At 48.1% G+C, this 57671-nt stretch carries 44 protein-coding genes and 5 pseudogenes; 38 read left to right on the top strand and 11 right to left on the bottom strand.

Features of this window, described 5'->3' with window-relative positions; all coding sequences use genetic code 11:
* Positions 1-6 precede the first annotated feature (6 nt).
* From PVOR_RS13050 to PVOR_RS13060, 3 genes are all read left to right on the top strand, one after another.
* On the top strand, positions 7-1008 hold the full coding sequence (locus PVOR_RS13050) for a hypothetical protein (RefSeq protein ID WP_040680574.1): 1002 nt from the start codon (positions 7-9) through the stop codon (positions 1006-1008).
* 122 nt (positions 1009-1130) lie between these two features.
* Positions 1131-2684, top strand: coding sequence for an ABC-F family ATP-binding cassette domain-containing protein (locus PVOR_RS13055; protein WP_006209691.1), 1554 nt, complete (start codon positions 1131-1133; stop codon positions 2682-2684).
* A 523-nt stretch (positions 2685-3207) separates the two neighbouring features.
* Positions 3208-4338 carry a ThiF family adenylyltransferase gene (locus PVOR_RS13060; RefSeq protein ID WP_006209692.1) on the top strand — a complete coding sequence of 377 codons (1131 nt, stop codon included), beginning with the start codon at positions 3208-3210 and terminating at the stop codon, positions 4336-4338.
* Positions 4339-4481: 143 nt separating this feature from the next.
* Here PVOR_RS13060 and PVOR_RS13065 read toward each other — a convergent pair whose 3' ends face one another.
* Positions 4482-7796, bottom strand: a complete 3315-nt coding sequence (locus PVOR_RS13065) for a discoidin domain-containing protein (RefSeq protein ID WP_006209693.1) — start codon at positions 7794-7796, stop codon at positions 4482-4484.
* A gap of 371 nt (positions 7797-8167) precedes the next feature.
* Here PVOR_RS13065 and PVOR_RS13070 point away from each other — a divergent pair, with 371 nt between their 5' ends.
* Positions 8168-8887 carry a response regulator transcription factor gene (locus tag PVOR_RS13070; RefSeq protein WP_006209694.1) on the top strand — a complete coding sequence of 240 codons (720 nt, stop codon included), beginning with the start codon at positions 8168-8170 and terminating at the stop codon, positions 8885-8887.
* A 40-nt stretch (positions 8888-8927) separates the two neighbouring features.
* On the opposite strand, the gene PVOR_RS13075 is transcribed toward PVOR_RS13070, so the two are convergent.
* Both PVOR_RS13075 and PVOR_RS13080 read right to left on the bottom strand, forming a co-directional pair.
* On the bottom strand, positions 8928-9422 hold the full coding sequence (locus PVOR_RS13075) for a C40 family peptidase (protein ID WP_006209695.1): 495 nt from the start codon (positions 9420-9422) through the stop codon (positions 8928-8930).
* 265 nt (positions 9423-9687) lie between these two features.
* Positions 9688-10332, bottom strand: coding sequence for a thiamine diphosphokinase (locus tag PVOR_RS13080; protein ID WP_006209697.1), 645 nt, complete (start codon positions 10330-10332; stop codon positions 9688-9690).
* Between the two features lie 138 nt (positions 10333-10470).
* Between PVOR_RS13080 and PVOR_RS13085 the strand changes: the two genes are divergently transcribed.
* Both PVOR_RS13085 and PVOR_RS13090 read left to right on the top strand, forming a co-directional pair.
* On the top strand, positions 10471-11118 hold the full coding sequence (locus tag PVOR_RS13085; RefSeq protein WP_036638209.1) for a trimeric intracellular cation channel family protein: 648 nt from the start codon (positions 10471-10473) through the stop codon (positions 11116-11118).
* A gap of 80 nt (positions 11119-11198) precedes the next feature.
* A pseudogene (locus PVOR_RS13090) lies at positions 11199-11664 on the top strand (low molecular weight protein-tyrosine-phosphatase).
* Positions 11665-11822: 158 nt separating this feature from the next.
* On the opposite strand, the gene PVOR_RS13095 reads toward PVOR_RS13090, so the two are convergent.
* On the bottom strand, positions 11823-12551 hold the full coding sequence (locus tag PVOR_RS13095; RefSeq protein ID WP_006209700.1) for an alpha/beta hydrolase: 729 nt from the start codon (positions 12549-12551) through the stop codon (positions 11823-11825).
* 256 nt (positions 12552-12807) lie between these two features.
* On the opposite strand from PVOR_RS13095, the gene pdhA reads away from it, so the two are divergent.
* The 8 genes from pdhA (at position 12808) to PVOR_RS13135 (ending at position 23554) form a co-directional block, all read left to right on the top strand.
* A complete protein-coding gene (pdhA, locus tag PVOR_RS13100; RefSeq protein ID WP_036638211.1) occupies positions 12808-13875 on the top strand; it encodes a pyruvate dehydrogenase (acetyl-transferring) E1 component subunit alpha in 1068 nt (355 codons plus the stop codon).
* A gap of 163 nt (positions 13876-14038) precedes the next feature.
* Positions 14039-15016 (top strand): alpha-ketoacid dehydrogenase subunit beta, encoded by a 978-nt coding sequence (locus PVOR_RS13105; RefSeq protein ID WP_006209702.1) that lies wholly within the window; start codon positions 14039-14041, stop codon positions 15014-15016.
* Positions 15017-15045: 29 nt separating this feature from the next.
* Positions 15046-16365, top strand: a complete 1320-nt coding sequence (locus tag PVOR_RS13110; RefSeq protein WP_006209703.1) for a dihydrolipoamide acetyltransferase family protein — start codon at positions 15046-15048, stop codon at positions 16363-16365.
* A gap of 3 nt (positions 16366-16368) precedes the next feature.
* The gene (gene lpdA / locus PVOR_RS13115; protein WP_006209704.1) at positions 16369-17784 is read left to right on the top strand and encodes a dihydrolipoyl dehydrogenase; all 1416 of its coding nucleotides are present in this window, start codon (positions 16369-16371) and stop codon (positions 17782-17784) included.
* 199 nt (positions 17785-17983) lie between these two features.
* Positions 17984-18778, top strand: coding sequence for a thymidylate synthase (gene thyA, locus PVOR_RS13120; protein WP_006209705.1), 795 nt, complete (start codon positions 17984-17986; stop codon positions 18776-18778).
* A 56-nt stretch (positions 18779-18834) separates the two neighbouring features.
* Positions 18835-19329, top strand: a complete 495-nt coding sequence (locus PVOR_RS13125; RefSeq protein WP_006209706.1) for a dihydrofolate reductase — start codon at positions 18835-18837, stop codon at positions 19327-19329.
* A 335-nt stretch (positions 19330-19664) separates the two neighbouring features.
* Positions 19665-21152, top strand: coding sequence for a glutamate synthase subunit beta (locus PVOR_RS13130; RefSeq protein ID WP_006209707.1), 1488 nt, complete (start codon positions 19665-19667; stop codon positions 21150-21152).
* A 116-nt stretch (positions 21153-21268) separates the two neighbouring features.
* Entirely contained in the window at positions 21269-23554 is a 2286-nt protein-coding gene (locus tag PVOR_RS13135) for a type IA DNA topoisomerase (RefSeq protein WP_006209708.1), read from the top strand.
* A 75-nt stretch (positions 23555-23629) separates the two neighbouring features.
* Here the strand turns inward: PVOR_RS13135 and PVOR_RS13140 are convergent, their stop codons facing one another.
* Complete coding sequence (locus PVOR_RS13140) at positions 23630-24367, bottom strand: HAD family hydrolase (protein ID WP_006209709.1); 738 nt, start codon at positions 24365-24367, stop codon at positions 23630-23632.
* A gap of 16 nt (positions 24368-24383) precedes the next feature.
* On the bottom strand, positions 24384-25301 hold the full coding sequence (locus PVOR_RS13145) for an ArsR/SmtB family transcription factor (protein WP_006209712.1): 918 nt from the start codon (positions 25299-25301) through the stop codon (positions 24384-24386).
* A 130-nt stretch (positions 25302-25431) separates the two neighbouring features.
* On the opposite strand from PVOR_RS13145, the gene PVOR_RS13150 reads away from it, so the two are divergent.
* From PVOR_RS13150 to PVOR_RS13175, 7 genes and pseudogenes are all read left to right on the top strand, one after another.
* A complete protein-coding gene (locus PVOR_RS13150) occupies positions 25432-26613 on the top strand; it encodes an MFS transporter (RefSeq protein WP_006209713.1) in 1182 nt (393 codons plus the stop codon).
* Positions 26614-26786: 173 nt separating this feature from the next.
* A pseudogene (locus tag PVOR_RS33015) lies at positions 26787-27153 on the top strand (ATP-binding cassette domain-containing protein); the annotation flags it as partial.
* Positions 27154-27246: 93 nt separating this feature from the next.
* Positions 27247-27417 (top strand): hypothetical protein, encoded by a 171-nt coding sequence (locus tag PVOR_RS33020; RefSeq protein WP_419144509.1) that lies wholly within the window; start codon positions 27247-27249, stop codon positions 27415-27417.
* A gap of 143 nt (positions 27418-27560) precedes the next feature.
* Positions 27561-28805, top strand: coding sequence for a VCBS repeat-containing protein (locus tag PVOR_RS13160; RefSeq protein WP_006209716.1), 1245 nt, complete (start codon positions 27561-27563; stop codon positions 28803-28805).
* Positions 28806-28808: 3 nt separating this feature from the next.
* A pseudogene (locus PVOR_RS13165) lies at positions 28809-29508 on the top strand (response regulator transcription factor).
* A complete protein-coding gene (locus tag PVOR_RS13170; RefSeq protein WP_006209718.1) occupies positions 29505-30959 on the top strand; it encodes a sensor histidine kinase in 1455 nt (484 codons plus the stop codon). The pseudogene PVOR_RS13165 and the gene PVOR_RS13170 overlap by 4 nt, the downstream one beginning before the upstream one ends.
* A 50-nt stretch (positions 30960-31009) precedes the next feature.
* Positions 31010-31540 (top strand): GNAT family N-acetyltransferase, encoded by a 531-nt coding sequence (locus PVOR_RS13175; RefSeq protein WP_006209719.1) that lies wholly within the window; start codon positions 31010-31012, stop codon positions 31538-31540.
* A 255-nt stretch (positions 31541-31795) separates the two neighbouring features.
* Here the strand turns inward: PVOR_RS13175 and PVOR_RS13180 are convergent, their stop codons facing one another.
* Entirely contained in the window at positions 31796-32929 is a 1134-nt protein-coding gene (locus PVOR_RS13180; RefSeq protein ID WP_006209721.1) for a glucose-1-phosphate adenylyltransferase, read from the bottom strand.
* Positions 32930-33125: 196 nt separating this feature from the next.
* On the opposite strand from PVOR_RS13180, the gene glgB reads away from it, so the two are divergent.
* Together glgB and glgA are read left to right on the top strand one after the other, a co-directional pair.
* Positions 33126-35099, top strand: coding sequence for a 1,4-alpha-glucan branching protein GlgB (gene glgB, locus PVOR_RS13185; RefSeq protein ID WP_006209722.1), 1974 nt, complete (start codon positions 33126-33128; stop codon positions 35097-35099).
* A 30-nt stretch (positions 35100-35129) separates the two neighbouring features.
* Positions 35130-36564, top strand: a pseudogene (gene glgA / locus PVOR_RS13190) (glycogen synthase GlgA).
* A 140-nt stretch (positions 36565-36704) separates the two neighbouring features.
* Here the strand turns inward: glgA and PVOR_RS13195 are convergent.
* Positions 36705-38453, bottom strand: a complete 1749-nt coding sequence (locus tag PVOR_RS13195) for an alpha-glycosidase (RefSeq protein ID WP_006209723.1) — start codon at positions 38451-38453, stop codon at positions 36705-36707.
* Positions 38454-39019: 566 nt separating this feature from the next.
* Here PVOR_RS13195 and PVOR_RS13200 point away from each other — a divergent pair.
* The 3 genes and pseudogenes from PVOR_RS13200 to PVOR_RS13210 all read left to right on the top strand — a co-directional run bounded on the left by PVOR_RS13200 (position 39020) and on the right by PVOR_RS13210 (position 42087).
* A complete protein-coding gene (locus tag PVOR_RS13200; protein WP_006209724.1) occupies positions 39020-40462 on the top strand; it encodes an ABC transporter substrate-binding protein/permease in 1443 nt (480 codons plus the stop codon).
* Positions 40449-41174 (top strand): annotated as a pseudogene (locus PVOR_RS13205) (amino acid ABC transporter ATP-binding protein). Before PVOR_RS13200 ends, PVOR_RS13205 begins: the two are co-directional and overlap by 14 nt.
* Positions 41175-41358: 184 nt before the next feature.
* On the top strand, positions 41359-42087 hold the full coding sequence (locus PVOR_RS13210; protein ID WP_006209728.1) for a 3D domain-containing protein: 729 nt from the start codon (positions 41359-41361) through the stop codon (positions 42085-42087).
* Between the two features lie 81 nt (positions 42088-42168).
* On the opposite strand, the gene PVOR_RS13215 is transcribed toward PVOR_RS13210, so the two are convergent.
* Positions 42169-43017 carry a polysaccharide deacetylase family protein gene (locus tag PVOR_RS13215; protein WP_006209729.1) on the bottom strand — a complete coding sequence of 283 codons (849 nt, stop codon included), beginning with the start codon at positions 43015-43017 and terminating at the stop codon, positions 42169-42171.
* A gap of 167 nt (positions 43018-43184) precedes the next feature.
* Between PVOR_RS13215 and PVOR_RS13220 the strand changes: the two genes are divergently transcribed.
* The 8 genes from PVOR_RS13220 (at position 43185) to mobB (ending at position 51526) form a co-directional block, all read left to right on the top strand.
* On the top strand, positions 43185-44207 hold the full coding sequence (locus PVOR_RS13220; protein WP_006209730.1) for an NADH:flavin oxidoreductase/NADH oxidase: 1023 nt from the start codon (positions 43185-43187) through the stop codon (positions 44205-44207).
* A gap of 87 nt (positions 44208-44294) precedes the next feature.
* Positions 44295-44963, top strand: coding sequence for a PspA/IM30 family protein (locus tag PVOR_RS13225; RefSeq protein ID WP_006209731.1), 669 nt, complete (start codon positions 44295-44297; stop codon positions 44961-44963).
* A 181-nt stretch (positions 44964-45144) separates the two neighbouring features.
* Positions 45145-45549 carry a DUF350 domain-containing protein gene (locus tag PVOR_RS13230; RefSeq protein WP_006209733.1) on the top strand — a complete coding sequence of 135 codons (405 nt, stop codon included), beginning with the start codon at positions 45145-45147 and terminating at the stop codon, positions 45547-45549.
* Positions 45550-45579: 30 nt separating this feature from the next.
* Positions 45580-46086, top strand: coding sequence for a DUF4178 domain-containing protein (locus PVOR_RS13235; RefSeq protein ID WP_006209734.1), 507 nt, complete (start codon positions 45580-45582; stop codon positions 46084-46086).
* Between the two features lie 10 nt (positions 46087-46096).
* Positions 46097-46831, top strand: a complete 735-nt coding sequence (locus tag PVOR_RS13240; protein WP_006209735.1) for a DUF4247 domain-containing protein — start codon at positions 46097-46099, stop codon at positions 46829-46831.
* A gap of 178 nt (positions 46832-47009) precedes the next feature.
* Positions 47010-49550 carry a DUF7507 domain-containing protein gene (locus PVOR_RS13245; RefSeq protein WP_006209736.1) on the top strand — a complete coding sequence of 847 codons (2541 nt, stop codon included), beginning with the start codon at positions 47010-47012 and terminating at the stop codon, positions 49548-49550.
* A gap of 246 nt (positions 49551-49796) precedes the next feature.
* The gene (locus PVOR_RS13250; protein ID WP_052649273.1) at positions 49797-51026 is read left to right on the top strand and encodes a molybdopterin molybdotransferase MoeA; all 1230 of its coding nucleotides are present in this window, start codon (positions 49797-49799) and stop codon (positions 51024-51026) included.
* A complete protein-coding gene (mobB, locus tag PVOR_RS13255; protein WP_006209738.1) occupies positions 51023-51526 on the top strand; it encodes a molybdopterin-guanine dinucleotide biosynthesis protein B in 504 nt (167 codons plus the stop codon). The genes PVOR_RS13250 and mobB overlap by 4 nt, the downstream gene beginning before the upstream one ends.
* 6 nt (positions 51527-51532) lie before the next feature.
* Here the strand turns inward: mobB and xerS are convergent, their stop codons facing one another.
* On the bottom strand, positions 51533-52615 hold the full coding sequence (gene xerS, locus PVOR_RS13260; protein WP_006209739.1) for a tyrosine recombinase XerS: 1083 nt from the start codon (positions 52613-52615) through the stop codon (positions 51533-51535).
* Between the two features lie 227 nt (positions 52616-52842).
* Between xerS and PVOR_RS13265 the strand changes: the two genes are divergently transcribed.
* From PVOR_RS13265 to PVOR_RS13280, 4 genes are all read left to right on the top strand, one after another.
* Positions 52843-53346 carry a GNAT family N-acetyltransferase gene (locus tag PVOR_RS13265; protein WP_006209740.1) on the top strand — a complete coding sequence of 168 codons (504 nt, stop codon included), beginning with the start codon at positions 52843-52845 and terminating at the stop codon, positions 53344-53346.
* Positions 53347-53911: 565 nt separating this feature from the next.
* Positions 53912-55219 (top strand): ABC transporter substrate-binding protein, encoded by a 1308-nt coding sequence (locus PVOR_RS13270; protein ID WP_231888046.1) that lies wholly within the window; start codon positions 53912-53914, stop codon positions 55217-55219.
* A gap of 113 nt (positions 55220-55332) precedes the next feature.
* The gene (locus tag PVOR_RS13275) at positions 55333-56190 is read left to right on the top strand and encodes a carbohydrate ABC transporter permease (protein ID WP_006209742.1); all 858 of its coding nucleotides are present in this window, start codon (positions 55333-55335) and stop codon (positions 56188-56190) included.
* Positions 56191-56211: 21 nt separating this feature from the next.
* On the top strand, positions 56212-57084 hold the full coding sequence (locus PVOR_RS13280) for a carbohydrate ABC transporter permease (protein ID WP_006209743.1): 873 nt from the start codon (positions 56212-56214) through the stop codon (positions 57082-57084).
* 156 nt (positions 57085-57240) lie between these two features.
* Here PVOR_RS13280 and PVOR_RS31700 read toward each other — a convergent pair whose 3' ends face one another.
* Positions 57241-57513: an imine reductase family protein gene (locus PVOR_RS31700; RefSeq protein ID WP_304363412.1), complete on the bottom strand. Its 273-nt coding sequence runs from the start codon at positions 57511-57513 to the stop codon at positions 57241-57243.
* Between the last annotated feature and the right edge of the window lie 158 nt (positions 57514-57671).

The following is a 57671-nucleotide window of genomic DNA, read 5'->3' on the forward strand; positions in this document are numbered from 1 at the left end:
GATCGTATCAAACCCTTACCTATTTCTATTGATCTTGCCATCCTATTTACTGCGATCTTTTTCCCATTGTTTCTTATTATGGGTATGCGGTCTGAAAGCCTGGAGGATGTCCGGTATGTGGAAATGAAATACACGGCAGCTCTGCGCACAGCTGTACAAGATGGCGGAATGATGCTGAATGATAACGAAACACAGGCGAAGGAGTCGGCCTATGATTCCTTAAAATTTATGCGGGCCGATAAAGAGAAGGCGCTGGATTCCTTCGCCCGGACATTATATGTCAATATGGGGATTGCGGAAGATCCAGCTGCACAGGCTGCACTCTGGTGGTACATTCCAGCGATGGTTGTCCTCGATTATGACGGGTATTATCTGTATGTTTCGCAGACCTATTCGAGTGAACATGGCGAAGAGATCATGCAGCATAGATGGACACCGAAAATCCCTTACGCTTGGACCGATGATACCGGAAACAGCATCCGATTTACCTTGGATTCTTTTGTTCATGTATTTGAGTCCGGGCCTAATCGCTGGCAGTCTGGGTTTCGGAAGGACTTGATCGGTGAAACCGGTGTAGCGTTGCTGGATGATGAGGATATGTTTGAGCAAGTTCGTCGGATTACCATTATGAACACGATTCAAGATCAACTTGCTTATTACATCCAAAGACATAATCAGATCGCTCTGCGGAATGGTATATCGTATACATTCACGCTTCCTTTGATATCCCGGGAGGATTGGGTGAACACGATTGACGATATCGGTATTATGGCGTTTATCCAAGGCATTCCCGTAGGCGATCAGTACTACAATAATTATGCGCTTGGGGGTGGGAGACTGGTTAAAGCCCCTGTCTATTTCGGGGGTATAGATAGCAGAGGGCTGAAATACTATTATCGAGATGCCTGTCAATACAATTATCGTGTAGAAGAAGTGTTTCCCAATGCCAAGGAAGCAGCCGCTGCTGGATATCAAGAGAAAAGCTGCTATAATCCCGGTGTTATGTAATCCCTGAAAGTTGTAGTTTCGGCTGGACTCATGGATGTGATACAATAAACTCTTGACTGTGTACAATCCACTAAATTAACATGAAATAAGTTCATTTTATACAGACAGGAGTTACTATAGCCATGAGTTTATTGACTGTAGAGAACGTATCACACAATTTCGGGGATCGTACTCTATTTAAAAATGTATCCTTTCGTTTGCTCGCCGGAGAACATGTTGGTCTGGTTGGAGCAAATGGTGTAGGCAAATCAACACTAATGAATATTTTGACTGGCCAGCTGTTAAAAGATAGCGGCAAGGTAGAGTGGACACCGAAAGTGCGTTATGGATATCTGGATCAGCACACCAAGCTGACACCTGGGAAAACCGTTCGCGATGTGCTGAAGGATGCTTTCTTGCCCCTGCTGCAGCTGGAAACAGAAATGATGGAAATCACCAATAAAATGAGTGATGCCTCTCCAGAGGAGCTTGAGCTTTTGCTTGAGCAAATGGGTGAGATTCAGGAGCAGCTGGACATCGGTGATTTTTATATGCTGGATGTTAAGGTTGAAGAGATGGCGAACGGACTTGGGTTATCCGTGATTGGCCTCGACCGGGATGTTGCTACACTGAGTGGGGGGCAGCGTACGAAGGTATTGCTTGCCAAGCTTCTGTTGGAAAAGCCCAACGTATTGTTATTGGACGAGCCTACCAACTATTTGGATGTAGAGCATATCGACTGGCTCACCCAATATCTGAAGCAGTACCCTTATGCGTTCATGTTGATTTCCCATGATACCGAATTTATGAACCAGGTGGTCGATGTGATCTATCATCTGGAATTTGCGAAATTAACTCGCTATACAGCTAACTATGAGAAGTTTCTGGAAATGGCCGATATCAATAAGAACCAGCATATCGATGCCTACGAGAAACAGCAGGAGTTTATCAAGAAGCAGGAAGATTTCATTCAGCGGAATAAAGCCCGCTATTCCACTTCCGGTCGTGCAAAGAGTCGGGAGAAGCAGTTGGATCGCATAGAGCGGATCGACCGCCCAGAGGAAGCGGCTAAACCTGTGTTTAATTTTAAGGAATCCCGTGCCAGCGGCAAAACGGTGTTTGAGGGCGTGGACTTTGAAATTGGATACGACAGACCTTTACTTCCCAAAATGAGCATAACCATTGAACGCGGAGAGAAAATTGCGATCGTCGGCTGTAATGGCGTAGGTAAATCGACGCTGCTCAAGACGATATTAGGAAAAATCCCGGCACTCTCCGGCAAGACATATCAAGGCGATTTCCTGGTGCCTGCTTATTTCGAGCAGGAAGTTCGTGCGGGCAATATTACGCCGATTGATGATGTATGGAACGAATTCTCACACTTGAACCAGCATGAGGTTCGTGCTGCGCTCGCCCGGTGCGGGCTTAAGAATGAGCACATTACCCGCCCATTGAAGGCACTCAGCGGTGGTGAACAAGCGAAGGTTCGCCTGTGCAAACTCCTGATGCGTGAGAGCAACTGGATTCTGTTTGATGAACCGACAAACCATCTTGATGTTGTAGCTAAAGAGGAACTGAAGCGTGCATTGAAGGAATACAAAGGCACTATCCTGCTGGTTTCTCACGAGCCTGAATTTTATGAGGACTGGGTGACCAAGATCTGGAACGTAGAGGATTGGTCTACTCAGAATTCTTAAGAGCAGCGGGATGTATCATTCATCAAATTGCACTGAATAAGGGGTTACCTATAGAAGGACGAGCTGACTGCAGCTCGTCCTTCTTGGTATCGGTGGCAACCTCTGTGCCTTGTCAGGGTTCTAAAGTGTTCTTAATCCATGTACATTTGTGATATGCTAAAATGATGACGTAGCCGGGAGGGTAGGTTTACCAAGTGCCCAAATCCGTGCCCGTCAGCTCCGTCTATTGGTTGACGCATACGGTGTAGAACGATCCCGTAGACCGGCTCTGTTGGATAGGATAATTGACGTCGTTGTCAGGGAAACAGCCGAAGAAGCGATAGAGCAGCAGATAACGCGGGAGGCGCAAGGTCTTTTATGGGGAATGGCTTGGAGAGCACGGAGTGCTGCCTGGATTCTGCGTCATCGCTAGTATGCTGGAGAAGGCGCTGAATACCAAGTTATATTAAGATACGATGAGGCTGCCCATCCTCATGGGGGATGGGTATTTGTATGCAGAAATAGTTCATCAGGAGGAAAGGTCATGTCTGGATTCAGTGATAAGGGTGAGGGACCGATAAACATCAAACAGGTTTTCGATGCAGCAGCTGCGCAGGTCTCGGGCCGAAGCGATGCATTTTCGATAGAACGTGAGCACCGTTATTCCCGTCAAGAGCGATTTGCACCCTTTGGAAGCGAAGGACAGCAGCGGCTTGCAAGCAGTCATGTGCTTGTCCTTGGGGCGGGTGCGCTGGGGAGTGCCGTGGCGGAGACTCTGGTTCGCGCAGGAGTTGGGCACGTAACCATCGTCGACCGAGATTACGTGGAGTGGAGTAATCTGCAGCGTCAGCAGCTGTTCACCGAACAGGATGCAATCGACCGGCTCCCGAAGGCAATAGCAGCGGCTAAGCGGCTAACTGAGATTAATTCGGATGGTATCATTGATGGCATCGTGATGGATGTTCGTGCCCAAGAATTGTCGATCCTCTGCCAAGGCGCAGATTTGATAATGGACGCCACGGACAATTTTGAAACCCGGCTGATCGTGAATGATATCGGATTTAAGTTAGGGATCCCGTGGATTTATGGAGGGTGCGTGGGAAGTTCAGGAATGAGTTACACTTTTCTGCCGGGAGAAACCCCTTGCCTGAACTGTCTGCTCAGAACCATTCCTTTAGGCGGGGACACCTGCGATATAAACGGCATACTCCCCCAAGCGGTACAGATCGTAGCTGCCCATCAAACGATGGAAGCGATGAAACTGTTGTCAGGGCAAAGGAATGCCCTTAGAAAAAAGATGCTGTCATTTGACCTGTGGCGCAATGAGCGGGTGGAATTTGGCGTGGACCGTGCCAAGAAATCAGATTGTCCAACGTGCGGAGAGCATCCTGATTATCCATACCTGACCTCAGCGAATGTGGACAAAAGCGAAGTGTTATGCGGGAGAGATACGGTACAGATCCGACCTGCCAGACCATTACAGCTGGACCTTCACGAAGTAGCCGATCGATTGAACCGGCTTCAGCAAGGAAAAGCCACCGTAACTCCGTACATGATCATCTATCAGGCAGATCCCCATCGTCTCGTTATATTCGGGGACGGCAGAACGCTGGTCCATGGGACATCGGATTTAGCCAGAGCCAGAACGCTTTATCATAAATACGTCGGTGGATAATGACGAAAATTGCATGGGTGTAGAAATGTAAAATACAGTATGGGTGTAGAAACTAAACAAGAGGAGGCGCCTTATTCACGGCACCTCCTCTTGCTGCATTTTATTGCAGGATCAGATTAAAACCGTTCTGAATGAAGTACAGATTAGGATGAGCGATGTTTCGTGTGGTGAGATTGTTGAACGTCGCAGATCCATTCCCTGTATAAGTGTAGAGTCGCCGTCACCCCGGGATGACCGGGGTGGAGAACCGTGTAAGTTGTGATTCCATCAAGTCCTGTGCCGTCGATATTGATATGGTTAAATACGATGTTCTGGAAGCCTCCACCATAACCAAACTGCACAGCGCTGCGTTGGGTGTTCCGTATATCGATGTTGGTAAACGTGACATTTCGGATCGGATTATTCGATGCTTCCAGATCGATTGCACCACGCTCCCCGTTATACAGATCTTTACTGGTTCCACTACCTATAATGGTGGTGTCGGAGAACAGAATGCCCGTATTGTTCTGAAAATGGTATCCAGGGAACACGGTGTTCATTCGAATGCCGGAGCCGCCAACCGTGTCAACAATCAGGTTGTGAGTAGCCTTATGGCCGCTTCCTCCAAAAAATGCGATGGCTGCCGCACGCCAGTTGTTTTCGATGGTGTTGTAGGAGAACGTATTGTTGACGCCGGCAGGCGCGCCGTTCACGTTACTCGTCCACACGGCAAGTCCGTCGTCCCCGTTATTTCGAATACTGCTGTTACGTACGGTTGAATTGCTTGTTCCTTGAGCAAAATTGACGCCATCCGCGAGATTATTGCGGACACGGCTGTTCTCAATGATCAGTCCATCCGCGATTATCGCCGGAGTATGCGCATAATCCCCTACCCAGAAGCCGCATTCAAAATGCTCTACCCACACATTATGAATTTTGGAATTCGTGCCGAAGTTATCCATAAATCCTTTGTAGACGGCATTTTGATTATAACGCGACCTCAGATTTGAATTCAGGTAAATATGGCTGAAATCCAGCTGTCCTGTGACACGAAGCGATATTCCGCCTGACGCTGCATTCGGATTGGTGAATTGGATGTTTGTATGCCAGATGCCAGCGCCCATAATCTTGATATCATTGATCATGTTGCCAACGGATCCTACCTTCCACATGTTGCCCAAATGGAATGTTCCTTCCGGAATGTATAAGGTTTTGCCCGATGAAGCAGCAGCTTGAACCGCGGCTTCAAACGCTTGAAGGTCATCGTTGCCGTCGTTCGCTACAGCGCCGAGGTCTGTTACCGATACCGAATTGGCTGGTCGGGCGATAGCTGCAGGAACCGGCTCAATTTCGATGAAGTCGACACCATATTCCAGGTTATCGGCATTGGATTTCTGAATACGGATCTTGTCCCCTGGCTGGAGCGGAGTATCCATTTTCCAGTGTACTTCATCAAATCGGAAGAGGGGACGCCCGCCACCCGGTGCATCCTCAGGATGATCACTGGAGAAATACTGCCAGCTATAATAGGAAGACAACGGAATGGTTTTTTTCTTGGCTCCATTTACATAAACGTCAAGCGAGCCGTTCAATCCCATGCCGTTCGACGAGTCCGGCATCGTATATCTCATGGTTACGCCAGCGCCACCTTCGCCTTGTCTGACGGTCCACTCCAGGCTGGAGCCGTTAGAGGGAAGAGCTACGTAGCTTTGGCCAGAAGCTTCCGAGGCTGTCAGTGCTTGATCGAATGTCGGAGCTGTCTTTAGAATGGCACCGCCACCTTGGGCGGCATCATCCGTATCGTAACGGGTATACGGCATGCTTGCGCCGCGGGATGAATAAACGGACAGATTGGCCTGACTGACGTTATTCTCTCGTTTGACCGGTGCTTCATTCGCATCTGCTGCGACAGTTGTGGTTACTGTGTAGCTGCCATTTGCCGCTGTCCAGGTCCCTGGAATAGTGACGCTAGTGGATGCACCGGCAGCAAGCGTGCCATTATAGGCTCCATTTAAGGTTTGGATCGTTGATCCTGCAGGATTCTTCAGCGCGACTGAGATGGCATGGGAGCCGCTTGCAGAAGCTTTGTTCCCTTGGTTTTTAAGGTTAACGGTAAAAGCTACAGCATTACCTGCAGCGGGTGTAGTTGGAGTCCATTGTACCGTACCTACCAAATCGGAACTTTCCACAGGTGCGATGACCAGTGGGGAGGAATGCAAATAGCTGTTATTCTCTTTATTTTGTTCGATGATTTGATTATTTTCATCGACCTTTGCTCGGAGCGAATAGGAGGCAGCGGCATAGGTACCGGCCTGCAGCGAAACCGTGGTGGAAGCTCCTACTGCAAGCGCTCCTACCGCAGAAGTGCCAGCCAACGTGCTGTTCAGGTAGAAATTGACGGTTGTAGGCGGAGCTTCAACGCCGCCGATGTTTTTCACGATGGCCTGTAACGTAATTTGATCATTCTCAAGCGGTGAGTAAGGAGTCCAGGACAAACCGGTTATGGTTAGATCCGGATTCTGCGCGGGCTTGCCGTATACTTCGAATTCTGCAACCTGTCCGGCCGGTGCCCCGGAATTGGACGTAATGTTTAACTGCAGACGTTTCGCAGTTGCTGTGACCGGTATGGTTACCAAGTTGCCGGAAGCCGGATTAAACGTATAAGCTTGTGCCGAGACCAGATTACTGAAGTTAGTTGAACCTTGGTTATGCCCTAACACTTGAATGGTTTGGGTGCGAGTTCCCCACTCCGCCGACGGGTTTAGCTTTAATACGATCGAGGTAATCTCGTGGTCCGATCCCAGATCGAGTGTTAAAGAGCTTGGATTGGTTCCGCCCTCCCAGTATGTATGGATGTCGTTGTCGTTTGCATTGGATGCTACATACGTGAATGTGCTTGAAGAGGCGGTTACGGGTTTGCCAATCGAGATGTTGTCTCCCGTTGGAGGAGTTGACGGAGAGTCGGCAGATCCGTAAATTTCGAATTCGGACAGCTGCGCAGCGGGCCAAGTCGTGTTCCCTGTAACGTTCAGTCGGACATAGCGGGTGCTTGTTTCGTCAAAATGGAGGGTGACCGCGTTTCCTGTCCCGGATGGGCTGAACTCATAGTCCGCCGAATCTACAATACTCGTGAACGTTGAACCGTTCACACTCCCTTGCACAGACAGGGTTTGGCTCCGTGATTCCCAATTGGAGGGGAGCTTTAGCACGATCCGGTCAATACTCGTATTGGCGCCGAGATCGACTTGAATCCATTGCGGGAACGCTTGATTCGTGCTTTCCCAGTAAGTGCCCTGATTGCCGTCGTTGACGTTACTTGGGCTGTAGGTTTGGGACTGACCGCTTGCTGTTACGGGTTTGCCCAGTGACAGGTTGGTTTCACCTGCGGCCGAAACGGGAACGGCAGGCCCGGCAGTCGTAAACAAAATGGATATTAGCATGGTTACGACAAGGGGCCATGCTACGTGTTTGTTGCGCATGTTATTTTTCCTCCTTCATAAATGATTGATACCCGACGAAGGCGTGCGGTTCGTTGAAAAGAATGAAAACGATTTCAAGAAAATGCCCTTTTTCAGACTTGATTACCGGATGAGACTTACACCTCCGAACAATATGCGCGATGCGTTAGAAGCCCCCCTTTCGTGTTCATATATCCCATTATAAAAATAGATCCAATGAGAAGATAAGATGTAATTCTACGGAAATTGTAGGTGATCCCAGCATGAATTGGATAAATAAGGGTGCTTGAGAGACGATTTTGGTTACGGCTGTTAAAAATTTGAAACAGGACTGAAAGCAGGAACAAATAGACATACTTACAATATTAAGTGTTGAAAGCGGGGGAGAACCCGTGGAGAAAGTTATTTTGATTGCGGCGAATAATCAAGAGCGGGTTCAACAGCTCATGGAGAAACTCGGACAAGCAGGTTATAAGGTGACACATGCTTTAAATTACTCCGAGGTGGTCGCAGCGTTACAGCGCACAAACGCTGACTTGCTGCTCATGGATAGCAAGCTGCCGGGAATGAGTCATTTTAACCTTGTGCAACGGCTGACAGGCAGAGGGGAGCAGATTCCTATTATCGTCATTGGGAATGATGGTTCTGATGAAGCTATTCAAGCGCTGGAGTCTGGTGCCCACGACTATATTCCGAATGAATGGGACACCAGGGAATTGTTGGCGCGGATTTCCAATCTGTTGAGACTCTTTCAGACAGGTCGCAAGGAGCAGGATGAGATCATTCGCATCGGAGATCTGGCCATTGACCCTTTATGCCGAAATGTCACCCGGGAGAATGAAACGCTTGCACTTACTCATCGTGAATATGATCTGCTGCTGTTCTTGGCGAGAAGGCAGGGCCAGGTTTGTACGCGAGAGGACATATTAAGAGAAGTGTGGGATTATGATTTTCATACGGGGACCAATGTGGTCGATGTTTATATTCTTCATTTAAGAGAAAAAATCGATAAAGGACGCAGGCCTAAACTGCTGCGCACCATTCGGGGAATCGGATATAAACTCTTATCCCAGGATGAGATCGATGCAAACACAAAAGACCGTCTTCCTTGAGTGGAAGACGGTCTTCATTATTCTGATAGATAGTATTAAACTACAGTACGCGACGAGCTTTCAGGTACGTTTTGCTCCAGTTGCCTGTCAGGGTGGAGATTGTTACACCCGGTTTGCCGTAGGTGTGCAGAATTTTGTTATTACCCATGTAGACAGCAACGTGAGTTACGTTGCTACCATTGGCACGGCTTCCGCTTGAGAAAAATACCAAATCGCCTGCTTTCAGGTTAGATTTTGATACCGCTGTGCCAACTTTGGATTGGGCAGCTGATGTACGTGGAAGGTTTACTCCGTATTTCTTGAAAATATGTTTCATGAAGGATGAGCAGTCAAATACACTTGTAGTGGACGTGGATGCTCCAAATTTATAAGGTGTCCCCATATATTGTTTACCAAAGTTAACGACTTGAGTTCCTTTGCTTACTGATGCGGCTTCTACAGGAGCTGGCGGTGCAACCGTAAGGACTGCCCCTGCTCCCAATGTAGCGCTCAAGCTGATTACTACGGCCTTCTTAATCCAATTCTGTCGATTCATGTTGTATACCTCCAAGCAGTTTTGTTTTTGCGATGAACCGAGTATATCAGATTTGAAACCGTCTATATTTTGGATATTTGGCGCAAAGCGTTGGGACACAAGAAATGAAAGCGAATTATTAAAATATCATTAAAAGTTACAAAATATTAAGAAATAGTTCCATGTAATAGTTCCGAAACGAATAAAAACCCTTGATATACAAGGGTTTTTAACGTCGATTTAAGTTGTTAACAATTATCGATTAAAGATTACAAAAAAGTAACGATTAGCCATCCTTACTCTGAATGATGAGCAGCAAACCGCCCTCAATCCGGACCGTTCCCTTATCTTCAGCCAGCTTATTGCTGACCCCTAAGGATTGTCCCAATCGTAATGTGGCATCATGGAGAGGATACTCAAACCCCTCAAGATGGATGCCTGTCACTTCCGTTGTGAGCGGCAGCAGGGAGACATATGTAAACCCCTTGTTCTCGACAATGCAGCTCGTGCCTGTCAGTGTGATGAAATTGTTCTCATCTAATATAGAACATGAGATGTGATGCTGCAGTCCTCGAATCAGCATGTGGATGTTAGCGAGCGTATGATCCAGGCGCGAGCCTGTTGCCCCAAGAATCAATATGGATTCGGGGGATTTATCCAGTGCCAGGTCAAAGGCAAGCTCGGTATCGGTCAGATTTTTATCGATTGGGTCACAGTCAATTACCTTCTCGCTCATGGACCTTACGCGTTCCATCTGCTCTGGCGGAATGGAGTCGAAATCCCCCACAGACAGGTTGGGTCGAATGCCATGCTCAATCAGGTAAAGGGCTCCCCGGTCTGCCCCTATAATGAAGTCTCCGTTCTGGATCTCTTCCAGAAACCGTGGTGACAACTCCCCACCTGTAAAGATCAGGACGCGGGTATGCTTCATAGTAAATTCCTCCTTTTTTGAGAGAATTGCCATTGAACTCTAGTATAGAGCAGTTTTCATGCTTGCACAATTTTGATAGGCACGGCTACAATGTAATATGTAAAATTGACGGGGGAGCGGGGGAACTGAATTTTGGACATGCATGTGTTTGACGTATTCAGCATCATTGGCACCATTGCGTTTGCCATGTCCGGAGCTTTTGTAGCAATGGAAGAAGAATACGATATTCTGGGGGTTGTGGTGCTTGGTTTAGTCACAGCCTTCGGCGGGGGTATAATAAGGAATGTACTGATTGGCGTGCCGGTAACCACCCTGTGGGGTCAGGGGGATTTAATCGTACTGGCAATGATATCGGTATTCGTAGCGTTTGTGCTGCCGCTTGGTTTGATTCAGCACTGGAAGAAAACGGAGGCCTTGTTCGATGCTATCGGTTTATCTGCCTTTGCGATTCAGGGGGCCTTATATGCCACAGAGATGAATCACCCTCTTAGTGCAGTAATCGTGGCAGCCGTCCTGACAGGCAGTGGCGGAGGGATGGTCCGCGATCTTCTGGCAGGCCGCAAACCGCTAGTGCTGCGCGATGAGATCTATGCTGTCTGGGCCATGGCTGCAGGTGTCGCCATCGGTCTCGGCATCGCAACCAAGACTTGGCAGCTGCTCACACTATTTGCAGTTGTCATCCTGTTCCGGATGCTATCGGTGCTTTATAAATGGAGATTGCCGAGAAGGTCGCTTCACCGTGGAATAGGTCAGGCACCCAGCGGAAAAGAAGTAAGCTCGGGTTAATGGAGATGCAAACAAACGTTATTCGTGGGTAGAGAAGACACGCGAAGGACGATTTTTATATCGTAAAGGAGAGGGGAACTATGGTATCCGTCTTGTTTGTATGTTTGGGCAATATCTGCCGCTCGCCTATGGCTGAAGCGGTGCTGCGTCATAAGATTGTGCAGCGGGGGCTGCAGGTATCAGGTAAGCGTGGATTCAGCAGGAACAGGTGACTGGCATATCGGCAGCGTTCCTCACGAAGGAACCAGAAAGCTGCTGGACAGCTGGCGTATCAGCTATGAAGGAATGGTTGCGCGTAAAGTGGTCAGCCAGGATCTCGCGAACTTCGATTATGTAATCGGCATGGATGATTCCAACGTGTCGAATATGCGCAAACTATCCGGGGGCAACGACGCTGCGATTCTGAAGTTTATGAATTTGCTTCCGAATGAAAAGCTGCGCGAGGTGCCTGATCCGTATTTCACCGGAAATTTTGAGGAAGTGTATCGGCTCATTGATGCCGGGTGTGACATCTTACTGGACAAAATCATTGAAGAAAAGCTATAATCTTATTCGAACAAGCGGTGAGTCAGCCGCTTTTTTGACGAAAGCAATTGAAAGCGATGCCAAGAGAACGGACTGCTGAAAATAAAAGATGAACAATGCACATTCCATAAAAAATGCGCGATTGTTCATCTTTTTTTGCCAGTCGTGCTCGACTCGAATTAACCCAGGAAGTACATAAGCGCAGCAGGAAGCTCTTTTTGCCAGAAGCCCCAAAGGTGACGCCCGTCTTTCTCGAGATAAGATATCCGGGCACCCCGTTCCTCCAGCAGAGCCTTGGTTGAACGGTTCAATTCAACAAAATTATAGACACCTGTATCGGTTGTATAGTTGTCCTCTTGCAAGCCTACAATCATATAGATGTCGAGCCAGGACAAATCCGCTTCCTCCCGAATCATATCCTGGGACTTCTCATAGAAGGCACCGGACAAGCTGATGATTCTTGTAAAAAGCTGAGGGTAACGCAGGGCCAGATGCACGGAGACACTTCCGCCCAGGGAATCACCAGCGAGCACACGCTCGGAAGGCTCTCTGCGAACAGGATAATTTTGTTCAATGAAGGGAATAATCTCTTCGGCGAAGCAGGAAAGGTAAGCGTCGAATCGATTTCCGAACGGTGCATACTCTTCTGTGCGAACTTTCGTGTTCACTTCCACGCCTACAATGATGAACGGCTCGACGCCCTCTTCGAGAATGAGCTGGTTCGCCCATGTCGCGATGCGGCCGAAATTGAAAAATTCCTCTCCATCCTGACAATAAACAACGGGATAGCTGAGAATTTCATTGTAACCGGGAGGAAGATAGATGCGCAGTGTCCGATTTTCCTGCAGAAACTTGCTTTGTATTACTTCTTTAACGATGGTTCGCTTCAATAAACGTTCATTCGTCATCATTCGTCACCTTTTTCGGGTTAGTTTTTGAAATGCAGTAAACAATAAGTTAAAATTACCCTGACATGTCTATGTTGTCTGCTGTTCTATGATGTTTGTCATACTGTTATAGTATTATCAATTAACTGTTATACATACAAAAGTCAAGAAATCTGAAATTTTATCCCGCATTTCTTTGACGAATGGAGTAAAACAGGTGTATAATAATTCTATAACAGCGGAACTTGATATTCAAATATTTATTGAGGTGAAAAAAATGACCAAGGTTCCTTATGAAGTATATACCGAGGAAGTAGATACTCTATCTGTACTTTCCCCGGATGGCAAAATCGTAAACAAAGATCTTCTGCCTGAATTGTCAGACGATCAGCTGAAAGAAATTATGTACCGTATGGTATTTACCCGTACTTGGGACGACCGCGCCGTGAATCTCGGCCGTCAAGGACGTCTCGGTTTCTATGCACCTGTATCCGGTCAAGAAGCAACAATGGTTGGCAGTGAGTTCGCGCTTGAGAAAGACGACTTCGTATGCCCAGGCTACCGCGATATGCCGCAAATCGTATGGCATGGACTTCCGCTTTATCAAGCTTTCTTGTATTCCCGTGGACATCAGCATGGCGGACAAATTCCAGAGGGTGTTAACGTATTAATGCCTCAGATTATCATTGGTGCTCAAATTCTGCACGCAATGGGTATTGCTATGGGTTATAAATTGAAAAAGCAGAAGCAAGTCGTTATCACGTACACCGGTGACGGCGGTTCTTCGGAAGGCGACTTCTACGAAGGATTGAACTATGCAGGCGTGTATAAATTGCCTGTTATCTTCTTTGTGCAAAACAACGGCTACGCGATTACAACTCCGTTCTCCAAGCAGACGGCAGCATTGTCTATCGCTCATAAAGCAGTTGCAGCTGGTATCAAGGGCGTGAAGGTCGACGGTATGGACGTTCTGGCAGTCATCAAGGCGGTTCGCGATGCTGCAGAGCGTGGTCGCAACGGCGAAGGTGCAACTCTGATCGAAGCGGTAACTTACCGTTTCCGTCCGCATTCCCTGTCTGATGATGCTTCCAAATATCGTACGAAGGAAGAGGAAGGCGAGTGGAACGAGAAGGATCCAATCGCACGCCTTGCGAAATACCTTGAGCAAAAAGGTCTGTGGACTGAAGAAGATACAGCTCGCGTAAAAGACGAAGCGAAAGCGAAAGTCAACGAGCAAATCAAAAAAGCAGAACAAACGGAAAAAATGACAGTACCTGGTTTGATCGACAGCATGTTCGAACAAACACCTAAGCATCTTGAAGAGCAAAAAGCTGATTTTCAATAAAAATGACGGACCGATGATTGTCATAGGTTGATCCTGGGATAATCATCCGGTTTTGTCATGGGTGCAGCAGGTCTTTATATAACGTTTCGATATATATTTAGCCGCTTTAAGGCTTAACAATGGAAGTTTAGTCAACTGTATTTCTTAAGGAGGAAATGAAGCAATGGCACAAATGAACATGAAAGAAGCGATTCGCGACGCCATGCGCGTTGAATTGAGCCGTGACCCTAACGTTGTCATCTTCGGTGAAGACGTGGGTAATGTCGGCGGTGTTTTCCGTGTAACGGAAGGCCTTCAAAAAGAATTCGGGGAAGAGCGCGTATTCGATACGCCACTGGCCGAGTCCGCTATCGGTGGTTTGGCAGTAGGTCTCGGTATCCAGGGCTTCCGCCCGATCGCTGAAATCCAATTCGTTGGATTTATCTTTGAAGCTCTTGACCAAATCGTAGTTCAAGCAGCGCGCATGCGTTACCGTTCCGGCGGACGTTACCATTCTCCGATCGTATTCCGTACGCCGTTTGGCGGCGGGGTTAAAGCGGCAGAACTGCATACCGACGCACTGGAAGGTTTCATCACGCAAACCCCGGGTATTAAAGTTGTAGTGCCTTCCAATCCTTATGATGCAAAAGGACTCATGATCGCGGCAATCCGCGACAATGACCCTGTATTCTTCATGGAGCACTTGAACCTGTATCATGCGTTCCGCGCTGAAGTTCCTGAAGGTGAATACACCGTAGAACTTGGAAAAGCTAATGTGGTTCGCGAAGGAACCGACGTGACGATTATCGCTTACGGTCTGATGGTTCACACAGCAACAAAAGCTGCTGATGAGCTTGAGAAGAACGGAATCAAGGCCGAAATCATCGATTTGCGAACCATCGCTCCAATCGATATTGATACCGTGCTTGCTTCGGTGAAGAAAACCAACCGTGCCATCGTGGTTCAAGAAGCGCAAAAATCCGCCGGCGTCGCCGCGGAAGTTATCGCTCAAATCAACGAGAGAGCGATCCTGCATCTGGAAGCTCCAGTACTGCGCGTAGCACCGCCAGACACCGTGTATCCTTTTGCACAAATCGAGGACACTTGGCTGCCTACTCCAGCGCGTATCGTTGAAACCGTAAATAAAGTATTGAATTTCTAATAGCAGCAATTTCTAGGGAGGTTTTTCAGTTGGCAAAATTTGAATATCGTTTTCCAGAGCTGGGTGAAGGTTTGCATGAAGGTGAAATCATCAAAATGCATATCAAGCCAGGCGACAAAGTAACAGACGACGACATCATCATGGAAGTACAGAACGACAAAGCGGTCGTGGAAGTTCCTTGTCCCGTGAACGGTACGGTTCAAGAAGTTTTTGCCAAGGACGGTCAAGTATGCCGTGTCGGTGAAGTGGTTGCTATCATCGATGCTGAAGGCGACATTCCTGAGCAAGAAGCTCCAGCTGAAGAGCAAGCCGCTCAAGAAGCCGACGCAGCTAAGGGCAGCGCGGATACAACTTCTTCCCCGGCTCAAGATGCTCCGGCTGACGCTAAGCAAGGCGGAAACGGTGAAGCGGCAGCGCCAGCAGTACCTAACCGTGAAGTTTTGGCTACACCTAGCGTGCGTAAATTCGCTCGTGAGCAAGGCGTAGACATCACACAAGTACAAGGCTCCGGCAATAACGGCAAAGTAACACGCGAAGACGTTGAAGGTTTCAAGAACGGCGGCGGCCAGGCAGCAGCGGCTCCTGCACAAGAAGCGTCTTCCGAAGCTAAAGCAGCTCCTGCAGCATCCGCAGCGGTGGATACTCGTGCAGAAGAAGAACGCGTACCATTCAAAGGAATCCGCAAAGCGATCTCGAATGCGATGGTTAAATCGGCATACACAGCTCCGCACGTTACGATCATGGACGAAGTTGACGTAACCGAGCTGGTAGCTTTCCGTACCCGCATGAAGCCAATCGCAGAGAAAAAAGGCACAAAAGTTACGTATCTGCCATTCATCGTAAAAGCACTCGTTGCGGCTAGCCGTCAATTCCCTGCTTTGAACGCAATGATCGATGAAGAAGCGAACGAAATCGTGTACAAGAAGTACTACAACATCGGGATCGCTACAGATACAGACAACGGTCTGATTGTACCGGTTATCAAAGATGCAGATCGTAAGAGCATCTGGATGATCGCTGACAGCATCCGTGATCTGGCTGCTCGCGGCCGTGAAGGCAAACTGTCTCCTAACGAAATGAAGGGCAGCACAATTTCCATCACGAACATCGGATCTGCAGGCGGTATGTTCTTTACGCCGATCATCAACTTCCCAGAGGTTGCTATTCTTGGTACCGGCCGCATCAGCGAAAAAGCGGTTGTGAAGAACGGTGAAATTGTTGCGGCACCTGTAATGGCATTGTCCCTGAGCTTTGACCACCGTATCATCGATGGTGCTACAGCTCAACACTTTATGAACTATATTAAACAACTGCTCGCTAACCCTGAGCTGCTTGTTATGGAGGTGTAACTAATGGTAGTTGGAGATGCTTCTTTGGATATTGATACCCTAGTCATTGGTGCTGGTCCTGGTGGTTATGTGGCGGCGATTCGTGCCGCCCAACTGGGTCAAAAAGTTCTGATCGTTGATAAATCGGAGCTCGGCGGTGTTTGTTTGAACCGTGGTTGTATTCCTTCAAAAGCGCTGATCGCTGCTGCTCATCAGTTTGAATCAGCTAAGCATGCGGATGCATTCGGTATTTCTGTAGAGAATGTAAAAGTTGATTTTGCAAAAACACAGGAATTCAAAAACGGCGTTGTTAAGAAAATGACCAGCGGCGTATCCGGCTTGCTGAAAGGCAACAAAGTTGAAGTTTTCAACGGTGAGTGCATGTTCATCAACGAAAACGAAGCGCGTGTATTCAACGATCATGAATCTCCGCGTTACCGTTTCAAGAACTGCATCATTGCTACAGGTTCCCGTCCAATCGAACTGAAGCCTTTCCCATTCGGCGGACGCATCCTGTCTTCGACCGAAGCGCTGAACCTGCCAGAAGTACCGAAGAGTTTGATCGTTATCGGTGGTGGATACATCGGTGCCGAGCTTGGTCAAATGTACTCCAAATTTGGTTCGAAGGTTACCATCATCGAAGGTCTGGACAGCGTACTGGCTGGCTTCGACAAAGACATGACCAGCCTTGTTACGAAAAACATGAAGAAAACCGGTATCGAGATTATTACAGGTGCAAAAGCTGAAAGTGCTGAGCAGAATGATAAAGAAGTTACCGTGAAATACTCCGTGAACGGTGAAACGAAGGAAGTAACGGCAGACTACCTGTTGGTTACTGTCGGCCGTCGTCCGAATACGGATGGTGAGCTTGGTCTGGATCTGATCGGTATGGATCTTGACGAGCGCGGCTTTGTAAAAGTCGACCATCAAGGTCGCACCAGCATTCCTCATATCTTTGCTATCGGTGATATCGTATCCGGTCTGGCACTTGCTCATAAAGCATCTTACGAAGGTAAGGTTGCTGCTGAGGTGATCTCCGGAATGCCATCTGTTGTTGACTACAAATGTATTCCAGCTGTGGTGTTCACAGATCCGGAATGTTCCAGCGTAGGTTACACCGAAGCTCAAGCGAAGGAAAAAGGCCACAAAGTAAAAGCAGGCAAATTCCCTTACGCAGGCAACGGACGTTCTGTATCCCTGAACCATCCTGAGGGCTTTGTGAAGATCGTAGCCGAAGAAGGAACAGGACTTATCCTCGGTGCACAAATCGTAGGTTTGGAAGCTTCAAACCTGATCGCTGAGCTTGGTCTTGCCATTGAGATGGGTGCTACACTTGAAGATGTAGCTTTGACTATCCATGCGCATCCGACTTTGGGCGAAATCGTAATGGAAGCTGCGGAACTGGTTATGGGTCATCCGATCCACATCATTTCCCGTTAATTCTAGGACACTACCTTAGTCATTATATATTTGGCCAGGAGGCAGAGAACGCGCAGGCGGTTTCTGCCTCCTGTTTTTGTTTTTTTTGCGGATGATCGAATGTATGGATTATCGTAAAATGCAGAGTTATTTTCTGCGTGTCATACATTCCACGATCATGGTAGACTGTTGATATGAGATTCTAGTGAGGTGACTATAGATGAAACAATACTTGGAGCTGCTGCAGGACATACTGGATCATGGTGTAGAGAAGGGAGACCGCACGGGGACCGGGACGCTATCCGTATTTGGAAGACAGCTGCGTTTTGATCTTTCACAAGGGTTCCCGCTAATGACAACGAAGCGGATTCACCTTAAATCGGTTGTACACGAGCTTTTATGGTTCCTGAGCGGGGAAACGAACATTCGATATCTCAAAGAGAACGGCGTGCGGATATGGGACGAATGGGCGGATGAGAATGGCGATCTGGGTCCGGTCTACGGTTCGCAATGGCGGGCTTGGGAAACGCCGGATGGACAACATATCGACCAGATTGCAAACGTGATCGAGTCAATTAAGAATAACCCCGACTCCAGGCGGCATATCGTCAGCGCCTGGAATGTGGCGGAGATTGAGAACATGAAGCTGCCTCCATGCCATTTTGTGTTCCAATTCTACGTTGCGGGCGGGAAACTCTCCTGTATGCTGACCATGCGGTCTGTGGACAGTTTCCTGGGCCTCCCGTTCAACATTGCCAGTTACGCGCTGCTGACCCATATGGTTGCACAGCAATGCGGGTTAGAGCCTGGTGAATTCATTTGGTCCGGAGGGGACGTGCATATCTACTCCAACCATATGGAACAGGTGAAAACCCAACTTGAGCGTGAACCGTACGAGCTGCCGAAGCTGATTATTAAGCGCAAACCGGAGAGTATTTTTGACTATACATTTGACGATTTTGAATTTGAGGGCTATCAATATCATCCGACCATCAAGGCAACTGTAGCCGTGTAATTCCTTTGAATCTGTTGCATGACAATCTATCAGAGCAAGGAAGGAGATGATCTATCATGATATCCATGATATGGGCAATGGGCAAGGATCAGGTGATTGGCTTAAACGGAACAATGCCGTGGCGTTTGCCGCGGGATATGGCTTTTTTCAGGGAGAAAACCTTGAACAAAACGATTCTGATGGGGCGTAAAACCTGGGAATCTTTTGGCAGTAAACCGCTGCCGCACAGAACGAACATTGTGCTTACCAGGGACGAGAATTTTACGCTGTCGGAGGATCAAGGGATCGTTCTTCACGATATCGAGGATGCTACGGCTTATTCGAACAACGGAGAATTAATGGTGATTGGCGGAGCACAAATCTACGAGAAGATGCTGCCCAAGGCAGATCGTCTGTATTGCACGTTCATTGACGAGTCTTTTGAAGGGGATACTTACTTCCCGGAGGTGGACTGGGATCAATGGCAGATTATTGAAGAAATCCCGGGTATTACAGATGAGAAAAATCCATACACTTACCGGTTTGTTATTTATGAGCGAAAACACAAGTAGTAATGAGCACCAATTGAAGGGATAGACTGCAGCTATCTATCTATGTTGTGAACCCTGGGATAGTAGGATAATACAAATGATCATGCATATAGTCCATTTAACAGGCGAAAAGCGAAATGCTACTATATTTCTAATGTTTATACACATTGCTGCTTAAATAGCCGCAAATAGTAGGGTTTTGGTACTGATAAAAATTTTTTTAGTTTAAATAAGAAAAAATAAATCAGGCTGAATGCTGTTTCTGTGGTTATCTGACGATAGATGTCGGATGATTTGTGATATGATAAATTGTACATGGTAATCAGCATGGATAGAACGGATGGGGGTAAAGCAGTATGTCTACACCAACAGGATTTATGGAGTTTCAGCGCCAGCTACCGGTAGACCGGAGCCCGGCAGAACGAGTAAAAGACTGGGAAGAGTTTCATAAACATTTAGAAGAAGAAGAGCTCCAGACCCAGGGAGCACGCTGCATGGACTGCGGTACACCATACTGTCATACAGGGATCGATATGATCGGCGGCACATCCGGCTGCCCGATCCACAATCTGATTCCGGAATGGAACAATCTTGTTTATCGAGGCTTGTGGAGAGAGGCTCTCGAGCGTCTTCACAAAACAAATAACTTTCCTGAATTTACAGGACGCGTATGTCCTGCACCTTGCGAAGGTTCGTGTACAGTAGGCTTGATCGGGGAGCCGGTAACGATTAAATCCATTGAGCAAGAGATTATCGACAAGGGCTTTGAAGAAGGCTGGGTTGTCCCTGAGCCGCCTGAGAAGCGCACGGGACGCCGCGTTGCCGTTGTTGGTTCTGGTCCAGCGGGGCTGGCAGCAGCTGCCCAACTGAACAAAGCGGGCCACTCAGTGACTGTGTATGAGCGTGCAGACCGCATCGGCGGTTTGTTAACTTACGGAATTCCATCCATGAAGCTGGATAAGGGCGTTGTTCAGCGCCGCGTGGATCTGCTTGCGGCTGAAGGTGTGGAGTTCGTGGTCAATACCGAGATTGGCAAGGACATTGCGGCCAAGCAGCTTATGGAGGATTATGATGCTGTCGTACTGTGTGGCGGTGCAACAAAGCCGCGTGAATTCAACATTGAGGGCAGCGACCTTAAGGGCATCCATTACGCGATGGATTATCTGAATGGGACCATCAAGAGCCTGCTCGATTCAGGCCTTGAAGACGGTAACTACTTGTCGGCCAAAGACAAGGATGTCATCGTGATTGGCGGCGGTGACACTGGTTCTGACTGCGTCGCAACTGCTTTGCGTCATGGCTGCAGCAGTGTAACCCAGTTCGGTACGCATAAAAAAGCTCCGCTTCAGCGCGATCCGATTGCGAACCCGTGGCCGCAATTTCCGAATGTGTATACACTCGATTATGCTCATGAGGAAGCCAAAGCGTTGTTTGGCAGCGATCCACGCGAATTTTCCATTATGACCACGAAATTTGTTGGTGATGAAGAAGGCAATCTGAAAGAACTTCACACTGTGCAGATCGAGCGTATCGTGGATGAAACTGGACGAAAAGTATATCAACCGATTCCGGGCACGGAAAAGGCTTTCCCGGCACAAATGGCGTTCATTGCTATCGGGTTCGACGGACCGGAGCAGACGCTTGTAGAACAGCTGGGACTTGAAACGGATCGCCGTTCCAACGTGAAAGCCCCTTATGGCAAATATACAACCAATGTGGACAAAGTATTTGCTGCCGGCGATATGCGCCGCGGACAAAGCCTGGTCGTATGGGCGATCAATGAAGGCCGTGAAGTCGCACGCGAGGTAGACAAATATTTGATGGGTGCTACGGTTCTGGTTTAAACCCTCTCCTAAATATGCTATCATAAATAGTAGTTAAAGGGACTTCGCGAGAGCGAAGTCCTTTTTGGAGTTAGCCACTGCGCACGGGGCAACTCGGTCGGGGAGGAGAATGTCATTTGAAAACGTTGGTCATTGCCGAAAAGCCGGATATGGGACGGAACATTGCTGCGGTAATCGAGCCGCGAGCGAAGAATAACCGTACATATCTTGAAGGAGAGCAGTATATCATAACTTGGGCTATCGGACATCTGGTAGGGCTTGCTGAGCCGGATGCATATGATCCGAAGTATAAACGCTGGAATTTACGGGATCTGCCGATCATTCCGGAGCAGTTCAAAATCATCCCGAATCCGAAAACCAAGGACCAATTGAAGGTCATTGGCGAGGTAGCCAAGCGCTGCAGCCATATCGTAAATGCTTGTGATGCGGGACGGGAAGGACAGTATATTTTCGCCTTGATCCAGCAGCAATTAAAGCTCAGACAACCCGTAAAAAGATTATGGATATCGGATTTAACAGCGGAGAGCATTGCCAAAGGTTTTGCGGAGCTGAAGGACGGGGTGGAATTCGAGTATTTGACCCAAGCCGCACGCGCACGCAGTGAAGCGGATTGGCTGATCGGCATGAATGCGTCACGCGCCTTTACAACGCGTCATCAGACATTACTGTCCGTAGGGCGGGTGCAGACGCCGGTTCTTGCTCTTATCTATGATCGGCAGAAGGAGATTGAAGCCTTCGAATCGCAAACCTTTTACGATGTGTTGGCGGTGTTTAAGCAAGAGAAGCTGGAGTATACCGGGACATGGCAGGGAGAACGGTTGACCTCCCAGGAGAAAGCGGACACGATCGCTGCCAAGGTGAACGGTAAGAACGGTGTCATTGCGAAATATGAAGTGAAGGAAACCAAGGAATATCCATTCAAATTGTATGATTTGACACTTCTCCAGCGCGATGCCAATGCCAAGTACGGATACTCTGCCAAAAAAACGCTGGATCTTGCACAAGCGCTATATGAGCGCCATAAGGTGATCTCGTACCCGCGTACCAACTCCAACTATGTCAATGAACAGAACATTGAAGGGATGCACAAGGCGCTTCATATGTTAAAATCGACCCCCTATGCCTCCATGGTGGAAGGGGCCGAGCCGAGTCGTGTTAATATCAACAACAAAGCCGTATGCAATCCGCAGCGGGTAGAGGATCACCATGCCATCCTCCCGACATTGAAGCGTCCGGGCACGCTGAGCAAGGAGGAGCAGCATATTTATGATCTGGTCATCATCCGTTTTCTGTCGCATTTTTACCCACCGGCGAAGTACAAGCAGCATACGGTGCTTACCGAGGTTGAGGGAGAGACGTTTAAGACCGGAATTAAGGAGCTGCTGTCCCTCGGCTGGAAGGTGCTGATAACCCGGGATAAAGAGCAGAAGAAGGCCAAGCCTTCCTCTAAGAAGGGAAAAGAGGACGAGGAAGAGGAGACCCAAGAGTGGAACGATCGCTCATTCGACCTGGTTCCCGATCATCCCGTTCACTGTAAAAAGTCCGAAGTGAAAGAAAAGGCGACCCAGCCGCCGAAGAGTTACACGGAAGGGACTTTGCTGAAGGCGATGGAAAGCGCCGGAAAGTCCATTGAGGATGAAGCACTTCGGGATGCCATGAAGGACAGCGGGCTTGGAACGCCGGCAACCCGGGCAGCAACGATCGAGCGTTTGAAAAAGGTTGGATATATTACGATGCAGGGCAAGAAAATCACCGTAACCCAAAAAGGAAGAACGGCGGTTGAGCTGATCCGGCATGCAGGTGTAGAATTGCTGGCTTCACCCGAAATGACAGGCCAATGGGAGCGGCGTCTTAACCAAATATCCAAGGGTGAGGCTTCGGCAGACGTGTTCATGCAAAATGTGCAGAAGTTTACTATTTCCATCATAAACAAGGTATCCTCGCAGCGTCCTGCACCTTCGTCCTTATTCGGTGGAGATGAGGACAAGGCGAAGGGCAGAGGGAAGCGGAGCACGGGGAAAGCGGATGCCGCGGCTCGCGCCCGCGAAGAGCGTCCCGCGAAGAGTGCTCCCAAATCTAAGACAGCAACCGATGCGTCGTCCGTGCGATCACCGTTAGGGCGTTGTCCTAGACCCGGGTGTGACGGGCAGATTATTGAAGGACGAAAAGGTTATGGCTGCGCGAACTTCAAGACTGGCTGCAGTTATGTGATCTGGAAAGAATTTGCGGGCAAGAATGTTACGCATGCGATGCTGAAATCCTTGCTGCTTCAAGGCAAAACCCAGGTATTATCTTTTAAAAATGATGATGGCAGCACGTATAAGGGCAGGATTGTGCTGGCTGCCGACGGTAATGGAAAGCTATCCGTACAGGCAGAGGATACAAGCGCGTCCGTGAAGTAAGGGTTGTCATGTAGAGTAAAGCAAAAAACCGGGCCAATTCAGGATGCTGTCCTGAGCGGCTCGGTTTTATTTGGTTTAATTTAAATGCTCCTGAATGACTTCAGGCACCTCGGTTAAGGCGGAAACGGTGTACAGCACATTATGGGGTTCTTGCTTCAGCTCCACCAGATTATACTGCCACTCCCGCTGCTGCTTGATATAAATGCTATTAATACCAGCCGTCAGAGCCGGCACCACATCCGTGCGAAGCGAGTTGCCGATCATCCACGTGTCGGAGCGGTCGAATGTTCCCAGGCTCAGGATTTCTTCCAGGGCCGTAATATTTTTATGCTGACGGATATAGATACGATCATTAAAATACTCCGCTAGTTTCATTTGTTCGATTTTACGTGTCTGAATTTTGGATTCTCCACCGGTGTACAGGTACAATTGATGTCCTTCATCTCGAAGCTCCTCCAATGTCTCAATCATGCCGGGATAAGCCTCAATTTCCTGATCATACACACTTAGACCTAATTTGAAGAGCAGCTCCTCTTCTTTTGGAGATCTTCCTCTTCCGTGAACCTTGCTAAAATAATGATACGTAGCGATCAGGGATTTGGGGAAGTTAACGCTTGCGAATCCCATCTTATCCACGCCGGCTACGTCGATTTCCATCTGTTTGGTACGGATATCCTGAGTAGTTACACCATACTGCTGGAACCATTCGGTCATCCACTCGAAATAATCACCCAGGATCAGATCGAAATATTTGTTGCAGTGAATCAAGGTGTCATCCATGTCGAAAATAATATGCTGTGATGTTTGGCTCATGGTACGCTCCTTCTTGCTATGAAAGTCGAATGTAGGTCTCCAGGAACATCTGCAGTTCGGATGCTCCATCCGGTCGCAGGCTGAATCTTTCGTTATTTTCGGATTTCAGATGGGAGCGCAGCAAACCTGCCGCCCTCAATATCATTAAATGATGCATCAGATCTTCATAAGGCTGCCCCAGTTCAGTTGCCATTTCGGATACGGCCTTCGGCTCGTCCGCAATATATCGCAGGAGACGGAGACGTTCCGGATCCGCAAGCGCCTCTGTCATGCGCAGGAGCACAACGGGGGGTTCATCTTCCTCTTCCTCCGGGATATCGATCGGATATTGGAGCAGGAGTACATTTTCATAGAAGCAATAGGTATTGATCGGGCGAAAATGAGTTCCGGGGAACAAGACCACATGTTCCTGCCGCACATCGTCCAGGATAACGCCGCTTGAGGCGTATTCGATCAGGTTCTCGTCGTCCATTTTGGGAAGAAGCATCCGTTTTTCCTCGGCATCTTCCTCCAGCAAATGATACAAATCCCGTTCCACATTGGAAAAATAATGCTCATACCAGAGTTTCATGAGTGGTGTGTAGTCTGCTCGGATTCTAGAGATTTCATCCAGTGACAGGGACGGCAAATGCGGCTGCAGCAGACCATGGAGTTCCTCCACAGGGGATGATTCAATCCATTCAAGAAAATCCGGAATCTCCTCATGTTCTCCCCTAAGCATGATCAGGGCATATAATACGTCATAATCGGCCAGCGGCCATAAACGTGCTCCACTGAACTGGACGCGCACCTGCTGAGGCAAACGTTCGTCCATCTCGGTAATAAGCTGCTTTCCGATATCCAGGTTATCGGTCCATTTTCTTGTTGCATATATCATGAAGCTGCCCAGCAGCTCGTACACCATGGATACATCAATACTAACTTTGTACTTCATTACACAGATACCCTCCCAATTGATGGCATTGTTCTTATTATGGCTTGTATCGATTGGGCTTGTCCACTATAATGTTCATCTGACTGTTTAAATTCATCGTTTTTTCACATTAGAGGAGGACTATATTGCAGTGGCAGAAGTTGTAAACCCCCGTCAAGGGAGAACTCATTATTTTATATTAATTGCCGTCGTGGTTGCGGCGGGCTTAAGCCAGGGACTGTTACTGCCGGTACTGGCTATATTTTTGGAACGGATGGGCATCTCCTCATCCATGAACGGATTGAATGCAGCCGCACTATACGTTGGATCCTTTGCGATGACACTGGTGGCCGAGAGGGTTCTCGGGTGGGTCGGCTTCAAAAAGTTGATTGTGTCCGGGCTCGTTCTGGTCATGCTGTCGCTTGTCGCATTTCCATTAATACCGAGTGTGGCCGTCTGGTTTGTGCTCCGGGTGCTTGTCGGTATTGGCGACAGTGCCCTTCATTATGCCGCACAGCTCTGGGTGCTCATGATGTCAACGGCCAAAAACCGGGGGCGGAGCATATCCTTCTACGGCATGTCGTACGGACTGGGATTTAGTATCGGGCCGCTGGGCATTCCTCTATTAAAATATGGCGAAGCGGTACCGTTTCTGATCCTGGCGGTACTGTTCTTGTTCATTCTGTTGGTTGTGCTCTTTAAGCTCCCGAATCTGAAGCCGGAAAAAGGCGAAAACGGGGAACAGCAGCCTGGAGGCCGGTATCTCAAAAGCTACCGCTTGGCCTGGTTTGCATTAATCCCTGCTTTTCTGTACGGGTACATGGAAGCGGGGATTAACAGCAACTTCCCTGTATATGGATTAAGAAGCGGATTCACTTTAGGCGAGATCTCGGCTCTGCTGCCTTTTGTCGGGATCGGCGGACTCCTGCTGCAGCTTCCGCTCGGAATATGGAGCGACAAATTCGGACGGAAACGGGTGCTGACCATCGCCGGGATCGTGGGCGGGTGCTGTTTCTTGCTCATACCGGTGGCAGGAACGAATTTCTGGGCAATATTAGTATTGTTAACTCTGGCGGGAGGATTGGTCGGATCGTTCTTCTCGCTTGGGCTGGCTTATGCTGCCGATATACTTCCCCGAGTGCTGCTGCCGGCAGCAAACGTGGTGGCTTCCTTTCACTTTAATGCGGGCAGCATAGCAGGTCCTAATGCCGGCGGGGCGATTATGGAAACCGGATGGAACGGAGGCATATTTGTTCTGCTCGGAGGCTTGTATATTTTGTTTGCGTGTACGGGTTTATGGTTTAAAGTCAAATCTGTATCTCCACAGAAATAGAAACGTGTGTTCTCATGGCAATTGCTTTCGCTTTCTTCTAAACTAGAGAGTAGGAATATGCACTTGACGGGAGAGACGATAACATGATTAAAGTGGATCGCCTGAAGAAAACGATGGGCCCTGAACGCACACCGGTGTTAAAGGATATTACTTTTCAGATGGAACACGGGGAAATGATCGGTCTGATCGGTGCAAGCGGAAGCGGAAAAAGTCTGATGATGAGCTGCCTCTCCATGCAGCAAAAATGGGATGGCGGCAAGTTAACCATCGATGGCGAAGATATGATGAATCCTGCTGGAAAACGGAGGATTCGCCGGGAATGGGCTTATCTTGAGCAGAACCCGGCCTTAAATGTAAATCGTACCGCACTTAAGAACGTATTGATCGGGCAATCCAGCCAAACGCCGATGTGGCGAATGGTTACGGGGATGGTTCGATCTGATGATTATATGGGGGCCATGGATACAATCGAGCATCTTGGTTTATTGGACAAGGCTAAGCGCAAGGCAGGCGAGGCTCAGCGGCGGCGAGAAGCAGCGAATTGCCATTGCACGGGCACTGGTCCACGGGGCCAAGGTTATATTGGCCGACGAACCGGTGACGGGGCTCGATCCGGCCTCGGCCGAACACGTGTTGAAGACCCTTAAAACATTGTGTGAAGAAGAACGTTTAACGGTATTTACCGTTATCCCCCTGGAGCTTGCCGAGAAATATTGCACCCGCATCATGGGTCTTGCGGGCGGGCAGCTTGCAGTGGATGTAACCGGGAGACGTTTAACGCATGGTGAGAAGTCAAGACTGTAATTATCGTTTGCCCTTATATCTGGGTGAATGTATAGAAATGAGTTGATACTTATTGAAATATAGAGTGATGCGAAGCCCTCTTATCGGGCTTGTTACTATTGATCATAAGCGGCTGCACGTTCATTCAGGACCCAGTCTCCTTAATGAAGAAACCGGATTTGCCGACGGATAAAGCGACACTGAATGGTGCCATCCAGTCTGCACTTCAGAAGCTTAAGCTGGACAACGGAGCCATTATCCGGCCGCGAAGTGACGTGGACAGCAGTTCGATCCGAATCCATGACCTGGACAATGATGGCATTCTGGAAGCGGTTGTCTTCTATCAGACGCCGGATGAAGAAGTGAAGATCCATGGCATGATCATGCAGCAGCAGGGTGATACATGGGTGAAGAAGCTGGATTTTGACGGGGAAGGGACGGTTCTGGAATCGTTTGATTTCGTTGATTTCACGAATGACGGCAAGGTTGATATCGTAGCTGGTTTCTCCCGCGGCGAAGAGAATCTCCAAAACTTGCTGACCGTGTATTCATTCTCCGGGGATTCGCTGGAAAAAGTGCCTGCCTTGCCGTACACGCACTTTAATATTGGTGATATGAATGGTGACAAGGTCAAGGATATCACGGTTGTCTATCTCCAGCAGAAGGAGTTATCGTATATCAGCACCTATCAGTATGATAAGTTTGAAGATGCCTTTGTAGAGCTTAACAAGCTGGATCTTGGGCCAAATATTGAAAGTTATTACAATGTTGTCGCAGGTAAAGTGGCCAAAAACAAAGAAGGTATCATCCTGGACGCTTCCGTTGTATCCAACTCCTCGTATTCCAAAATCATCATTATGGAAGATAGCAAGTTTATTGACGTGCTTCAGGACGAACTGCTTACCTACAAGGAACTGCCTGTAGAGAGCGAAGACGTGAATGATGACGGGATTTTGGAGTTTGGTGTTCTTACGAGACCAAGCGGCTGGGAGGATCGGCTTATCGTGGATGAGATCCCGTTCTTTACCACCTACTTCCAGTGGGACGGGGAAATTCGCGAGAGCGGCGAACGGGAAGGCCTGCAATTTGTACTTCAAAGATACTATGACATGGATAATCGCTTTTATCTGGACTTTCCGCCGGACATGTACCAGAAGATTACCATCACACCGGAATCCAACAAAAATGCTTATTTGAATTTTGTCTTGACGGACACGGGCGAATCGGTCGCTGAGATTAAATTCTTCACGATGGCCCAGTGGGGCAAAGCAGAATCTGATTGGGAGATTTTGGTGAAAGAGAAGAACCGCGTGATCGCTTACCGGAGTCACGGAGATTTGAAGCTTAGTAAAAAAGATAAAAAGCCAAGCAGCAATAATGTGGCTCCTATCGAAAGAAAGGGGAACTAGACCTTGAGTAAAGTGCTTATATTAGAAGATGAAGAATCAATCCGCAGTTTTATTGTAATCAATCTCAAACGAAACGGCTTTGACGTTCTGGAGACAGGAGACGGCAATGAAGCCCTTCGTATGCTGCAAACGACGCCAGATATCGATATCGCCTTGCTCGATGTGATGGTTCCGGGAATTGACGGTTTTGAAGTGTGCCGCAGAATTCGGGAAACGAACGAGCGAATCGGCATTATTTTCCTGACAGCGAAAGTCCAGGAGCAGGATAAGGTATATGCTCTTTCAGTCGGAGCCGATGATCATGTCAGCAAACCGTTTAGTCCGACAGAGTTAATTGCGCGGCTGCAATCTCTCCTCCGACGGGTGAATGTTCAGCGTGCGGGAACCGCTAAGGTATCCTTTCAATCAGGTCCATTCACGCTGGATCTGATCTCCAAGCAGTTTAAGAAGAACGGGCAGCCAGTGGAGCTGACGCCGACCGAATTCTCGCTGGTGCAGTTCTTCCTGGAGAAAGAAAACACGCCGCTTAGCCGTGATGTACTGCTGGATCATGTATGGGGCAAAGAATATATGGGTGATCCCAAAATCGTGGACGTGAACATTCGGAGACTGCGACCAAAAAATCGAAGGCAATCCTTCCGAGCCGGAATACCTCCAGACGGTATGGGGTCATGGCTATAAATGGAAGGGTCAGGGACAATGATCATCAAAAAAGGCATTCGGCGGCAAATCGTGCTTCACTACTTTCTCGTAGTGTTCATTGCGTTGCTGCTGATTGAGGTTATTTTTCTTATCGCAGTACGAACGTATTATTACGATACGGTATACAACCATATGACAAACCATATTCACACCGCCAACGAATTTTATCAGCCCTTTCGATTGACCTCGGCGGATAATGTTAATCAGTTGAGCGAGATGCTCCGTCATTTTGAATTGTATAATACGGAGCTTCAAATATTGAATCCTGCGGGGCAAGTCCTCACCACCTCGACCGGTTTCGATTTGGAGCAGACGATCAAAACCAGTGATGTCACTCAAGCGCTTGCCGGCAATACGAGCCGCTGGATCGGCAAGCAGCAGGGTACCGGTCAGATCGTCATGGCCGTATCCCAAACGGTTTCGAACGGTTTTGAGAACACCTATGTGCTTCGTTACGTGACATCGCTTGAGTACATTAACGATAAACTGATGAAAATGACGCTGTTTGCGATCAGCATCGGAGCGGCCGTGCTTGCCATTGTCCTGGCATTCAGCATTGGGCTGGCTAACTCCATTGTGAAGCCGCTCAACAATATCACAACGGTATCCGCCCAGATGGCCAAGGGCAAGTTTAACGTGCGGATCAAGGGCGATTATAAATATGAGCTTGGCGAGTTATCCTCAACCTTGAACTATATGGCTCAGGAGATTGTGCGAAGCAATCAGGTAAAGGATGATTTTATCTCATCGATATCGCATGAGCTGCGCACACCGCTCACCAGCATCAAGGGCTGGAGCGAAACGCTTGACTCCGGCGGTTACGATCCTGAAGAAACAAAAATCGGAATGCAGATTATCACCAAGGAAACCGATCGGTTGATTGGCCTCGTAGAGGAGTTGCTCGACTTCTCGAAGCTGCAGCAAAATGAGATGAAACTTGTGAAGGGGATCGTGAACTTACGCGAGCTTCTGCAGGAGATCATGCTCAATCTGTGGACCAAAGCCGAGAAGAAGGGCATCCAGATCAAATTGGTGTCCGACGAAAAACCGATCATCTACGGGGATGCCAACCGCTTAAAACAGGTGTTTCTCAATATCGTGGACAATGCGGTCAAGTTCTCGCATGAGAACGGTGCGATCAATTTATCCTTCACCATAGAGGAAAAATTCGTGATTGTCACCGTCAAGGATCATGGTATTGGCATATCGGATGAGCATCTTAGACGGGTAAAAGACCGATTCTTCCAGGTAAACCCATTGAATGGCGGAACAGGACTTGGACTCGCCATAACCCAGCAGCTCATAGAGCTTCATGGGGGAGCGATGGAGATGGAGAGTGAGCTTGGACAAGGAACCTCCGTGATCGTCAAACTTCCGCTGCCGGAAGGGAAAATTCCCATGGCTGGTGGTTTGGAGAACGGCGAGGACGATCTGGCCGGACCGAGCGCTTAAGCTTTGCCGGGTGACCGGCAAAGCTTTTTTAGAAGGGAGCGTGCAGGAGAGTGGGATATAAGGCGTTAGCAACGTTTTCAACCGGGAGGGGTCGCTTTGAGCTGGGACTCGCAGAGGAAGAGAATGCAGGGGAGATGCTGCTTCTGCTCAAGGAGGCAGCCGAAGTGATGGAGCAGGAAGGACGGAGGCAGTGGAGCCCATCGCTCTTTTCCCTGGAATTGATGCAGCAGTACTTGGCAGAGCGAGAGGTGTTTATTCTGTGGCATGAAGGGGAAGCTGCTGGCATGTTCACCCTTCAGTACGGAGATGCTGCGTATTGGGGTGATCGGGACGATCCGGGTTTCGGGTATCTGCATCGGCTAACCGTACGCTCCTCCTACCGGGGACTTGAGCTCGGAGCGAAGATGATCTCGTTTGCGGAGGCGTATTTGTTATCAAAGGGCAGACGGGGCTTCCGGCTGGATTGCGTTTCGCATCTGCCTACACTGAATCAATTTTATCAGCGTCAGGGATTTCAATTCGTGGCCGAGCAGGATATGGGCGGTCGGTTCGTGAATTTATATGAGAAGACTTTTGGTTAATCTCAACCAACTAACTATATAAAATCTGTAAGTCGCACGCGCTTAAGAAAAAGTCAGCAGGGCAACATACATGAGAAAAAGCGATCCGTCTTACGGGATCGCTTTTTTTATAAAGGAGGAAGGGAGAGATTATCACTGCTGACCCCATTTCCATGGTATGAGGGAAGGCTAGGATGAAGAAACGTTGGCACGCATACGACCTTTTTCATACACATCCTGAAGCAAGACGGGACGGCGTGGGTACGTACGGTTGGTTTACGGTAGCACCGTCTCATACGGTCCCACCACAACCGACGGTTGCCGGGAGCGCCTTTTACAACGGCTCCGATCCTTGATGATGGCTCCTTCGCCGATGATGGCATGCTCAACATGGACTCCTTTGCCAATCTTGGCATTGGGCATCACCACGCTGTCCTTCACGATGGAATATTTACCGATCTCTGCACCGCAGAATACAACAGAGCTCTTGGCTTTTCCTTCAAAGGTGCATTGGTCGTGAATGAGGCAATCCGTATGCTCCGCATTACGGGTACGAGCTGCAGTAAGTTTGGTTTTCCAAGCACGGGTGTACATCGGCCAATCGGCTCTCTCAAGCACAAGCTCATTTTGGCTGAGCACATCCATATGTGCCTCCCATAAGCTCTCTACGGTGCCTACGTCACGCCAGTAGCCTTGGAAACGGAACGCCAGCAATGGCTCCTCTCCGGACAGCATTTTAGGGATCACATCCTTCCCGAAGTCATGGCTGGAGTTCGGGTCGGCTGCGTCCTCCATTAGATGCTGCTTCAGGTAGTCCCATCGGAACAAATAAATGCCCATGGATGCAAGATTGCTTTCCGGTTTTGCCGGTTTTTCAGCAAATTCAATGATATTCAGGTTATCGTCAACACTCATAACACCAAAACGGCTGGCGTCTTCCCAAGGAACTTCCATGACAGAAATTGTCGCAGGTGCACCTTGTTTCATATGAGCATCGAGCATTTCCCGATAATCCATCTGATAAATGTGGTCACCAGACAATATGAGCACATGCTCCGGATTTTGTTCATCGATGTAAGGAATGTTTTTATAAATGGCATCTGCTGTTCCTAAGTAGCCTTCTTGATCTATGTTGTTTGACGGAAGCAGCGCAATACCTTCGTGTTCTGTATGTGTTAGTCCCCAGGGTTCACCTTCGCCGATATGTTCGTGTAATGATTCTGCCTCGTATTGTGTAAGTACTCCAACGGTATCGATTCCAGAGTTCACACAATTGCTGAGAGGAAAATCGATTATACGGTAGTGTCCGCCGAATGGAACAGCGGGTTTTGCCAGCTTGGACGTAAGGGGGGCTAATCTTTTACCCTCTCCTCCGGCCAGAAGCATAGCAATACAGTCTTTTCTCTTCATCACGTTTCCCTCCCAATGTATTTTCACGTTGTACATTACATAAACGACATTCCCGGGGTTTGAAACGATTATATTGAAAAAGTATTTTGAAAATTACAAATTTATTGATGGGTTACATTTTTTATTTTCAACATGGTAAGAATGGGGTAATAACATTAATAATAATGGATTTTTAAGAAAAAGCAGGTGACGACAATTGAATCAAGCAGTTAGGGAAGGAAACATGACTCCGGAACAAGTGTATTTATTTCATGAAGGAACCTGGTTTCACAGTTATCAATGTATGGGCGCACACGTTGCCGTAGAAGATGGGCAAGAGGGCGTGCGTTTTACGGTATGGGCTCCCCACGCAAGGCAGGTTGGTCTTGCGGGAGCGTGGAACGGCTGGGATGGCACCCATGACACGTTATATAGGATACCCGATTCAGGAATTTGGAGTCGGTTTTTCCCCGGTATGCAGACTGGAACTTTTTACAAATACCAGATTACTGGATCATTCGGTGAAACGTTCCTAAAGGCGGATCCCTATGCGTTTCATGCGGAACTACGGCCTGCTACTGCATCGGTAGTTACGGATCTGTCTGGATATCAGTGGAACGATGCCCTGTGGAAAAAGAAGAATACATCACCTTACAGCAAGCCGATGAACATATATGAAATGCATTTTGGAACCTGGCGGCAAAAGGAGGACGGCTCCTTCTTTACATACCGTGAAATGGCGGATCTGCTTATTCCTTATTTGCTGGATATGCGTTATACCCACGTGGAATTTATGCCGCTGGCCGAACATCCCTACGACCTCTCATGGGGGTATCAGGGAACCGGGTTTTATGCTCTGACTAGCAGATACGGCAGTCCCCATGATTTCATGTACCTGGTAGACCAGCTGCATCAAGCCGGTATCGGCGTGCTGCTGGACTGGGTGCCCGCGCATTTTGCCAAGGATGCCCACGGACTTCGCCAGTTTGACGGGTCACCGCTATATGAATACGGCGATGCGCAAAAAGCGGAGAAACCGGGCTGGGGAACGCTGTCTTTCGATTATGCCAAGCCTGAGGTGATTTCATTCCTCATCTCCAATGCTTTATTTTGGATGGATATGTATCATATTGATGGACTTCGTGTTGATGCGGTTACAAGCATGATCCGCCTTGATTTTGAGAAGTCCGAGGGTCAGTTCAGCCCTAATGAACGGGGGGGCTTGGAAAATCTTGAAGCGATATCCTTTCTGCAGAAATTGAATAAAGCGGTGTTTAGCTATTATCCCCATGCCTTGATGATGGCAGAGGAATCCAGCGCATGGCCAGGGGTAACCGCCCCTGTGCACGAAGGCGGACTGGGGTTCAATTACAAATGGAATATGGGCTGGATGAATGACACACTGTCCTACGTGGAGCAGGAGTATGTGTTGCGGCCTACCCAACATAATTTACTAACATTTCCCATTTGTTATGCCTATTCGGAAAATTTTACATTGCCTCTTTCTCACGACGAGGTTGTCCATGGCAAAAAATCGCTGCTCAATAAAATGCCTGGCAGTTATGAACAGAAGTTTGCCGGATTACGCATTTTACTTGGTTATCAGATGACGCAGCCTGGCAAGAAATTGCTGTTCATGGGCGGGGAATTCGGTCAGTTCATCGAATGGAAGGATGAGGAGCAGCTCGATTGGCTGCTGCTGGATTATGAAAGCCACCGCCAACAGCAGGCTTTTACGGCAACGCTAAACGCTATGTATGTGGACGAAAGGGCGCTGTGGGAACAGGATCACGTCATGGATGGCTTCCAGTGGCTTTGTGCCAATGATAACAACCAGAGTGTTATAGCGTACATGAGGAAAGGGACCAAGCCCGGAGATACGCTGATCATCGTCATTAACTTTCAGCCCCGAGCATATGACAAATATCGGATCGGTTTGCCAAGAGCCGGGCAGTACGTGGAAATACTGAATTCAGATCATACCGATTACGGAGGCGCCGGACTGCTGAATGACGGCGATATGAAAGCGGAGAAGCAAGCCTGGCACGAGCAAAACCATAGCTTGGAGATCAAGCTGCCTCCATTAAGCATGGTACGTTTTAAAGAAAAAACCGCCGCGTTCGAGGAAAACGAAAGATTCGGAGCAAGAACAGCTGAAGGCGGCAGCAGCAAAAGAGAAGACCGTTCGTAAAACCAAACGGAGCCAAAGGGGGAAGCAGGATTGAAATTGTTATTTGCGGCATCAGAATGTGGACCATACATCAAGACAGGCGGATTGGCGGACGTCATCGCTGCATTACCCAAATCACTTCGTGGCATGGGCGAGGATATTCGGGTTGTGCTGCCGAAATATCGCGGCATCCCTGCGGAGTATCGGGAACGCATGCTGTTTGTTGGAGAAACCCGGGTCCGGGTAGGCTGGCGTGAGCAATATTGCGGTATCGAGTCCTTGGTTGAGGACGGTGTAACGATTTATTTTGTTGACAACGAGTATTATTTTGGCCGTGACGGTATTTACGGTTATATGGATGATGGCGAGCGTTTCTCCTTCTTTAACCGTGCGGTGCTCGAGATACTGCCGATCATCGATTTCCAGCCGGACGTGCTTCATTGCCACGATTGGCATACCGCGATGGTTCCACTGCTCCTTGAGGATGTCTATCGTCATAATCCTTTCTACGCAGGGATTCGTAACGGTATTCACGATCCATAATCTCCTGTATCAGGGCGTTTACCCGTATGAGGTATTGGTTGATCTGCTGGGAATCCACAGCCGTTATTTCAAGGCGGATGGCGTAGAGTATTACGGCAACGTGAATTTCATGAAAGCTGGCATTGTCTACGCAGATCATGTCACGACGGTGAGTCCGACTTATGCTTCCGAGATTCAAACCGGTTATTATGGATATGGACTCGACGGGCTCTTGTCAGCACAAGGTTCAAGGCTGAGCGGCATTGTAAACGGGATTGATACCAAGAGCTACAATCCGGCTACCGATCCGCATCTGGCCGTGAAGTACCGGAGTGGACTGAACAAGAAAACACAGAACAAAATAGCACTGCAGGAAGAATTGAATCTGCCGGTGGCACCACACATCCCGTTAATGTCGATGGTAACCCGTCTGGTTGATTCCAAGGGACTCGATCTCGTAATCCGCATTCTGGATGAGCTGCTGTATTACGATGAGATTCAATTTGTTGTCCTGGGAACGGGAGATCCTTCCTATGAGCATTGGTTCCGGGAAGCGGCGAATCGGTATTCGAACAAAATGTCAGCCCAAATCAGGTTCAATGAACCATTATCCCGGCGATTTTACGCAGGCAGCGACCTGTTTCTGATGCCATCGAAATTTGAACCATGCGGGATCAGCCAACTGATTGCCATGCGTTACGGCAGCGTGCCGATCGTGCGTGAAACGGGTGGCTTGAATGATACTGTGCATGCCTATAACGAATACACCGGTGAAGGAAACGGGTTCTCTTTCAAGGATTACAATGCGCATGACATGATGAACACGATTCGCAGGGCGACATCGATATACCGCATGCCGGAACAATGGCGCAAAGTGAGCAAGAACGCATTAAGCGGGGATTACAGCTGGAGCGTATCGGCGAAGGAGTATCAAGAGATATACCATCAAATTTCCAGCCGATAGGACAAGGCATTGATAAAGGGGTACCTGGATAGCTTGAGATTTCCGCTATCCAGGTACCCCTTTGTGACAACTGGGTATACGTTTTGTGAGGTGGCACATTCTACAGCTCAGCGAGGTTGATCGCCATTTACAACAACAGATTATGGTTTGAGGCGACGGCACAGTATACGGTACCCGTAAGGCTCCAAGTCAACATGCATGATTCCGTTTACCGGCTTTACGGATTCTTCGGTTTGCGCATCAAACCAATCGGTAGTGACGATGGGGTGGGACAAGGTACGATAGGAGTCACTGTTGTTCATCCAGACGATAAAATGCAATTGATCATTTGCACGTTCGTATACGATGCATGGGTCATGAAGATTGGCTTGGAGGAAGCGAAAACGACCCTGCCTGAGAGCTTTGTGCTTTTTTCGTAGTGCAATCATGCTGCGATAAAATTCATACAGCTCAAGGTTTTGTTTTTCGGGATTCCATTCCATGCATTTGCGGCAATCGGGATCTCCATCTCCGGTTAATCCGACTTCATCGCCATAAAAAATACAGGGAGTTCCCATGAAAGTGAACAGGAATACAACGGTGAGTTTCATGCGCCGGGTATCTCCTCCCACGCGCGTGAGCAGCCTAGGAGTATCATGGCTGCACAGCAGATTGAAGACCACTTCATTGGTCTGCTGGGGGTAACGCATCAGAATGGATCCGATACGGTTAGCAAAAGTGAGCCCATCCATATTGCCATTGAAGAATTCGAGCACTTTATCAGCAAAAGGATAATTCATCACCGAATCGAACTGGTCACCGGCCAGCCAGATTAAGGAGTCTGACCATACCTCTCCCACGATATAAGCTTCAGGATTGGCCTTCTTGACGACTTGTCTGAAGTCTCTCCAGAAATGATGGTCAATTTCGTTGGCGACATCAAGTCGCCAACCGTCCAGCTTGATCTCCTTGATCCAGTATTCGGCTACGCCCAGCAAGTATTCCTTAACCTCTGGATGGGCGGTATTGAATTTAGGCATATTTCCATAGAAGCCGAAGGTATCATAGGTCGGGATGCCATCTTTTACCTCGCAGGGAAATTGATTGACATGAAACCATTCGGCATATGGAGAGTCCTTGCCATGCTTCAGCACATCCTGAAAAGGCGGGAACTCTTCGCTGCAATGATTGAATACCGCATCAAGAATGACTCGAATTCCTTTGCTGTGACAAGTATCCACAACCTTCTTCAGCAGTTCATTATCGCCGAATTGCGGATCCACCTGTTTATAATCGACCGTGTCGTATTTATGGTTGGAGGGGGAGAGGAAGAGGGGGGTAAAATAAATCGCATTAATGCCCAGCTCAACCAGATCATCCAGATGATCCAGCACACCTTGCAGGTCGCCGCCGAAGAAATTATCCACTTCCGGCTTGCCGCCCCATACTTCTGTTCCGACAGGGTTGATGGCCGGGTTCCCGTTGGCAAAGCGCTCTGTCATAATTTGATAAAACACAGCTTCTTTAGCCCACTCCGGGACTTTGAACACATCAACCTCATGTATGTACGGAAATTCGAAGTAACCCGCAGGCGGGTAAGGGTAATCCCATCCGATCCCGCTATCCACCATATAAACCGTCTCATCTCCGGCATGGATCCGGAATCCGTAAGATAATCTTTTGTATTTTGGCCTGACTCCGCACTCCCAGTAATCAAACATCTCATCAGAGGCAGCCTTTTCCATGGTGATCTCGAAGTACGTACGGTCCCAGTCATATTTGTCGCCGGTCATAGCAACAACGGAATCAATGTCATTCTTCTTGGTTCGAATCCTGAGATGAATGGTATAGGTATCATATGCATAAGCCCATTTATCTCTTGGAACATGATACAGTGCTTCTAACAGCATGGGTACACCTCCTATATGAGTATAGCTATAGCTAATTAATAACCAGCCGCAAGCTTGCATGAATCATGGAAGCAGAGACAGACAGAGAGTTGACGGCAGGAGATGATAATCGGGCATAGGATCTATACGTATTTATAAGATGGGATGTGATCGGTTGGATTATGCAATATTCATTTGAGTGCCAGTTGCATAACGAGTGAATCCGAAGACCTATTTCTATATATAGGTGCAGCGAGATAAAATATGGATCAGAGGGTATGCACATGGATGTTCTCTGGGTAGTTATGGAAGTTCATCACATTTCATGAGTGGACCTTTCATATGAATTAAAGTTATTCACACATACAACGAATCCGAGGATACATAAGCGGCTCTTGTGAATGATTAATTAACCGTTGTATTAAAATAGGACAAGCATGCAACGAAGAAAAATAGGGTCAGCGTAAGCTTGTATGAAAGATCCATGAATTTTCATTGCATATTCATGCACCATGTTTTATAATGACTCAGTTGCATTTATTTATTTGATGTATTTATCCGTAACAGTTAGGGGAGAAACGAAACATATGAAACGTAAATTTACAGCGTGGATGACTCTGTTCATGGTGGTCGTGCTGTCTTTTGGCAGTATCGTCCATGCAGAGGGTGAGAAGAAAACGGTGATTCTCGGTACGAGTGCCGATTATGCACCTTATGAGTTCCATAAAACGATAGACGGTGTGGATACCATCGTCGGATTTGATATCGACATTGCGAAGGAAATCGCCAAGGATCTGGGCGCTGAGTTAATCATCAAGGATACTTCCTTTGATGCACTCCTGCCTGAACTGACAAGCGGTCGTGTGGATTTTGTTATTTCGGGCATGAATCCGACGGAAGAACGCAGAAAAAGCATCGATTTCTCGGAGCCTTATTATGCCGCGGAGCAGTCCGTGGTGGTGCGCAAGGAAGATGCGCTGAAGTTTAACACACTTGAAAGCCTCGAGGGAGCCCGGATCGGGGTTCAGAAGAGCTCCATTCAGGAATCCATCGCCAAAACCATTCCTAAAGCGAATGTGGTCTCACTGGATAAAATACCGGATTTGCTGCTTCAATTGGAATCTGAACGGGTGGATGTTGTCCTAGCTGAATATCCGATTGCCAAGACGAATATGGATGAAGCGACTATGGCCATCACGGATGCCAAGCCAACGGCTGAGAACGACTCTTATGCCATCGGGGTCCGCAAAGGGAATGAAGAGCTGCTCAGCAGCATCAACGCTACACTGGAGCGTTTGAAGGAGAACAACCAGATTCAGAAGTTTGTCGACGAGGCCAGTGATTTGGCGGCAGGACGTACGACCGAGAATCTGAATACATTCGAATTTTTCTGGAAATATCGCGATTATTATGCGAAGGGTATTCAGTTTACATTACTGATTTCTGCCTTAGGGGTATTTTTCGGATTCATTCTCGGTTTGATTATTGCCCTCATGCGTATGTCGGGCGTGAAAATCCTGAAGTTCCTGGCGACCGCTTATATTGAGATAATCCGCGGTACGCCGATGCTGGTTCAATTGTTTATCATACATTACAGCTTGGCTGCATTCGATATTAAGTTCTCTCCGATTCAGTCCGGTATTCTCACGCTGTCTATCAATAGCGCCGCGTATTTGGCTGAAATATTTCGTGCCGGCATTCAAGGCGTGGACCGCGGTCAATTGGAGGCTGCACGCTCGCTCGGGATGACGAGGGGCAAAGCGATGCGTCACATTATTTTGCCTCAGGCACTGAAGGGTGTCCTGCCTGCGATCGGTAATGAATTTGTTGTTATTATTAAGGAATCTTCCATCGTATCGTTCATCGGGGTATACGATATTATGTACCAAGCTCAGATTTTGCGCGGTTCAACCTTTGCCCCGCTGAATCCGCTGCTTGTGGCCGCCATGATCTACTTTATATTGACATTCGTTCTTTCGAAGCTTCTGGGTGTCTGGGAAAGGAAGTTGAGTGCAAGTGATAACCGTTAAGGAACTTCATAAATCGTTTGGCAAGCTGGAGATATTGAAGGGCATCGACATCGAAATTGCAAAGGGAGAAGTCGTGGTTGTCATCGGACCCAGCGGCTCCGGCAAAAGTACGTTCTTGCGCTGTCTTAATCTGCTTGAGGTGCCGACTAGCGGAGAAATTTCGTTCGAGGGCGAACTCATCACTGCCAAGAATCACAATATTAACGCTACCCGTCGAGAAAATGGGGATGGTATTCCAGCAGTTTAACTCTGTTTCCCCACAAAAAAGTAGATCGATAACATCACATTGGCTCCTGTTCAAGTAAGAGGAGTCTCTGCCAAGGAGGCGGAAGCTACTGCAGACGAGCTGCTAAAGTCTGTTGGTCTGCAGGATAAGAAAGACGCTTATCCTTCACAGCTGTCCGGCGGACAGAAGCAGAGAATCGCGATTGCGCGAGCGCTTGCGATGCAGCCGCATGTGATGCTGTTTGACGAGCCTACCTCGGCTCTCGATCCCGAGATGGTCGGTGAGGTGCTGGAGGTCATGAAGAAACTCGCACTGGGTGGCATGACAATGATCATCGTTACGCATGAGATGGGCTTTGCACGCGAAGTGGGGGACCGAATCCTGTTCATGGATGGCGGAAAAATTGTTGAGGAAGGCACACCGGACCAGCTGTTCGGCAGCCCGACACATCCGCGTACAAAAGAGTTTTTAAGCAAGGTTTTGTAACTTTTATATCTGAATCGTAACAGACGAAAACAGCGTCAAACCTGATTTTTTCAGGCGTTGACGCTGTTTTTGTTTGTTTATTGGTAACAATTTCTTGCAGTATAGGTTACAAATTTGTGATATATTCATGTTCGTTGACATACTTCATCCGAATGAACAAGCTACATAAAGGGAGGCATCTTAGATGTTACAACAAATGAAATCATGGAAAATCAATCGAGGACTCAACAATAACAAGATCGCTGGAAAAACAGCAAAATGGTTCACTATTACAGCCGTTGCACTTGGCCTGACTTTTGCCGGAGGCGGAATGCAGGCACATGCCAGCTCCGTGCACGTTGCGAAGAGCGGTGATACCTTCTACTTCTTGTCCAAACAGTACGGCGTGAATATGGACAAGCTGATGAATGCCAATCCAAAAATTGAAGCGAAGAATATATATCCGGGTCTCAAAATCACCATCCCCGGTTCGGTATCGATGAACTCGACGGCTTCTGCTGCTCCCATCGCTCCCGGAACAACCGGTTTTACGCCCAGCTTGAACGTTTCGCCTGAGAGCAAAGTAGTTGAAGCATGGGGTAAAACGTTTAATTACAGCAAGACGTTGTCCGTGAAAGCTACAGCGTATTCTGCTGCTGCAAGCGAGAATGGCAAATGGGGTGCGGTCGATTATTTCGGAAATTCCCTCGAGCTGGGAACCATCGCGGTTGACCCTAAGGTCATCCCGCTGGGAACCAAAGTACTTGTAACAGGACACGAACATCCCGGCCTTCCGAAGAAAGCATTTGTAGCAGAAGCCCGTGATATCGGCGGTGCCATTAAAGGAAACAAAATCGACATTTTCATCCCTGGCTCACAATCCTCCGTTAAGCAATTCGGAATTCAAGACATCAAATTGTTCATCATCGAATAATGGTATTTGACTTTATAGCATATTCAAGACGGCTTTCCTGGAATTATCCCGGGCAGCCGTCTTTTTGCTTCTACGTAATCTTTATTTGGACTCAGATACACTCAACATCTCGGGTAAGGTGACGAAGCTGTATCCTCGATTTCGCAGCTCTGTAATGATATCCGGCAGTGCCTCAACGGTACCGTTCAGATCTGACCCCACGCCTCCGCCGGCATGCTGAAGCACAATGGCACCGGGCCCGACTGCTGACAGAACGTTTTTCTTGACTTCTTCCTTGTTAAGCCCCTTCCAGTCGAGGGAATCGACATTCCAGTTCACGACTTTATATCCGTTCTTGCGCGCCCATTGAAGCTGTTCCTCATTAATATCACCATAAGGTGGACGGATGAGCCGGGGATTTACTCCGGTCAACGATTTCAAAATGGTATTGGTTCGTTCAATTTGGCTCTTGAATTTATCCAGGCTCAGTTTGTTCAACTGGGCATGATTGTAGGAGTGATTACCAATGGAATGGCCTTCATCATGGATTCGTTTTACAAGGTCGGGGTGCTTCTTGGCTCGATCCCCCACGGCAAAGAAGGTGGCTTTCACATCATATTCCTTCAGCACATCGAGTACCTTCCCGGTAAATCGCGGATCCGGCACATCATCGAAGGTCAGAGCGATCTGTTTGATCCGGGGGCCGCTGGAGCGAAAGGTATCCGGGTACTTTCTGAGCAATTGACTCAGCGTCAGGGGTTCTCCGGCATTCTTGTTCTTCGTTCGCTTGGAGTGATCCACAGCTTGACCCGACTCCGACATGACGGAAGTCTCTTGGTGGTGAAGCGAAGGATTATGTAAATCGGACCCATTTGCCGGGTTTATCGGCAGGATTAAAAAGATTAACATCATCCACAGCAGGAAGCTTCCTGCTCGGTTTCGTTTGAACATCACGATCGGCCCCTTTAGCTTTTTTGTATGGTATACCCATCTGAACAGACAATTATCCTCAATATGGGAAACCGCTGTTTTTTAGTTTTCCCTGCGAAAAGGTGTATAATAACCCGTAACGGATTTAATTACATCATGATCATTTGGATATGGAAGGAGATAATCGCTTGGCAGACTTGTTTACACCCTACAATTTTAAGAACCTGACTCTCAAGAACCGAATCGTTATGCCACCGATGTGTCAATATTCCGTGAAAGCAGAGGACGGGATTCCGAATGATTGGCATTTTGTCCATTATGTCAGCCGTGCTGTAGGCGGTACCGGTTTAATTATCGTGGAAATGACAGGGGTTCATCCTGACGGCCGCATTACCAATCAGGATACGGGGATATGGAGTGATGATCAGATTCCAGCATATCGCAAGATTGTGGAGACGGTGCACTCCTATGGAACCAAGATCGGAATTCAACTGGGCCATGCCGGAAGAAAAGCACAGGATGCTGAGCCATCCGTGGCACCATCCGCCATTCCGTTCAGTTCTCATTATAAAATGCCGAGGGCATTGTCCGGCGCCGAGGTGGAGGAGCTCATTCGAGCCTTTAGAGAAGGGGCTCGGCGAGCTGTCGAGGCAGGTTTCGATACCGTTGAAATCCATGGCGCCCACGGGTACTTGATTCATCAGTTCCATTCGCCGCTCACCAATCAGCGCAGTGATGAGTATGGCCAGGATCTTCCTCTGTTTGGGGAGCGGGTTGTCGAAGCCGTCAAGGAGGTTCTTCCTGAAGGCATGCCCATTATCATGCGGGTGTCAGCCAAAGAGTATGTGGACGGCGGTTACGACGTTCAGCACTGTGCCGAAATCTGCAAGCGTTATCGGGATGCCGGTGTCGACATCTTCCATATCTCTTCGGGGGGCGAAGGGCCTGTCGGCTCGAATGGCGGTCCGGAAGCGAAGCCTGGATATCAAGTGGATTTGGCTGCTGAATTTAAGCAGCTGCTGAAAGTGCCTGTAATTGCCGTAGGATTGCTTGACGATTACAATGCTGCGCAGGAAGTGATTTTGTCGGGCAAGGCGGATCTGGTGGCGATCGGCAGAGGCATGCTTCGGGATCCATATTGGGCTGTTCATGCAGCCAAGGCGCTTGATGGGGGACAGAAGGTGCCAAAACCATATGAACGCGGATACTAAAAAATATTTTGAAACGTTTTGGATCATGCAACGTAAGTATTAATCATATACCAGTCATTTTAAAGTGAAAGCGAGAGGAAGAGAACGATGTCCATATTTAAGAGATTACGCGATTTGACCATGTCCAATATTAACGCCATTATCGACAAGGCGGAAGATCCGATTAAGATGACCGATCAGTACATTCGGGATATGACGGAAGATCTTGAGGATGCCGAGAAAGCGGTAGCTTCGCAAATTGCCATCGAGAAACGCTTTAAAGCACTTTATGAAGAACAGGCTGCACTCGTGGAAAAACGCACGCAGCAGGCTCATACGGCAGCACAAGCTCAAAACGTTGAGCTTGCCCGTCGTGCGCTGGAAGAGAAGAAGGCTGCTGAAGCCAAACGTGACGAGTACAAAGCAAGTTATGATCAGAACAAATTGGCGGCAGACAATCTGCGTGCCAAGCTGGAAGAGATGCGTAAGCAGCTTACCGCGATGAAGAACAAACGTGAGACGCTGGTAGCCCGTTATAACGCTGCCAAAGCTCAAACCGAGATTAACAAAGCGATGAACGGATTTGGCTCGGACACAGCTTCCGCCGGATTGAAACGGATGGAAGAGAAGATGCTGGCCATGGAAGCCCGTGCGGAAGCAAGCAATGAAATGTCGACCCGTGAGAAATCTCTGGACGAAGAGTTTGAGAACCTCGGCAAAGACAAAGTCGTTGAGGATGAGCTTGCAGCTTTGATGAAACAATACGAGAACAAGTAATGGGATCCTGTAAGACATGTAAATAGTGTAGGGGGCGAGGGAGAAACAGCAGGGCTGAATACAGCCGTGCTTCTCCTTCGCTTTTGTTTGACAGGATATATAAGGAAACAACCTCTAAAGACGGCTTGACTCACTGAAGGGTCGATTAGAGTTTTTGTATGTTGAATGTGGAGGATTAGAGATGGATTTCGATATGATCTTGCGTGTTTTACTCTGGACAGCTGTCGGCGGGCTGCTGCTGTTTGTTTTGATGTTTGTGGATTCTCTGTTCACCAAGTATAACGATCTTGAAGAAGTGAAAGCGGGCAATATGGCAGTAACCACAAGACTGATTCTGAAACTGATTGCACAAGGGTATATTTTATCCGTGTCGATCGGAACGTCATATCATCTGTTGGAAGCCGTTGTGGTATCCATCATTTCGTTTATCATTCTGTTTGTACTCGAAGCATTGACAGAGCTTATGCTGCGGAATTTCGGCAAGCTGAACCTGGACAAAGGCACACGCGAGGGCAAGACAGGTTACGGACTGTTTGCAGGCTCGCTGCATGTGGTCGGTGCGTTAATTATTACCGCTTGCTTGTAGAACGCATAAAGAAGATAGGGGACAGGAAAGATGAGTATGTGGAAAAGAATCGGCAATTTATTTGCGAAGCCAGAACCACCCAAAGCAGAGAAAAGCATGCTGCAGTTGGCGCCGGGCGATATATGCGAAGTGTCCTTGGTTACCTATGAGGTTACGGGGCGCGTTCATAATCGGGGCCGCAATGCGGTAGTCTTGACACTTCAGGATGGCAGCACCATAGCTTATCTTCATATTGAAGAACGTGAGACGGTTCAGTATGCGTTATATTCGCCTATCGATGGACGATTGGACTCGCCGGACGAGGTGCCATCAATCCTCGATCTGGACGATCATGTGTTTCATCTGGAGGAAGAATATGGCGGACATGTTTCGATAACTGGCCGTACCGCATTTACGCAGAGCGGTGAGCAGCATGTGTGGCAATATCAATCGGATGATTACAAGCTGCTGCGAATCGAATGGCAGAATGGGCGGTTTATGTTGTATGAAGGCGAGAAAGTGATACCGGGGGACGTTCGAGTTATCCGGGCGACTTAGGAGTGGTGGCATGAAGGAACGCTCTTTTTTATCCATAAAAATGATATTGGTGCTGAGTCTGTTTGTATCCTTATTAGCCGGATGCGGAGCACCGAATATTAAAGATACCTATCCGCTGGAATCCGTCAACCGGGACGGGAACGCAACGTCTTACGTATACCGGGCAGCCGATAAAAGCGTACCCGAGGTAGCCGGTGAGCTGATGGCCGCCAATACGCCGGACCAATCGTCTCCGGAGGATACCGAGCGGATGTTTCTGGTATACGGTGATGAGTATTACCATTTGCAGCAGGATCCACAGAAGCCAACCGATACGTTGATTGAGATTGATTCCAAGGAATATGTTCAGCGCAATTATGACTCAAGTTTCCTGCGGGGGTATTTAACCGCTGTGCTGATCGGAAATTTATTCGATTCGATGGGTGGAGGCGGCGGTTACCGCGGGTATACAAGCAAAGATGTGTATAAACCGAAGCAGGGCAACTATAAGAAGCCGACAAGTCAGGATAAGAAAATAGCTCCTCCCCTGACGGTTGACCGAAGCGGAAAGATTACACGCCGGGGTCAGGATGCCGTCGGTACGGGAGGAAGCCTCTTTAAACGGAACCCGACTTCAAGCGGAGACCGCGGATCGATCAAGCGCGGCGAAAGCGGCGGGGGATTATTCGATTCGCCGAAGAAATCCTACACCAAACCGAAGACTCGAATAGGCTCAGGAGGAATATCCCGAAGAGGGCGAAGGTAATCCGCAAGTGATAAGCGTATGGTCTAAGAACCATGCGCTTTTTTTTGTTGCATCAGACAGCATACACTGCATGCTCTCCTTCATATATTGGAATATAAGCCTATACACAAGAAAGCTGTATCTTCGCATACGCATAGCCAAACAATGGATTGGCTTTCCACTGAAGGAGGAATACAACGTGCCGTTTGTTCTCCGCTACAGTAACAACGATACTGGAGCGATTACGTTTACCGGAAATACACTCGGGTTAAGCCGCTCCAATCAAACAGGAGTGCCGGGCACCCGGGATTTTATTGGCGCATTTGTAACGGTGGACACTTCCATGCAGTTCGGAAGCTACCCGCCCGGGACCACATCGGATTTTAATCTGGATAGCGCGAGTGCTATTCTGAGGCTCCCGCCCGATAGTAACGTGTTATATGCCGAACTGGTCTGGGCTGGGACTTACCGGGTTTCGGGAGGGACTAATAATTATATAGCATTCATAGATAAGACCGTTTCTTTAATGACGCCGGAAGGTACGACATCCAGCATTTCGCCTGACCCTGTGACAGCACAGACCTCATACCGCAATGCAACTTACAATTACTTTCGTTCCGCCAATGTGACCTCATTGGTGCAAGCCGGGGGTGCTGGTACTTACACTGTCGGCGGTGTGGTGGGTAATATTGATCTGGGCAACAGCACAGCGAACAGCTGCGGGTGGACGCTTTGTGTTGTGTATGAGGATCCCTCGATGCCGTTTCGCAATCTGAGTCTAAACGTCGGCATTGTCGAGATTGCAGCCGGCATACCTGAACTGACAACGGTTATATCCGGTTTTGCGACACCGACCTCTGGACCGATATCGGGTAGAATGGCTCTATGCGCCCAGGATGGAGATGCCAACAAAACAGGGGACCAGGTGTTGTTCGGACCTGCCGAAGACAGTTTGACCGTACTGGAAGGCCCTAACAATTATCCGAATAACTTCTTTGCGTCCCAAATTAACGATGATAGCGGCAATCTGGATACCACGGGGACGTTTGGGGATCGAAACCAAATAAACGGGCAGCCTGGCAGTCAAATCGTGGGCGGCAGACAATCTTGGGATATCACCAATGTAGATATTTCGGAGACGCTCACAAATAACCAGACCACGGCGGTCTTTCAGCTGCGCACGGGCGGCGATGGATACAGCGTCATTGCTGTCGGAATTTACATTGACATTAACTCACCGCGGATAACAGTGCATAAGAGTGTTAACGCTACCTCCGCAACGGTCGGTCAATTATTGACTTATACCGTAGTGATTGAAAACACGGGTACCGTTCCGGCGGATGCTTCCCTGCTGTTTGATGGTTTGCCTAATAATACGGAGTTTGTGCCGGGGAGTGTCACGATTAATTCAGTGAGCGATGTGAATGCCAACCCGACAACAGGGATCTCGCTGGGTACAGTCCCTCCCGGAGGCTTGGTCACCGTAACCTATCAGGTCAGGGTAGTGTCTGTTCCACCGGATGGGTTTATCGTGAATGAAGCCGTTGTGAATTTTGACTATCAGAGCGTTACCGGGGGGCCTATATTTACAGGAGATATCCCATCCAATGAAGTGGTGACACCTGTTCTAAACCCTGGACTCGTTTTGCAAAAAAGCGTATCGCCAACGGAAGCAATACCCGGACAGCTTGTGGAATATCGGCTGGAATTAACAAACACAGGGGAAGTTGAACTAACCAACATTCACATTACCGATGCGCTTCTCGGATTGGATGAGGTCATATCCAGTTTGCCGGTTGGAGGGAGCACGGTCATTATCAGAGACTTAACAATTCCAGCCGGTAGTGCAGCGGGTACCGTGTTGGTCAATTCAGCGACAGCCGTTTCTGACCAAACCGATCCAATTCATGATGAAACATCGGTGGCCGTACTTCCGTCACCTGTGGTGCCACCTCCACCTGTGGAGCCGCCTCCGCTTGTGGTGCCACCTCCACCTGTGATAACGCCGGTATTCAACCTTGCGATTACCAAAATCGCAGATCGCGCGGAGACTCGAGCCGGTGATACCATCCATTACCGAATCACGGTAACGAATACCGGGGAGGCAGCCCTAACGTCCGTACGCATCACGGATGTTTTGCTGGGAATTGATCGTACCCTCGATCGGCTCAATCCGAACGAATCGGTTACCATTCAAGCTCGATATGGCGTGATGGCGGATACCGGCATTGGTACTGTCATTATCAACACGGCCCAGGCAGTATCTGCACAGACAGGACCTGTAAGTGCACAGGCTTCGGTCATCGTGACGAGTCAACCGCTGTTGAATGTAGAGAAGACGGTATTCCCGCTTGTTACGGAAACCGGCAATACCCTTACCTTTTCATTCATGATAACGAATATGACCGGAACTGTGCTTATAACCAACGTAGGTCCCACGATGTTGAATAACGTAACTCTGTTTGATGATCTGCCCGCAGGCTCGAGGTTTGAAGGAAATAGTGTGATCATTAACAACCAACTGGCAGCTGATGTCAATCCAGCTCAGGGAATTCGGATCGGATCATTGACACCGGGTGAAACGGTCAGAGTTTCATTTCAAGTCTTGCAGTACGCGGTCCCCGCTAATGAAAGGGCCGAGAATCAGGGACGTGTCACTTACGAGCCCGAAGGCTCAAATGTAACGGTTGAAGTAGATTCCAACATCGTATTTTACGAGGTCACGGAAGAAGAGGAGTAGCAGGAATTGAGGATAGTTTACGGAATCGCAGGACTGCGGTTCCTTTTTTGTTTTTGTAGACGGGAGGGAGCATGTGTCTCTGGTTATTGTCAACTCAGACATTGCTATTGGAGCTGGTTTGAAGTTGGAACAGAATGTAGTACAGTTAGAATAAGGGTTAGCATTTAGTCAGAAAGAGAGGACATCATTTTGGATCATACCCATGCTGATTTAACTAAGAAACACGATAAGTTCGATCGACGCGCCATGCAGGTGCCAGAAGCGCAAGCACTTGCCACGTCTTATGTCCATGTTGGCGGGGAGGAACAAATTCGGCTGCAGGACAGCGATGGGCGCGTGCTTGCTTCTGACATGGTTGCGCCGCACCCTTTTCCGGCATTTGCACGCTCGGGTATGGACGGCTACGCTGTTCGTTCAAGCGATTTAGCGGCATGTGATCAAGGGGAAATGGTCTGGCTGAAGGTTGTTGATCAGATCCCATGCGGATATGTCTCTTCTATTTCGATCGAACAGGGATTGGCTTCCCGTATCATGACAGGCGCACAGGTGCCCGAAGGCGCTGATGCTGTTGTTATGCTTGAAGCGACAGAGCTTCGAGTGAAGGAAGGTGTAACCTATGTAGGGTTAAAACGTTCGATTGATACTGGGAAAAATATTACTCCGCGGGGATTCGAATTGCAAGAAGGGGATTTGCTCCTGCGTAAAGGAACCTGCATCGGGCCGGGCGAGATTTCGGTTCTGGCTACGTTCGGTATTCATCAGGTCAAGGTGTACCGGCAGCCGGTGGTAGGGATTTTCTCGACGGGAACCGAGTTGCTAGACATCACCGAGCCGCTTGAGCCAGGCAAGATACGCAACAGCAACACCTACATGCTCGCTTCGCAAATTCGGGAAGCCGGAGGCGTGCCGGTCATTATGGAGGCGATTCCGGATGATATCGAGCTTGCCCGGCAGAAGGTAGAAGAGGCACTTGGCGAGTACGATATCGTGGTCACAACGGGCGGTGTCTCTGTGGGCGATTACGATATCATGGGGGAGCTTGTGACCTCCGGTGGCCTGGACATGCTGTTTAATAAAGTCACGATGCGCCCGGGAAGCGTAACAACGGCTGCGGTTAAGGACGGGAAGCTGTTATTTGCGCTATCTGGCAATCCTGGTGCCTGTTATGTAGGATTTCTGTTGTTTGTCAGGCCTTCGATTCGCAAAATGCTCGGTATGGAGCAGTTATATCTGACCGAATGGACGGCCGAACTGGGGGCCGACTATTCCAAAGTGAACAACTTCACCCGTTTTGTCAGGGGAAGACTGGCCGTGATAAACGGCAGGCTTGTGGCGACACCTGCAGCGCTCGATGAATCGAGTGTCATGATTACAATCAAAGACAGCGACTGTTTGATCGTGGTACCACCGGAGCTTAGAGGAGCGGTCAAAGGGCAGTCAGTACAGGTTCTTGTCCTTCCAGGAGCCTTCGGATGAAGATTGTTCAGCTGTGCGGATATAAAAATAGCGGCAAAACAACGTTGATCACGGCTTTGATACCTCAGCTGAAGCAGCATGGCATTCGGACTGCCGTGATCAAGCACGACGCTCACGGGTTTGATATGGATCATGAAGGGACAGATACGTACAAATTCCGTGAAGCGGGAGCAGAAGGAATTGCCATTGCTTCTCCCGGACGAACGGCTGTCATGAGGGAAACGGAGCTGGGTCTAGAATCGTTGATACCCTTGTATATGGATTTTGATATGGTGCTTGTAGAAGGCTATAAAAAGATGGCTTATCCCAAGCTGGTGCTGCTGCGGGGGCTGGAAGACATGATGCTGCTGGATCAGGTTGAGGAGATTAGAGGGATCGTGGTACGTCCTGAAATGTTAAAGGAACCGTCAGCGTTGCATGAGATTCAGCAGCGGCTAGCGGTTCCCTTGGTTACATGGAATGATATTGAGGAGATCACATCGATGCTTTTGTCAATTTAGATGCTGCTATTCATCGGCACGGCGCTCAATCGCTTGAGACATCGTTTTATCCGTTAAATGTGCGTATACTTCTGTAGTTTCTGTGGAAGCGTGGCCAAGCTGTTCCTTTGTTTTATATATATCGTTCTGAAGGTAGTAGTCGGTTGCAAACGAGTGCCGCAGCTTATGAACGGTCAGGGATGGCTTGCCAAAGCGCTTGGCATATTTGATGATCATCGCTTGAATCGCTCGTTTGGTCATGCGCTGTCCTTCATGTTGCCCGTTGCGCAGTGCGACAAACAGTGCCTTTTCCTTCTTGGGCACTTTATAGCGTGTCTGTCTAAGCTGGAGATAAAATTCCAGATCATCCTTGGCTTGCGCGCGGAAGTAGACCGGTGTCTTGAAGGTCTCGTCGTTATTACCCTTACGGAATACATGCAGCATTTTATTGTTCAGGTCGATATCGGCGAGATTCAAATTTACCACCTCGGATACGCGCAGGCCGGAGTTTAAGATAAGGCTGGCTATGCACGCGTCCCTTACCTTGTTCAACTCGTGCGCGTAGAGCGCCTGTTTGTTGTTCTCGACATCCTGTCCGTATCCTTCATGAATGTAAGTGATGAAATCCTGAAGTTCTTCTTCTTCCAGTATTTTTCCTTTTAGCTTGGCCGCTGTATCCTTTGGTTTATGAATTCGCTTAATTTCTACTTTGGCCATGATATTGCGTTTGAGCAGCGGGTAAAATTCCTCGTCCTCGGCAATCTGGCTCAGGTAATGGAACAGGGAGCGCAGAGATGACAGCTTGCGGGAAACCGTAATTCTCGAGTTGGTCCCGTCCCTGCGGGTTGTCAGATATAAGCGGTAGCTGGTGATGCTCTCCATGCGGAGCTTCTCAAGCTCCATCAAGGTAATCTCTTGATTGGAGGATGCTTGTGACAGCCCTTCTGATCGGAGCCAGTTGAAAAACGTTTGATAGTCCCTCACATATTCGAGCAGGGTCGAGGGGGAGAGGTCTGGAAGTTTGTAGTCGATAAATTGCTGTACAAACCAAGGCATGGCCGGTGTTTTCTCATCAAGCTTTGCACGGTCGATATCTTTTTGTATATTCATGTTCCACCTCAATGTTTATCTATGTTTATCTATATGGAGAAGACACGGTATTGCTAGCTATTAGTGTAACATATGGAAACCGAATAATCCTGCGATCAGGGGTGGTTGTCCGGTAAGGCCGTTGCCTGCACATAGGATCTGTACTTGTGTTTCGTTTAGCTGAAATTATATGATGAATGTATGTTACATAGTAAAGATTTATATGAGATACCCGGGGAGGCAGCACCATGAGGTCAGATCTAACGGAGCGTATGGGAATTGAGCTGGTTCCGAAGAGAAAACAAGCCGTAATCGTAAACTTGATGCAGTTGTATCTATATGATTTTACGAAGTATCTGGATATCTCGGTCAATGATCAAGGATTGTTTTTACCTTATCCCGATTTGGATGAATTCTGGAAAAAGCGCGATCGGAAGTATCCGTTCCTCATTACGTTTGACCAGCGGCCCGCCGGATTTGCGCTAATTGAACGAATGGATGATGCCACGGAGGCCGACTACTATATGACAGAATTTTTCGTGATGCAAAAATATCGCCGTCACGGTTTGGGAACGTGGGCAGCGACATGGCTGTTTGATGAATTCCCCGGGCGGTGGAAGGTAACACAGGTAAGCAGCAATCTGCCCGCACAAGCCTTTTGGCGGAGGGTGATTGAGTCGTATACCGGCGGCAGATACGAGGAATTTATAGATCCACTGCGCGACAATCCGTCACAATATTTTAATTCTTAGGATCATGCGAATGGTTTTAGAATGATGGCAGAATGCGCTTTCGGCTCGGATGGAAAGAGGTTGCGGGCGCCGATTGGGTAGGCAAGGTGTAGCATCCGGGGATTGTTTGAAACCTGTCGCAATAGCAGTTACGAGCTAAAATTAGAAGAGATAAGCTTATCTCAAAGAATCTGTTGATGAATTTCAGCAGGTTCTTTTTTTGGCGTGAAATTCAAATGAAAGAAGATAGCATAAGCAGATGAAGACATCATTATACAATATCATCATATGAAAATTTCATAATAGAAAAACACATTCGGATCTCCTGAATCTAGCAGCAATAACAAGGAGCGCTATCTTTTCCCTGTATCTATAAGATTTACGGTCATATAAAGGTCCAACAAAACACGCTCATAGAGCTTCTATATATATGACATGGAAAAATTTCCCCCTATAGAAGATGAATATCCCCCTTTGAAACGTTCGGGGCTTGGAATAAAATTCTGGTAGACAGCAAGTATTTACATAAGGTTTTGAAAAAAAATACTTAGGGGGATTACAAATGAAAAGGACTTCCATGTTACTCATGAGTGTTATGTTGTTGCTCTCCATGTTCCTTGCGGCATGTGGTAACAGCGGCAGCACGAACACTCCTGCAGCAGAAGGGGAGACTCCGAAAACGGAAACTCCACCAGCAGAAGAGAACGCTCCGGTTTCACTCCGCGTGTTCTCGACTTTCGGCGGAACTGATGCTGCTCGCGAAGCTTTCCAAGCAGCACTGGATGAATTTACTGCAGCTCATCCGAACGTGAAGATTGAGAATGACACGATGTCTGCAAACGACGATGGCTTCAGAACCAAAGTCAACACGGACATGAACAGCGGCAACGAGCCTGACCTGTTGTTCTACTTCATTGGTGCTGATGCAGAAGGATTTGTAAATGCGGGCAAAGTTGTACCGCTGAACGAAATTCTTGATGCTAACGCTGACTGGAAGAACGGATTTATTCCGGATGCGCTTGAGCTTGCCAAGCAAAAAGACGGAAACATTTATGCTGCACCATTGACTGGTTTCTATGAAGGTTTGTTCGTAAACAAGAAAATCTTCGAAGAAAATGGCCTTGAGCTTCCAACAGACTGGGCGAAGCTGACCACAGCTGTGAAAACGCTGTCTGCCAAAGGTATCATTCCTTTGTCCGTACCATTTGACCAATCCCACTATTTGATCGAGCATACCATTCTGTCTGCTGCGGGTCCTGAAAGCCAAAGCAAAGGCCTGATCGACGGCATCGATCCAAACTGGGAAAAAGCTTATGTTGCAATGAAAGAGCTCTATGATCTTGGCGCGTTCCCTAAAGATGCTGCAACCATTGATCTGAGCATGTCCGGCAACTATTACAGCGAAGGCTTGGCTGCTATGACAATCGAAGGATCTTGGGCAGTAGGTGGCTGGAGCGATGATACCCGTGACAATTCCACGGTTCTTCCATTCCCGACGGTTCCTGACGGTGCTGGCAGCGGTAACGATATCGTTGGCGGATTCGGTTCCGGTTTCTACCTGTCCAAATCCACTTATGACGATGCAGCCAAAAAAGATACTGCCGTTGAATTGCTGAAACACCTGACTTCCCCGGCAACCATCCAAAAAATCGCTTCAGCTAATGGTGGTACGCCAGCTGCTGATGTAGAAGTAACCGGTTTGGCACAGGTGGCTCTTGATGGTTTTGCAATGGCAGCTAAAGCTGATTCCATTAGTGCACCTGTTGACAGTAAGGTTTCACAAGAAACATTCGGCAACCTTCGTGCAAGCGTTCAGCCTGTAGTTGAAGGCAAGAAAACGCCAACTCAAGCCATCGAGGAAGCCAAGAAAACCGAGGATGCTAACAAAAAATAGTTTTCATCAGAAACGGTAGAAATAAAAGTGATGCACGCCGCCCTCTGTTTTCATTAGGGCGGCGTAGTCATTTAGACATGGATGAAGAAAAATAAACATCAAGGGTGATGAATATGAAGGGTGATCGCAAGTATATTGTGCTGTTTTTATTTCCTGCAGCTGCCATCATGACAATCTTTCTATATTATCCGTTCTTCAAGAGTTTGTATCTCAGTTTTTATCGCACAAGCGGTTTTTTTGACAAAAAGTTTGTGGGATGGGCTAACTATGAGAGACTCGTTACGGATAAGCTGCTGGGCGCTGCGACCCTGCACACACTAGAGATTATGCTGTATGTTATCGTATTTCAGGTTGGGATAGCCCTTGTGCTTGCCGTTCTGGTCGATAACATTGCCAAGTTCAAAGGTTTCTATCGTACCGTCTTTTTCTTTCCGGTTGTCATCTCCGGTACGGCGATTTCCTTGTTGTTTGTGCTGTTCTACAACTATAACTTTGGACTATTGAACAATTTGCTGGCTAATTTCAATATCGAGAAGATTCTGTGGCTGGATGCGAAGAACGCCCTCAAGGCAGTTTCGATTCCAACGGTATGGCATTATGTGGGCTTTTATTTCATTCTGTTCCTGACTGCAATGGCCAAAATACCTGCCGATTATTACGAAGCAGCAAAGCTGGAAGGGATAACAGGCATTAAGAAAACAACGATGCTAACCATCCCGCTTATCATGAGTGATATCAAGGTTGTAATCACCCTTGCTATTACGGGTACGTTGAAGATATTTGAGTTCATCTGGGTCATTACAAGCGGCCAGAATGGAACGGAAGTACTGGGGACGTATATGTACAAAAAAGCCATGGTGGATCAGAACTTTGGCTACGGATCAGCCGTTGCCATTTACATGGTGGTCTTTGGCGTAGTGCTTGCGTTAATTGCTAACCGTTTGTTGAAAAGAGACGAGATTACATACTAAGCATTATAGGGGTGTACTGTTATGGAGCCAACCATCGTCGTTGAACACAAAACTCAGCGAGTTAGGAAGAGTCGGTTTAGCTTAGGCACCACGTTGATGTACGTGATTTTAACAGCGTGGTCCTTAACAACAATCTATCCGTTATTCTGGATTGTGAACAACTCGTTCAAAGTATCTCGCGATGTTATGAACAATTCATTCGGTATCGCATGGGATCCGGTGTTGATTAACTATCAAAATGCATTTGACCGCATCAATATTGGAAGAAGTTATATTAATAGCTTAGTGATGTCCTTCAGTACCGTGTTTTTAGTGCTATTGCTTGGAGGATTAGCAGCATACGTGTTATCCAGATTTAACTTCAGAGGCAAAAAAACGATTTTCTCCATTCTGTATGCAACACTGCTGATACCAGCATTTGCAACTGTAGTTCCGGTCTATGAGCTTCTGATTAAAACGAGCCTGGTAAACACATACTGGGGGTTGATTTTTCCTCAGACGGCAGGCAATCTGACGTTTGCGACATTGGTCATTGCCGGTTATATGGCAACCATTCCGAAAGAGCTGGAAGAAGCTGCGTTTATGGACGGATGCAACCGATGGCAAATGTTTGTGAAAATCTTTGTGCCGATCTCGCAGCCTGTCTTTGCATCGGCAAGTATATTTGTATTTATGTGGGCGTACAATGATTTGTTCTCTGCGCTAATCTTTGTTAACAAAGAGAATGTTCGTCCGATCGTGGCATTGTTGAATGAAATCAGTTCACAATATGGTACCGACTTTGGACTTATGGCTACAGCCGTATCACTGACAGTCATTCCGGTATTGATTGTGTACCTGTTCATCTCTAAATATATTCAAAAAGGTTTGACAGAAGGAGCCGTCAAAGGGTAAGCAGGCAGCGAATTCAACGAATAGGCAAGTCAAGAGGGGACCCTTTCGTCACCTGTTTGACTTGCCTATTCGTTGTTAGTCTGCGTATCGTTCTTTAAGAAGAGGGTTTATTGAAACTCGATCAGGCGTGAGAAACCGTCATTGCCATGCCCGGCGTTAACTGCTTTTTGAATAATAAACATTTGCTTCATGAAGAATGCTGCTGTCAAGTCCGTGAAATTCGGCTGCATGGATAATATGCTCCATACTCGCGGCGTCGGAACGAAGACTGGAACTGTTGCCAGGATAGATCCCGCGATCCAAGTCGCTCGCGTTATAGGTCATAATATCAGGCATGATGCGAATGAAATTGTGAGCGTAACGTGCAAGGTCCGATGCGGCAATATTCTCGGCACGCGCTATAGCAAGAGCGTGTATGTAACCAGTCATGGCAGTCCAGAATATATCGAGCAGCGTTATATCATATGCCGCGGCGCGATCGTAATCCTCTCCAAGATAAGAAGCGATACCACAGACTCGCTAATGCTGATTCTTTTGAAATCGATAGATCAGGTGATTGTTTCAACATATGAAAAATTCACAAAAGA

The organism is Paenibacillus vortex V453 (assembly GCF_000193415.1).
GTDB classification, from domain to species: Bacteria; Bacillota; Bacilli; order Paenibacillales; family Paenibacillaceae; genus Paenibacillus_AQ; species Paenibacillus_AQ glucanolyticus.

What these genes read in the sequence shown, in the direction of transcription:
- PVOR_RS13210 (WP_006209728.1), top strand. Translation starts at nt 41,359, where the DNA reads ATGTTACAACAAATGAAATCATGGAAAATCAATCGAGGACTCAACAAT.
- mobB (WP_006209738.1), top strand. Translation starts at nt 51,023, where the DNA reads ATGAAGATTGTTCAGCTGTGCGGATATAAAAATAGCGGCAAAACAACG.
- PVOR_RS13170 (WP_006209718.1), top strand. Translation starts at nt 29,505, where the DNA reads ATGATCATCAAAAAAGGCATTCGGCGGCAAATCGTGCTTCACTACTTT.
- PVOR_RS13140 (WP_006209709.1), bottom strand. Translation starts at nt 24,367, where the DNA reads ATGAGCCAAACATCACAGCATATTATTTTCGACATGGATGACACCTTG.
- PVOR_RS13235 (WP_006209734.1), top strand. Translation starts at nt 45,580, where the DNA reads ATGAGTATGTGGAAAAGAATCGGCAATTTATTTGCGAAGCCAGAACCA.
- PVOR_RS13060 (WP_006209692.1), top strand. Translation starts at nt 3,208, where the DNA reads ATGTCTGGATTCAGTGATAAGGGTGAGGGACCGATAAACATCAAACAG.
- PVOR_RS13200 (WP_006209724.1), top strand. Translation starts at nt 39,020, where the DNA reads ATGAAACGTAAATTTACAGCGTGGATGACTCTGTTCATGGTGGTCGTG.
- PVOR_RS13240 (WP_006209735.1), top strand. Translation starts at nt 46,097, where the DNA reads ATGAAGGAACGCTCTTTTTTATCCATAAAAATGATATTGGTGCTGAGT.
- PVOR_RS13130 (WP_006209707.1), top strand. Translation starts at nt 19,665, where the DNA reads ATGTCTACACCAACAGGATTTATGGAGTTTCAGCGCCAGCTACCGGTA.
- xerS (WP_006209739.1), bottom strand. Translation starts at nt 52,615, where the DNA reads ATGAATATACAAAAAGATATCGACCGTGCAAAGCTTGATGAGAAAACA.
- thyA (WP_006209705.1), top strand. Translation starts at nt 17,984, where the DNA reads ATGAAACAATACTTGGAGCTGCTGCAGGACATACTGGATCATGGTGTA.
- PVOR_RS13230 (WP_006209733.1), top strand. Translation starts at nt 45,145, where the DNA reads ATGGATTTCGATATGATCTTGCGTGTTTTACTCTGGACAGCTGTCGGC.
- pdhA (WP_036638211.1), top strand. Translation starts at nt 12,808, where the DNA reads ATGACCAAGGTTCCTTATGAAGTATATACCGAGGAAGTAGATACTCTA.
- PVOR_RS13125 (WP_006209706.1), top strand. Translation starts at nt 18,835, where the DNA reads ATGATATCCATGATATGGGCAATGGGCAAGGATCAGGTGATTGGCTTA.
- PVOR_RS13250 (WP_052649273.1), top strand. Translation starts at nt 49,797, where the DNA reads ATGCAGGTGCCAGAAGCGCAAGCACTTGCCACGTCTTATGTCCATGTT.
- PVOR_RS13275 (WP_006209742.1), top strand. Translation starts at nt 55,333, where the DNA reads ATGAAGGGTGATCGCAAGTATATTGTGCTGTTTTTATTTCCTGCAGCT.
- PVOR_RS13055 (WP_006209691.1), top strand. Translation starts at nt 1,131, where the DNA reads ATGAGTTTATTGACTGTAGAGAACGTATCACACAATTTCGGGGATCGT.
- PVOR_RS13105 (WP_006209702.1), top strand. Translation starts at nt 14,039, where the DNA reads ATGGCACAAATGAACATGAAAGAAGCGATTCGCGACGCCATGCGCGTT.
- PVOR_RS13265 (WP_006209740.1), top strand. Translation starts at nt 52,843, where the DNA reads ATGAGGTCAGATCTAACGGAGCGTATGGGAATTGAGCTGGTTCCGAAG.
- PVOR_RS13280 (WP_006209743.1), top strand. Translation starts at nt 56,212, where the DNA reads ATGGAGCCAACCATCGTCGTTGAACACAAAACTCAGCGAGTTAGGAAG.
- PVOR_RS13195 (WP_006209723.1), bottom strand. Translation starts at nt 38,453, where the DNA reads ATGCTGTTAGAAGCACTGTATCATGTTCCAAGAGATAAATGGGCTTAT.
- PVOR_RS13160 (WP_006209716.1), top strand. Translation starts at nt 27,561, where the DNA reads ATGAAGAAACCGGATTTGCCGACGGATAAAGCGACACTGAATGGTGCC.
- PVOR_RS13095 (WP_006209700.1), bottom strand. Translation starts at nt 12,551, where the DNA reads ATGACGAATGAACGTTTATTGAAGCGAACCATCGTTAAAGAAGTAATA.
- PVOR_RS13080 (WP_006209697.1), bottom strand. Translation starts at nt 10,332, where the DNA reads ATGAAGCATACCCGCGTCCTGATCTTTACAGGTGGGGAGTTGTCACCA.
- PVOR_RS13270 (WP_231888046.1), top strand. Translation starts at nt 53,912, where the DNA reads ATGAGTGTTATGTTGTTGCTCTCCATGTTCCTTGCGGCATGTGGTAAC.
- PVOR_RS13075 (WP_006209695.1), bottom strand. Translation starts at nt 9,422, where the DNA reads ATGAATCGACAGAATTGGATTAAGAAGGCCGTAGTAATCAGCTTGAGC.
- PVOR_RS13225 (WP_006209731.1), top strand. Translation starts at nt 44,295, where the DNA reads ATGTCCATATTTAAGAGATTACGCGATTTGACCATGTCCAATATTAAC.
- PVOR_RS13180 (WP_006209721.1), bottom strand. Translation starts at nt 32,929, where the DNA reads ATGAAGAGAAAAGACTGTATTGCTATGCTTCTGGCCGGAGGAGAGGGT.
- PVOR_RS13145 (WP_006209712.1), bottom strand. Translation starts at nt 25,301, where the DNA reads ATGAAGTACAAAGTTAGTATTGATGTATCCATGGTGTACGAGCTGCTG.
- PVOR_RS13065 (WP_006209693.1), bottom strand. Translation starts at nt 7,796, where the DNA reads ATGCGCAACAAACACGTAGCATGGCCCCTTGTCGTAACCATGCTAATA.
- PVOR_RS13085 (WP_036638209.1), top strand. Translation starts at nt 10,471, where the DNA reads ATGCATGTGTTTGACGTATTCAGCATCATTGGCACCATTGCGTTTGCC.
- PVOR_RS31700 (WP_304363412.1), bottom strand. Translation starts at nt 57,513, where the DNA reads ATGACTGGTTACATACACGCTCTTGCTATAGCGCGTGCCGAGAATATT.
- lpdA (WP_006209704.1), top strand. Translation starts at nt 16,369, where the DNA reads ATGGTAGTTGGAGATGCTTCTTTGGATATTGATACCCTAGTCATTGGT.
- PVOR_RS13215 (WP_006209729.1), bottom strand. Translation starts at nt 43,017, where the DNA reads ATGTTCAAACGAAACCGAGCAGGAAGCTTCCTGCTGTGGATGATGTTA.